At 60.3% G+C, this 57,671-nt stretch carries 45 protein-coding genes, 2 tRNA genes and 1 other RNA gene (1 of these 48 running past the window's edge); 22 read left to right on the forward strand and 26 right to left on the reverse strand.

The window, feature by feature from the left end; genetic code table 11:
• Window positions 1-372: 372 nt before the first annotated feature.
• The 9 genes from rlmB to RQ593_RS05215 all read right to left on the reverse strand — a co-directional run bounded on the left by rlmB (window position 373) and on the right by RQ593_RS05215 (window position 8,833).
• Window positions 373-1,359 carry a 23S rRNA (guanosine(2251)-2'-O)-methyltransferase RlmB gene (gene rlmB, locus RQ593_RS05175; RefSeq protein ID WP_311449994.1) on the reverse strand — a complete coding sequence of 329 codons (987 nt, stop codon included), beginning with the start codon at window positions 1,357-1,359 and terminating at the stop codon, window positions 373-375.
• A gap of 95 nt (window positions 1,360-1,454) precedes the next feature.
• Window positions 1,455-2,873, reverse strand: a complete 1,419-nt coding sequence (cysS, locus tag RQ593_RS05180) for a cysteine--tRNA ligase (protein ID WP_070615672.1) — start codon at window positions 2,871-2,873, stop codon at window positions 1,455-1,457.
• A gap of 82 nt (window positions 2,874-2,955) precedes the next feature.
• Window positions 2,956-3,438 carry a 2-C-methyl-D-erythritol 2,4-cyclodiphosphate synthase gene (ispF, locus tag RQ593_RS05185; protein WP_005509302.1) on the reverse strand — a complete coding sequence of 161 codons (483 nt, stop codon included), beginning with the start codon at window positions 3,436-3,438 and terminating at the stop codon, window positions 2,956-2,958.
• Between the two features lie 73 nt (window positions 3,439-3,511).
• On the reverse strand, window positions 3,512-4,255 hold the full coding sequence (gene ispD, locus RQ593_RS05190) for a 2-C-methyl-D-erythritol 4-phosphate cytidylyltransferase (protein ID WP_311449995.1): 744 nt from the start codon (window positions 4,253-4,255) through the stop codon (window positions 3,512-3,514).
• 15 nt (window positions 4,256-4,270) lie between these two features.
• Window positions 4,271-4,954 (reverse strand): response regulator transcription factor, encoded by a 684-nt coding sequence (locus tag RQ593_RS05195; RefSeq protein ID WP_005507150.1) that lies wholly within the window; start codon window positions 4,952-4,954, stop codon window positions 4,271-4,273.
• 41 nt (window positions 4,955-4,995) lie between these two features.
• Window positions 4,996-6,123, reverse strand: a complete 1,128-nt coding sequence (locus tag RQ593_RS05200) for a cell wall metabolism sensor histidine kinase WalK (RefSeq protein ID WP_070833235.1) — start codon at window positions 6,121-6,123, stop codon at window positions 4,996-4,998.
• 183 nt (window positions 6,124-6,306) lie between these two features.
• A complete protein-coding gene (locus tag RQ593_RS05205) occupies window positions 6,307-7,044 on the reverse strand; it encodes a phosphoglyceromutase (RefSeq protein ID WP_311449996.1) in 738 nt (245 codons plus the stop codon).
• 220 nt (window positions 7,045-7,264) lie between these two features.
• A complete protein-coding gene (locus RQ593_RS05210) occupies window positions 7,265-7,582 on the reverse strand; it encodes a DUF2516 family protein (protein ID WP_303944441.1) in 318 nt (105 codons plus the stop codon).
• 48 nt (window positions 7,583-7,630) lie between these two features.
• Complete coding sequence (locus tag RQ593_RS05215) at window positions 7,631-8,833, reverse strand: PLP-dependent aspartate aminotransferase family protein (protein WP_303944443.1); 1,203 nt, start codon at window positions 8,831-8,833, stop codon at window positions 7,631-7,633.
• Between the two features lie 160 nt (window positions 8,834-8,993).
• On the opposite strand from RQ593_RS05215, the gene tmk reads away from it, so the two are divergent.
• Together tmk and RQ593_RS05225 are read left to right on the forward strand one after the other, a co-directional pair.
• Window positions 8,994-9,710: a dTMP kinase gene (gene tmk, locus RQ593_RS05220; RefSeq protein WP_311449997.1), complete on the forward strand. Its 717-nt coding sequence runs from the start codon at window positions 8,994-8,996 to the stop codon at window positions 9,708-9,710.
• A complete protein-coding gene (locus RQ593_RS05225; RefSeq protein ID WP_070605025.1) occupies window positions 9,707-10,846 on the forward strand; it encodes a DNA polymerase III subunit delta' in 1,140 nt (379 codons plus the stop codon). The genes tmk and RQ593_RS05225 overlap by 4 nt, the downstream gene beginning before the upstream one ends.
• A 131-nt stretch (window positions 10,847-10,977) precedes the next feature.
• On the opposite strand, the gene RQ593_RS05230 is transcribed toward RQ593_RS05225, so the two are convergent.
• The 3 genes from RQ593_RS05230 to manA form a co-directional block, all read right to left on the reverse strand.
• Complete coding sequence (locus RQ593_RS05230; protein WP_311449998.1) at window positions 10,978-12,333, reverse strand: PFL family protein; 1,356 nt, start codon at window positions 12,331-12,333, stop codon at window positions 10,978-10,980.
• A gap of 9 nt (window positions 12,334-12,342) precedes the next feature.
• Window positions 12,343-12,612 (reverse strand): ACT domain-containing protein, encoded by a 270-nt coding sequence (locus tag RQ593_RS05235; RefSeq protein ID WP_070641837.1) that lies wholly within the window; start codon window positions 12,610-12,612, stop codon window positions 12,343-12,345.
• Between the two features lie 284 nt (window positions 12,613-12,896).
• Window positions 12,897-14,084 carry a mannose-6-phosphate isomerase, class I gene (gene manA / locus RQ593_RS05240; protein ID WP_311449999.1) on the reverse strand — a complete coding sequence of 396 codons (1,188 nt, stop codon included), beginning with the start codon at window positions 14,082-14,084 and terminating at the stop codon, window positions 12,897-12,899.
• Between the two features lie 137 nt (window positions 14,085-14,221).
• On the opposite strand from manA, the gene RQ593_RS05245 reads away from it, so the two are divergent.
• Window positions 14,222-15,628 carry a phosphomannomutase/phosphoglucomutase gene (locus tag RQ593_RS05245; protein ID WP_311450000.1) on the forward strand — a complete coding sequence of 469 codons (1,407 nt, stop codon included), beginning with the start codon at window positions 14,222-14,224 and terminating at the stop codon, window positions 15,626-15,628.
• Window positions 15,629-15,785: 157 nt separating this feature from the next.
• Here the strand turns inward: RQ593_RS05245 and RQ593_RS05250 are convergent, their stop codons facing one another.
• The 3 genes from RQ593_RS05250 to RQ593_RS05260 form a co-directional block, all read right to left on the reverse strand.
• Entirely contained in the window at window positions 15,786-16,967 is a 1,182-nt protein-coding gene (locus RQ593_RS05250; RefSeq protein WP_311450001.1) for an FAD-binding oxidoreductase, read from the reverse strand.
• A 633-nt stretch (window positions 16,968-17,600) separates the two neighbouring features.
• The gene (locus RQ593_RS05255) at window positions 17,601-18,071 is read right to left on the reverse strand and encodes an Rrf2 family transcriptional regulator (protein WP_311450002.1); all 471 of its coding nucleotides are present in this window, start codon (window positions 18,069-18,071) and stop codon (window positions 17,601-17,603) included.
• Between the two features lie 370 nt (window positions 18,072-18,441).
• Entirely contained in the window at window positions 18,442-20,292 is a 1,851-nt protein-coding gene (locus RQ593_RS05260; protein WP_311450003.1) for a phosphoenolpyruvate carboxykinase (GTP), read from the reverse strand.
• Window positions 20,293-20,792: 500 nt separating this feature from the next.
• On the opposite strand from RQ593_RS05260, the gene RQ593_RS05265 reads away from it, so the two are divergent.
• The 5 genes from RQ593_RS05265 (at window position 20,793) to RQ593_RS05285 (ending at window position 25,686) form a co-directional block, all read left to right on the forward strand.
• Window positions 20,793-20,868, forward strand: a tRNA-Arg gene (locus tag RQ593_RS05265).
• Window positions 20,869-21,269: 401 nt separating this feature from the next.
• Entirely contained in the window at window positions 21,270-22,874 is a 1,605-nt protein-coding gene (locus RQ593_RS05270; RefSeq protein WP_311450004.1) for a DNA repair protein, read from the forward strand.
• A complete protein-coding gene (locus tag RQ593_RS05275) occupies window positions 22,874-24,127 on the forward strand; it encodes a cell wall biosynthesis glycosyltransferase (protein WP_297606145.1) in 1,254 nt (417 codons plus the stop codon). Before RQ593_RS05270 ends, RQ593_RS05275 begins: the two co-directional genes overlap by 1 nt.
• A gap of 279 nt (window positions 24,128-24,406) precedes the next feature.
• Window positions 24,407-24,727 carry a 2Fe-2S iron-sulfur cluster-binding protein gene (locus RQ593_RS05280; protein WP_005507166.1) on the forward strand — a complete coding sequence of 107 codons (321 nt, stop codon included), beginning with the start codon at window positions 24,407-24,409 and terminating at the stop codon, window positions 24,725-24,727.
• 2 nt (window positions 24,728-24,729) lie between these two features.
• Window positions 24,730-25,686: a DUF4232 domain-containing protein gene (locus tag RQ593_RS05285; protein WP_297606142.1), complete on the forward strand. Its 957-nt coding sequence runs from the start codon at window positions 24,730-24,732 to the stop codon at window positions 25,684-25,686.
• 157 nt (window positions 25,687-25,843) lie between these two features.
• On the opposite strand, the gene RQ593_RS05290 is transcribed toward RQ593_RS05285, so the two are convergent.
• The gene (locus tag RQ593_RS05290) at window positions 25,844-26,431 is read right to left on the reverse strand and encodes a malonic semialdehyde reductase (RefSeq protein WP_070634324.1); all 588 of its coding nucleotides are present in this window, start codon (window positions 26,429-26,431) and stop codon (window positions 25,844-25,846) included.
• A 147-nt stretch (window positions 26,432-26,578) separates the two neighbouring features.
• Between RQ593_RS05290 and RQ593_RS05295 the strand changes: the two genes are divergently transcribed.
• Window positions 26,579-32,137, forward strand: coding sequence for a DEAD/DEAH box helicase (locus RQ593_RS05295; RefSeq protein WP_311450005.1), 5,559 nt, complete (start codon window positions 26,579-26,581; stop codon window positions 32,135-32,137).
• 266 nt (window positions 32,138-32,403) lie between these two features.
• On the opposite strand, the gene RQ593_RS05300 is transcribed toward RQ593_RS05295, so the two are convergent.
• A complete protein-coding gene (locus RQ593_RS05300; RefSeq protein WP_311450006.1) occupies window positions 32,404-32,988 on the reverse strand; it encodes a TetR/AcrR family transcriptional regulator in 585 nt (194 codons plus the stop codon).
• Window positions 32,989-33,561: 573 nt separating this feature from the next.
• Here RQ593_RS05300 and RQ593_RS05305 point away from each other — a divergent pair.
• From RQ593_RS05305 to RQ593_RS05325, 5 genes are all read left to right on the forward strand, one after another.
• Complete coding sequence (locus RQ593_RS05305; RefSeq protein ID WP_311450007.1) at window positions 33,562-34,740, forward strand: pseudouridine synthase; 1,179 nt, start codon at window positions 33,562-33,564, stop codon at window positions 34,738-34,740.
• A 163-nt stretch (window positions 34,741-34,903) separates the two neighbouring features.
• Complete coding sequence (locus RQ593_RS05310; RefSeq protein WP_311450008.1) at window positions 34,904-36,166, forward strand: glycoside hydrolase family 76 protein; 1,263 nt, start codon at window positions 34,904-34,906, stop codon at window positions 36,164-36,166.
• 150 nt (window positions 36,167-36,316) lie between these two features.
• Window positions 36,317-37,255 (forward strand): Dyp-type peroxidase, encoded by a 939-nt coding sequence (locus RQ593_RS05315; protein ID WP_311450009.1) that lies wholly within the window; start codon window positions 36,317-36,319, stop codon window positions 37,253-37,255.
• A 213-nt stretch (window positions 37,256-37,468) separates the two neighbouring features.
• The gene (gene tgt / locus RQ593_RS05320) at window positions 37,469-38,779 is read left to right on the forward strand and encodes a tRNA guanosine(34) transglycosylase Tgt (protein WP_044150805.1); all 1,311 of its coding nucleotides are present in this window, start codon (window positions 37,469-37,471) and stop codon (window positions 38,777-38,779) included.
• Window positions 38,780-38,811: 32 nt separating this feature from the next.
• Window positions 38,812-39,321 carry an SRPBCC domain-containing protein gene (locus RQ593_RS05325; protein WP_060823945.1) on the forward strand — a complete coding sequence of 170 codons (510 nt, stop codon included), beginning with the start codon at window positions 38,812-38,814 and terminating at the stop codon, window positions 39,319-39,321.
• 131 nt (window positions 39,322-39,452) lie between these two features.
• Here the strand turns inward: RQ593_RS05325 and RQ593_RS05330 are convergent, their stop codons facing one another.
• The 6 genes from RQ593_RS05330 to RQ593_RS05355 all read right to left on the reverse strand — a co-directional run bounded on the left by RQ593_RS05330 (window position 39,453) and on the right by RQ593_RS05355 (window position 46,504).
• Window positions 39,453-40,160, reverse strand: a complete 708-nt coding sequence (locus RQ593_RS05330) for a hypothetical protein (protein WP_311450010.1) — start codon at window positions 40,158-40,160, stop codon at window positions 39,453-39,455.
• A gap of 229 nt (window positions 40,161-40,389) precedes the next feature.
• Entirely contained in the window at window positions 40,390-41,502 is a 1,113-nt protein-coding gene (locus RQ593_RS05335) for a phosphoglycerol transferase (RefSeq protein WP_311450011.1), read from the reverse strand.
• A gap of 99 nt (window positions 41,503-41,601) precedes the next feature.
• Window positions 41,602-42,114 carry an acyl-CoA thioesterase gene (locus RQ593_RS05340; RefSeq protein WP_311450012.1) on the reverse strand — a complete coding sequence of 171 codons (513 nt, stop codon included), beginning with the start codon at window positions 42,112-42,114 and terminating at the stop codon, window positions 41,602-41,604.
• Between the two features lie 359 nt (window positions 42,115-42,473).
• On the reverse strand, window positions 42,474-43,979 hold the full coding sequence (locus tag RQ593_RS05345) for an amino acid permease (RefSeq protein ID WP_012904185.1): 1,506 nt from the start codon (window positions 43,977-43,979) through the stop codon (window positions 42,474-42,476).
• 234 nt (window positions 43,980-44,213) lie between these two features.
• On the reverse strand, window positions 44,214-45,668 hold the full coding sequence (locus RQ593_RS05350) for an amino acid permease (RefSeq protein ID WP_012904186.1): 1,455 nt from the start codon (window positions 45,666-45,668) through the stop codon (window positions 44,214-44,216).
• A gap of 107 nt (window positions 45,669-45,775) precedes the next feature.
• A complete protein-coding gene (locus RQ593_RS05355) occupies window positions 45,776-46,504 on the reverse strand; it encodes a queuosine precursor transporter (RefSeq protein ID WP_311450013.1) in 729 nt (242 codons plus the stop codon).
• A 271-nt stretch (window positions 46,505-46,775) separates the two neighbouring features.
• Here RQ593_RS05355 and RQ593_RS05360 point away from each other — a divergent pair, with 271 nt between their 5' ends.
• Together RQ593_RS05360 and RQ593_RS05365 are read left to right on the forward strand one after the other, a co-directional pair.
• Window positions 46,776-47,855: a hypothetical protein gene (locus tag RQ593_RS05360; RefSeq protein ID WP_311450014.1), complete on the forward strand. Its 1,080-nt coding sequence runs from the start codon at window positions 46,776-46,778 to the stop codon at window positions 47,853-47,855.
• Between the two features lie 110 nt (window positions 47,856-47,965).
• A complete protein-coding gene (locus tag RQ593_RS05365; protein WP_311450015.1) occupies window positions 47,966-48,661 on the forward strand; it encodes a TetR/AcrR family transcriptional regulator in 696 nt (231 codons plus the stop codon).
• 126 nt (window positions 48,662-48,787) lie between these two features.
• Here the strand turns inward: RQ593_RS05365 and RQ593_RS05370 are convergent, their stop codons facing one another.
• From RQ593_RS05370 to ffs, 3 genes are all read right to left on the reverse strand, one after another.
• Window positions 48,788-49,111, reverse strand: coding sequence for a type II toxin-antitoxin system VapB family antitoxin (locus RQ593_RS05370; RefSeq protein WP_303980473.1), 324 nt, complete (start codon window positions 49,109-49,111; stop codon window positions 48,788-48,790).
• Window positions 49,112-49,230: 119 nt separating this feature from the next.
• Window positions 49,231-49,319 (reverse strand) — tRNA-Ser (locus RQ593_RS05375).
• Window positions 49,320-49,665: 346 nt separating this feature from the next.
• Window positions 49,666-49,762, reverse strand: an RNA gene (ffs, locus tag RQ593_RS05380) — signal recognition particle sRNA small type.
• A 228-nt stretch (window positions 49,763-49,990) separates the two neighbouring features.
• Here ffs and RQ593_RS05385 point away from each other — a divergent pair.
• The 6 genes from RQ593_RS05385 to RQ593_RS05410 form a co-directional block, all read left to right on the forward strand.
• Window positions 49,991-52,885: a DNA polymerase III subunit gamma and tau gene (locus RQ593_RS05385; protein WP_311450016.1), complete on the forward strand. Its 2,895-nt coding sequence runs from the start codon at window positions 49,991-49,993 to the stop codon at window positions 52,883-52,885.
• Between the two features lie 171 nt (window positions 52,886-53,056).
• On the forward strand, window positions 53,057-54,208 hold the full coding sequence (recR, locus tag RQ593_RS05390; protein WP_311450017.1) for a recombination mediator RecR: 1,152 nt from the start codon (window positions 53,057-53,059) through the stop codon (window positions 54,206-54,208).
• Between the two features lie 187 nt (window positions 54,209-54,395).
• A complete protein-coding gene (locus RQ593_RS05395; protein WP_311450018.1) occupies window positions 54,396-55,691 on the forward strand; it encodes an aspartate kinase in 1,296 nt (431 codons plus the stop codon).
• Window positions 55,692-55,912: 221 nt separating this feature from the next.
• Window positions 55,913-56,377 carry an excisionase family DNA-binding protein gene (locus RQ593_RS05400; RefSeq protein WP_311450019.1) on the forward strand — a complete coding sequence of 155 codons (465 nt, stop codon included), beginning with the start codon at window positions 55,913-55,915 and terminating at the stop codon, window positions 56,375-56,377.
• Window positions 56,371-57,030 (forward strand): PIN domain-containing protein, encoded by a 660-nt coding sequence (locus tag RQ593_RS05405; protein ID WP_311450020.1) that lies wholly within the window; start codon window positions 56,371-56,373, stop codon window positions 57,028-57,030. The genes RQ593_RS05400 and RQ593_RS05405 overlap by 7 nt, the downstream gene beginning before the upstream one ends.
• A gap of 52 nt (window positions 57,031-57,082) precedes the next feature.
• A protein-coding gene (locus RQ593_RS05410) for a 3-methyladenine DNA glycosylase (protein WP_311450021.1) crosses the window boundary here: on the forward strand, window positions 57,083-57,671 show its 5' portion. It continues 362 nt past the right edge of the window; the window shows 589 of its 951 coding nt (coding positions 1-589); its start codon is at window positions 57,083-57,085; its stop codon lies off the right edge, out of view.

The raw sequence follows: 57,671 nt of genomic DNA on the forward strand, positions 1-57,671 counted from the left end.
CACTATACAATTGAAAGTCATTCAACCGCCTCTGACTAGGAGAAACACCGAAGAAGCTCTTCGTTTTTTCCCCCTCGCCGCGGCGACTCATACAACTATACAGACCCCCAAACACCCCTGCAACCCGAAAACGGGTGAAGTAGCACACAAATACGGGGTTTTAGGTTCATTCTGACCTGAACAGAGCACTAAAACCCCTAGTCAACGCAGGGTAAGCCCTTCAAAATTTCTTCAAAAAAAGTTTAAAAAGCCTCACAAGAGGCCCAAAAGCCCCTAAAACTCTCCCGAAACCTCGGATAAAGGCAAGAAGAGAACACATAGAAAGGGAGGGCACCCCCTCACGGGGGCGCCCTCCCTCTTCACAGTCAGTCTCTACTTCGCTGCAGCACGACGACGGGACACATCGTACAGAGTAATGCCCACAGCCATCGCCGCGTTCAAAGACTCCATCGCAGAATCAATCGGAATCGACACAATCTGATCGCAGTTCTCAGTCACCAGGCGGGACAGGCCCTTACCCTCAGAACCAACCACCACGCACAGCGGCTCATTCGCAAGCTCCAGAGCCGGCAGCTCAATATCGCCACCGCCATCCAGACCAATCACGAAAATACCCTGCTCCTTAGCCTGCTGAATCACACGAGTCAGGTTAGTCGCCATCGCAACAGGAATACGAGCAGCCGCACCAGCACTAGTCTTCCAGGCACCAGCAGTCACAGCAGCCGAACGACGCTCAGGAATAATCACGCCATCACCGCTGAACGCGGACACGCTACGAATAATCGCACCCAGGTTACGCGGATCAGTAATACCGTCCAGCGCAACAAACAGCGGCGGAGTCGACAGCTTACCCGAGTGCCAACGCTCCATAGTATCCAGCACCAGGTCAGTAGCGTCCGGGTACTTGTACGGCGGAATCTGCATCGCAACACCCTGATGCACAGAACCATCAGTCAAACGATCCAGCTCGCTACGCGGAATCTCCAGCATCGGAATATTGCGCTTATTCGCAATAGTCATAATCTCGCGAACGCGGTCATCAACCTCAACACGGCTCATGATGTACAAGTGCTTCGAGGGAATCTCAGTACGCAGAGCCTCAAGCACCGCATTACGACCAGTCACCAGCTCATCGCTAGCACGCTTACCGCCCAGACGAGTCTGGAACTTACGGTTCGTACCGGTAGCAGCACGACGCTCAGCCGCACGCTTCATCTTATGCGCCTTGTGATAAACGCGGTCCTCAGCCTTCGGAGTAGGACCCTTACCCTCAAGCGCCTTACGACCGTGACCGCCAGTGCCCTTAGTAGCACCCTTCTTCTTGGTGGTAGCGCCCGGGCGCGAACCTGCCTTAGCCATTCTTCTCTTCCTTCGTCAAAGTAATGAATACGAGTCTACGCGAGAGAAACCCGCGCGACCTAAGCCTTACGCACAAACGCGGGGCACATCACCCTCTAGCCAACGCTCCAGCTCGAACCATTCGCGCCATCCTTCACCTGCACACCAGCAGACGCCAACAGATCACGCATCGCATCAGCCTTCGCCCAATCCTTCTGAGCACGAGCATCAGCACGCTCCGCCAACACAGCCTGAATCAGCGCATCCAGAGCCTCATGCTCAGCACCCGAAGTGCCCTCAGCATTAAAGCTCATCAGCTGCGCCAGGCCCAGAACCTCAGCCATAGCCATCACAGCGTTCGCCGCCTCCGAAGCATCCTCACCGGCAGCAAGCGCCGCATTACCCGCACGAGTCTGCTCATGCAGAACCGCCAGAGCACGCGGAATATTCACGTCATCATCCATAGCCTCTGCAAAAGCCTCCGGAACCTCACGACCCGGCTTCAGCACATCCTGAGTTGCAGCAAGGAACGCCTCAACACGCTCAATAGCGGTTGCCGCCTCCTGCAGAGACGACGGACGGTAATCAAGAATCGAACGATAATGCGCACTACCCAGGTAATAGCGAACCACCAGCGGACGGGCCATCTGCAGCATCTGCGCCGGCGAAATCGTATTACCGATAGACTTCGACATCTTCTCACCCTCATAGGTGACCATGCCGTTATGCATCCAGAAATTCGCGAAATCATCGCCAGCTGCAGTCGACTGCGCCAGCTCATTCTCATGGTGCGGGAAACGCAAATCCAAACCGCCACCGTGAATATCGAAACGCGAACCCAAATACTTACCAGCCATCGCCGAGCACTCCAGGTGCCAGCCCGGACGGCCGCGACCCCACGGAGACTCCCACGAAGCAGTCAGCGGCTCACCCTCCTTATAACCCTTCCACAGGGCAAAATCGCGAGGGTCACGCTTACCGCGCGGATCAGCATCCGCAGAATCCTGCATATCCTCAACGCTCTGATTCGTCAGCGCACCATACTTACCCCACGAACGCACATCAAAATACACGTCACCAGAATCATCCAGCGCAGGGTACGCGTGGCCGCGATCAATCAGACGCTGAATCAGAGCAAACATCTCCGGAATATGACCGGTCGCACGCGGCTCATACGTCGGCGGATCAATACCCAACGCCGCATACGCCTGAGCAAAAACCTTCTCAAAACGGTACGCGAGCGCCCACCACTGCTCATTCGGGAACTCACCCTCAAAACCGGGCTCCATAGAATCAGCAGACTTCGCCAAAATCTTGTCATCAATATCAGTGACATTGCGGACCGTCGTCACCTTCAAACCGCGGTAACGCATCCAACGGCTCAACTGGTCAAAAACCAACGCCGAACGGATATGGCCCAGATGCGGTTCACCCTGCACCGTAGCACCACAATAATAGATACGCGCCTCACCGGGCACGACGGGCTCAAACTCGCGAATAGTCGCGGAAGCTGAATCATAAAAACGCATAGTCACACTCTCATTCTACGGGGTCGGCTCAGACGCCGGGGCGGTAAATCAGCGATAGGTTACAGAATGGCTCGAAGCAACCAAACACCTACGAACGCGGATACACCAGCGCCGTCGCAATAGCAGCCACACCCTCACCGCGGCCCGTCAAACCCAGACCGTCAGTAGTCGTCGCAATCACCGTCACCGGGGCACCCGCCGCCTCGCTCAGCACGCGGTTCGCCTCATCACGGCGCGGAGAGAACTTCGGGCGGTTACCCACCAGCTGAACGCTCACATTACCAATCTCAAAACCAGCAGCACGCACAATCGCCGCCGCCTCAGAAAGAATACGAACACCCGAAGCACCCTTCATATCCGGGCGATCCACACCGAAATTAGAGCCCAAATCCCCCGTGCCAGAGGCGGCAAAAAGAGCATCCGCGGCAGCATGAGCCACCACATCACCATCAGAATGGCCGCTCAAACCACGCTCACCCGGCCAATGCAGACCAGCAATATACAGAGGAGTGCCCTCCTCACCGAAAGCGTGGACATCAACACCGGTACCAACACGAGGAATAACAGTCATCACAGGACCCTTCAATCAATCAAACATCTTCTCAGCAGCAGCGCCTCGGCAAAAGAGACGCTAGACCGCAGGCTTAGGTAGCAGAATCACCAAACAGCGCGCGAGCAACCCGCAAATCCATCGGAGTCGTCACCTTAAACGCATCCGCGTCCCCTGCAACCGTCAACACCGGCTCACCCGCCGCCTCCATCGCCATCGCATCATCAGTGAGCAGCTCAGCCTCCTCAGCAGGCAGGGAACGGCTACGCTCATGCGCCGCCAACAGGGCAGCCACCTCAAAGCCCTGAGGAGTCTGCACCGCACGCATCTGCGCACGCGAAGGAGTACCCGTCACCACACCAGCAGAATCCACGGTCTTCACCGTATCCACCACCGGCAACACAGGAATCACCGCACGCACAACACCCTGCGGGCTCTCAGAACCCAGGCCCTCAAGCACACGGTGATACACCTGCGGCGGAGTAAACGCACGAGCGCAATCATGAATCAGCACATAATCCACCGGAACCTGCGCATCCTTCAAAGCGTCCAACGCCGCAACCACCGAAGCAGTACGCGTATCACCACCGGCGGTAATCAACGCACCGGCACGGCGGGCATCCTCCAAAAGCTCCGGGCAACTCACCGAACAATCAGCAGGAACAGTCACCACCACATGCTCAGCAACACCCGAAGCGAGCGCACCCTCCAACGCATAATCCAGCAAAGTACGACCGTGCACACGCACAGCAGCCTTCGGAATCGGCTCACCCAGACGAGTACCCGAACCAGCCGCCAAAACAATCACAGCAGTATTCGCCGCAGAAGCAGAAGTCATCAGTCTCAAGCCCGCCTACGCCTCGAACTTATAGCCCAAGCCGCGAACCGTCACCACATACTGCGGGGCAGAAGAATCCGGCTCAATCTTCGAACGCAGACGCTTAATATGCACATCCAGGGTCTTCGTATCGCCCACATAGTCGGCGCCCCACACGCGCTCAATCAGCTGGCCACGAGTCATCACACGACCCACATTGCGCAGCAGAATCTCCAGGAGCTCAAACTCCTTCAGCGGCATAGAAATCTCTTCACCATTAACCGTCACCACGTGGCGGTCAATATCCATACGCACCGGGCCGCCCTGCAGCACCGACTCAGTAGCAGAATCAGTCTCCGCCGAACGACGACGCAACACCGCACGGATACGAGCAATCAGCTCACGCGCAGAATACGGCTTCGTCACATAGTCATCAGCGCCCAGCTCCAGACCCAGAACCTTATCCAGCTCAGAATCCTTAGCGGTCAGCATGATAATCGGGACCGAAGACACCTCACGCAGCTTACGGCACACCTCCATACCTGACATGCCCGGAAGCATCACATCCAGCAGCACCAAATCCGCGCCCTCGCGGTCAAACACCGGCAGAGCATCCAGACCGTTATCCACAACAATCGTCTGGAAACCCTCACGGCCCAGCAAAAACGCCAGAGGATCCGAGAGGGCCTCTTCGTCCTCAACAATCAGAATTTTAGACATCAATAATTTCCTTCGATTCCATAAAACCTATACCGCTAACACTACACTGCGACCGGAGCCTCATTCAGCGGCAACGCCAACGTAAACGTCGAGCCCTCCTGCGGCATCGAACGAACCGTCACGCTACCACCGTGCTGAGTCATCACATGCTTCACAATGCTCAAGCCCAAACCGGTACCGCCCGTCTGACGCGAACGAGCCGGATCAACCCGGTAAAAACGCTCAAAAATACGCTTCTGCTCATCCTCAGGAATGCCCACGCCCTGATCAGAAACCTCAACCAGCAGCTGATCAGCCACACGATGCACCCAAATATCCACCTTCGTATGCTCCGGCGAATACCGCACCGCATTCTCCACCACGTTCTGCACAGCAATACCGAGCAGCTCGGCGTCACCATACACCTCGGGGACCTCCTCAATGCGGGTAGAAATCTGGATGTCCTTCTCCTCCGCCACAATATGCGAACGATCCACCGCATCAGCCACCAAAGAAGGCACCGACACCGGACCACCACGCGCAATCACATCGGTCGACTGCAGACGCGACAGCTCAATAATGTCACGCACCAGCGCAGAGAGGCGGCGAGTCTCCTTATGCAGACGACCCACAAAATACTCAATCGCCTCAGGGTCATCACTCGCCTGCTCAATAGCCTCAGCCAACAGACTCACCGCACCCACCGGAGTCTTCAACTCATGCGACACATTCGCCACAAAGTCATTACGCATACGCTGAACACGAGAAATCTCAGTACGGTCATCAGCCAGCACCAGAATGTACTCATCGCCCAGCGACGCAACACGCACATCCAGGACCAGCGCCTCGCCCTCACCGCGGTCAATCTCAAAGCTACGCTCCACAAAAATACCGCGATGACGCACCGTGCGAATCATATCCGCCAGCTCATCAGACGCCACCGTATGGCCACGCACCAGACCCATCGCATAAGCACCCGGAGAAGCCTGAACCACGCCGCCCACCTCATCAATCACCAAGTAGGCGCGACCAATCACAGCAAGCACCTGAGCGGCACCATCACGCAGCGCCGGCGCCGACACCAAGCTACGCTCCTGCTCACGCTCACTACGCGCCACCGCGTTCATGCTCAGGACGCCCACCAGCAGACCTATCATGCCCGCAATAAAGGCGATCAGACCGGCATCCATGTACTTCCCTTCTATTCGAGTACCCCACTCAGTATAAATGTGGCTGCTACCCAGCACTCAGGCGAGCGCGCCTCTTCTCAGACACGCCCTCCGTGCGGAAACCTGGCAGAGAACGCAATGAGCCGCCCACCTTACCGGTGGACGGCTCATCACAAGTACAGGGGCGAAACCCTGTCGAAGGTATTACTTACCCTGGTTTGCTACGGCAGCAATAGCGTCCTTAGCAGCCTCGGGGTCCAGGTACTCGCCAGCCTTGACGGGCTTGAAGTTCTCATCCAGCTCGTAGTACAGCGGAATACCGGTGGGGATGTTCAGGCCAGCAATGTCCTCATCGGAAATACCCTCGAGGTGCTTGACCAGCGAACGCAGGGAGTTACCGTGTGCAGCAACCAGAACGGTCTTGCCTGCTGCGAGGTCGGGCTTGATGTCCGACTCCCAGTAGGGAAGCATACGGCCCAGAACGTCCTTCAGGCACTCGGTGCGGGGAGCGTTCTCAACATTCGCGTAGCGGGGGTCGTGTGCCTGCGAGTAGGGGTCGTTGTCGTCCAGCGGGGGCGGCGGAACGTCGTAGGAACGACGCCAAGTCATGAACTTCTCGTCGCCGTATTCCTCGCGAATCTCGGACTTGTTCTTACCCTGCAGAGCACCGTAGTGACGCTCGTTCAGGCGCCAGGTGCGCTTGACGGGAATCCACAGACGGTCTGCTGCATCCAGTGCAAGGTTTGCGGTGTTGATTGCGCGACGCTGCAGGGAGGTGTGAGCAACATCGGGGAGGATGTTGCGCTCTGCCAGCAGCTCGCCGCCGCGCTTAGCCTCAGCGCGGCCCTTATCGGTCAGGTTAACGTCCACCCAGCCGGTGAACAGGTTCTTCTCGTTCCACTCAGACTGGCCGTGGCGCAGGAGTACTAGTTTGTAAGTCATACCTCTATTTTTTCATTTACCCGCCGGTTTGTCATGCCTTAGAGCCTAGAAAATATGCATTCTCCCAAAAATTTATAAGGGTCTTTTCTACCAGAACGAAAGGCTCAAAAACCCGGCCAGAAAAGGGCAAAGCCCCGCACACCATCCGACCGGGACAAACCCGCCAGAGGGCACGCGAGGCCTCACACTCTATCGCTCAAAGCGAGCGCACAAGCTAACGCTAGAAACGGCGGCGACCAACCGAAGGCCACACACCAGCCAGGAACACGCAGCTAATCACAGCAGCAACCAGCTGAAGAATCAGCACAGTATTACCGCCACCAGTCACCGCAGCAAAAACACTAAACAGCGACACCGCGGCAGCACCACCGGTCAAAGCCAGCCAGGTGTTCTTCGGGCGCTTACCAGCAAATTCATAAGCATTAGCCGGAGACATCCACGCACGCACAAAAGCCAGCACACCAACCACAGCAGCTGCAATAGCCAGCAGCGTATCAACAAAAGTGGTCACGTACCAGACCAACAGGATAGGAGACATAGTATTCCTTAGAATCAGCAGCTTCTCTAGACAACCCTAGCAAAGTGCCTAGCGGACAACCTTAAAGGCCTCAACCAAGTCATTGTAAAGGTCATCAACGTTCTCAATACCCACCGACAGGCGCAGCAGGGACTCCGGAATCGAGTCCGGCTCGTTACCGTGGCGACGGCGACGCTCCACCAGGGACTCCACACCGCCCAGGGAAGTTGCCGGGGTCCACACTTTCAGCGCCTCCACAACGTTACGGGCACCAGCCGCGTCGGTATCCAGGGTGACGCAGAGAATCGCACCGAAACCGTCCATCTGCTTCTTCGCGACCTCATGACCGCGGTCGCTCTCCAGACCCGGGTAACGCACCTCGGTCACGAAGGGGTGCTCGCTCAGGCGCTCAGCCAGTACCTGCGCGTTCTGCACCGCACGCTCCACGCGCAGCGCCAGGGTGCGCAGACCGCGCAGACCGAGCCACGCCTCCACGGGACCGGGGATTGCGCCATTGGTGATGCGGTGGTGCAGCATCGCCTTGTACAGCTCCTCATTCGAGGTGAGGGTCATACCCAGCAGAACATCAGAGTGGCCTGCAAGGAACTTCGTTGCGGAGTGAACCACGACGTCAGCACCCAAATCCAGGGGACGCTGCAGAATCGGGGTCGCGAAGGTGTTGTCCACCGCGGTCACAATACCCAGGCGGCGGGCGGCAGTCAGCAGTGCGGGCAGGTCAGCGACCTCAAGCATCGGGTTAGTCGGGCTCTCCAGCCACGCCAGGACCTTCGGTGCCGAGTAGTTCACGTTCTCGGGAGTCACGTCGGCGCGGGATGCGGCATCCTCCATAGCGGCGATAACGCTCTCGGTGTCTTCAATGTCCACGCGAATGAGCTCAATGATGCCGCGGCGTTCCAAATCCTTGCACAGGGTCACCGACGCCATGTACGCGTGCTTCGGAATCAGCACAATGGAACCAACCGGCACCAGGTCAATCACAGCGGCGACAGCAGCCATGCCGGAGGGGAACAGCAGACCCGGCTGGGATGCGTTCTCCAGCTTCGCCACAACCTCTTCCATACCCTCCCAGGTGGGGTTCGAGAAGCGGGCGTACACGCGGTCCTGCTCAATGTTGACAGCGTCCACGCCGCGGTAGGTGGAAGAAAGAACGATCGGGGGGTTCACCGGCGCGTCATGCTCGTGTGCCGGGCGGCCGCCGGAGACGACGAAGGTCTCGGCGGAGTAATTCATGTCGTGGTTATCTGCACTCATGCCTTTAAGCCTGGCACACCCACGCCCAGAACGCACGCCCACGCCGGTGACGGTACACAGGATTTACATGTTTTTTACCTGTAAGCGCACTCAACGCTGTTCGGACCCGTCGCCGAAGCCACACCGAGGATTTGGGCAGACCCGGTACCCTTAAGAAGTGATGGATACTCTCAGCTACACCCCCGATGCGCAGAATCTTCCCGCCGACCCGACCGGTCGCCGCGGGCTTTTTATCGTGGTTGAAGGAGGCGACGGCGCCGGCAAAACCACCCAGCTTACCTTGCTGGATAAAGCACTACGCGCCCGCGGATACCGTGTCATCACCACCCGCGAACCCGGCGGCACCGAGATTGGCGAAAAGCTGCGAGCGCTCGTCCTTGAGGCAGGTCAGGGCACCATTGACGACCGCACCGAGGCACTGATTTTTGCGGCGTCCCGCGCGGCACACGCCTCCCAGCTGATTCGCCCGGCGCTCGCTGAGGGCGCCATCGTACTCAGCGACCGCTATATTGACTCTTCTGCCGCCTACCAGGGCGTAGGCCGTGATCTGGGCGTTGAAACCATCGTCGATTTGAGCCGTTGGGCCACCGCCGATCTGGTTCCCGACGCAACCCTGCTGTTGAGCGTGCCGCTGAGTGCCGAGCAGGAACGCATGGACCAGCGCGGCACCGTCGACCGTATTGAGGCTGAAGGTGCGGCGTTCAAGGCGCGTATTCACGGCGCGTTCGAGCAGATCGCCCGCGAGGACGCTAACGGTTCGCACCGCATCATTGACGGCGTGGGCACAATTGATGAGGTACACGAACGTGTGCTTGAGGTGATTGAACCTCTGCTTGCCGCCCGCGACCTGGTCCGCACCCCGCAGGAGGACGCATGAGTCTCTGGGACACCTTGCTGATTCCCGCCGATAAGCTCCAGCAGCTACGCGCAGACGCCGCAGCTGACCGCCCCACGCACGCTTGGCTGTTTACCGGGGCGACCGGCGCGCCTCACCGTGAGGCGGCAAAGGTTTTCGCCGCCGCTCTGCTGTGCGAGCAACCCGACCCGCAGAACCGCGGGTGCGGCCAGTGCAAGGGTTGTGTGACCGTGATGAACGGTTCGCACGCGGATTTTACGCACTTTAGTACCGAGGCGATGCAGATCAGCATTGATGAGGCACGCGAGCTGGTCATGAAGGCTCAGGACCGCCCAACCGTGGGTCGTTGGCGCGTGATTCTGGTCGAGGACACCGAACGCATGCCGGAGCGTACCTCCAATGTGTTGTTGAAGGCAATTGAGGAGCCGCCGCCGCACACGATTTGGCTGCTGACGGCGCCCTCCCCCACTGACGTGCTGGTGACGATTCGTTCGCGTTGCCGTCCGGTTCAGCTGCCAGTTCCGACGGATGCTCAGGTGCACGAGTATTTGCTGGCGCACGGCGTGGCTGATCCGTTGGCGCAGCGTGCGGCCCGTCTGGCTCTGGGTGATGCGCAGGAGGGGTACCGTCTGGCAACCGATGAGCAGGCGATGGCTCGTCGGGAGCTGATTACCTCCCTGATTCTGAATGTTCGTTCTATTTCTTCGGCTTTCAATGCAGCTGAGAAGCTCACTGACCTTGCCGACCAGGACTCACAGGCCGTCTCCGCTCTCAAGGATGAGCAGGAACGCCAGGAGCTGCTGACTCTGTTGGGTATTCGTGAGGGCGAGCGGGTTTCGCCATCTTTGCGAGCGCAGGTTCGCCGTCTGGAGGAGCAGCAGAAGCGCCGCGCTAAGCGCGTTTCCTCCGATACGCTGTTGCGTTCCGTGGCGCAGGTTCAGACGGTACTGCGTGATGCGTTGACGGTGGCTCTGTCGGCGAAGGCTCCGCTGGTCAATGAGCATTTGCGTGAGCCCCTAGAAGCGTTCTGCACCCGCCGTTCCGCCCTGCAGCTACTGGAGGATGTGCAGGCGATTGAGCTGACTCTGCGTCGCCTGCGGACGAACGCAAATGCGCGTCTGGCGCTTGAAGCATTGATGAGCCGCTTCGTGTATTAGAAACGCTCAGACAAGAGTCTTTGGCTCTTCAAGACAGCACAAAATGGGGAGGCACCGAAGAAATATTCTTCGATGCCTCCCCTTTTTCTATTGGTTCTCAGTGCCCCTAGAGTTTAGTTGCGGAATCGAGCTTAGTTGCGGAAACCGTGAACCGGCGACGGAATACGACCGCAGCGGGCGATGAACGCATCCGCGCTCGGGGTATGGGTGGGCATGACGGGTGCTCGACCGAGCAGGCCACCGAATTCGACCATGTCGCCTACGCCCAGGCCGACGGCCGGAATCACGCGGACCGCGGTGGTCTTGTGGTTCATCACGCCGATGGCTGCCTCGTCGGCAATCATTGCGGCGAGGGTGGCGGCGGAGGTGTCACCGGGAACCGCGACCATGTCCAGGCCGACGGAGCAGATGGCGGTCATTGCTTCGAGCTTGTCGAGGCTGATGTGTCCGGCTGCGGCGGATTCAATCATGCCGATATCCTCAGAGATCGGGATGAAGGAGCCGGAGAGGCCACCGACGTTCGAGCACGCCATGAGGCCGCCCTTCTTCACCGCATCGTTGAGCAGTGCGAGGGCTGCGACGGTACCGTGGGTACCGACGGTTTCCAGACCCATTTCCTCGAGGATGTGTGCGACCGAGTCGCCAATCTCTGCGGTGGGTGCCAGGGAGAGGTCGATAATGTTGAACTGCACGCCAAGGCGTTCAGCGGCGAGGGTACCGACCAGCTGGCCGACGCGGGTAATCTTGAAGGCTGCCTTCTTGATTTCTTCTGCGCAGGTGTCGAAGGATTCGCCGCGGACCTTCTGCAGGGCGCGGTGCACCACGCCGGGGCCGGAGACGCCCACGGAGATGGTGGTGTCTGCCTCCTGCACGCCGTGGAATGCACCCGCCATGAAGGGGTTGTCGCTGACGGCGTTTGCGAAGACGACGAGCTTGGCGCAGCCGAAGCCGTGCGCGTCCGCGGTCAGGTCTGCGGTGGCGCGAATAGTCTCGCCCATGAGCTTGACGGCGCTCATGTTGATGCCAGCGCGGGAGGAGCCAATGTCTACGGAGGAGCAGACCACGTCGGTCTCTGCGAGCGCTCGCGGGATGGAGCGAATCAGCTTTTCGTCAGCGGGGGTCATGCCCTTGTCGACGAGGGCACTGAAGCCACCGACGAAGTTCACGCCGACTGCCTTGGCGGCAGCGTCGAGGGTGCGGGCGAATTCTACGTAGTCCTCATCTTTGGAGGCGCCTGCCACCAGTGCGATGGGGGTGACGGCGATGCGCTTGTTGACAATCGGGATGCCGAGTTCAGCTTCGATACCTTCGCAAACGCTGACGAGGTTTGCCGCGCGGCTGGTGATCTTGTCGTAAATCTTGCGGCGGGCTACTTCGCCGTCGGAGTCGGCGCAGTCGAGCAGGGAGATGCCCATGGTGACGGTGCGAATGTCGAGCTTCTGCTCCTCGATCATTCGGATGGTTTCTAGAATGTTGGTGTTGAGCATAGTGGTGCCTTAGATGGTGTGCATTGCCTTGAAGATGGATTCTGCCTGAATGCGAATCTGGACCTTCTGTTCGTGCTCGACACCGGTCATGGCTTCCTGCAGGTCGATGAGGTTCTGCTGCTCTTCGTCGAAGGAGCAGTGCATGATCATGGTGAAGTATTCGCCCATGATGGTCTGGGAGACGTCGAGGACGTTGACCTTGCGTTCTGCGAGGGTTGCGGTCACGGCGGCGATGATGCCTTCGTGGTCAATGCCTGTGACGGTGAGGATGATCTTCACGGTGTTCTCCTAGCGGTTTGGGGTTGCGTACTCAAGGAATGCGCGCATAAAGGCACAGGTATACGCATATTTATAAGACCAATTATAGGTTACTCAGAACACATTCTGTAGGGGGAACACAAAAAGCCGCCATTACTCACGCTGACGGGGCATAAAAAATCCACGCCTTCCCGGTCTGAATAAATACAGGGAAAAACGTGGATTCTTTATTAGCTTCGTTAGCGGAGCGACCTATTTTTAATGCCCCTTATAACTGTCTAGTTATAACTGTCTAGAAGTATTTCCTAAACGTACGAAGCGATGTACAGTTCGCCACTGCCGCTCAGGGTTGCCACGGAGGGCTCACCCACGTGCAGTACCGACTCGGTGGCGCCCAGCACGAACTCCTCGGTGCCGTTGCCGTCCGCTGCGTGAATGGTGATTTCGCCGGATACGCTCAGTGCGGCGCTAATACCCTCGAAGGTGTACTCCTGCGGCTTGCCCTCTTCAACACGGATGCGGGTTACGCTCATGCGCTCATCCCACATGGCGTAGGTGCCGACAGGTGCGTTCTCGGGGGTGGGGCGCTGGATTACGGGGGCGTCCTGGCTTTCGCCGAGAACCTTGATGAGCTCCTCGGTGTCGATGTGCTTTGCAGTCAGGCCCGCGCGCATCACGTTATCGGAGGGGTTCATCAACTCAATGGCGGTACCCGAAACGTAGGCGTGTACCTGACCGTCGGGGGTGAATGCGGATTCGCCCGGTGCCAGGTGTACCAGGTTCATGACGAAGGCGACGAGCAGACCGCGGTCGCCGGGGTACTTGCCGGCAACAATCTGCACGAGCTCAGCGGCATCCGCAATGAGCGCGTTCTCGGAGCCGGTCAGCTGTGCCGCCGCCTCGACAAGCTGCTCAACAGCCGCAGTGGCGGTCTCTTCGGGCATGCGAATAATCTCGGTTAGCAGCTGCTTGGGGGTAAGTTCCACGCGCTCTGCCAACCAGCCCGCCTTGAACGCCTCGGCAAGCTCTGCCAGTTGCTCGGAGGTGCGCACACCGGTCAGCACGCGCATCTGGGTCAGCGCAATGACGGTTTCGGGCTTGGAGTAGCGGTCCTTGTAGTTGCGGTGCGGCGCGTCAATCGCGATGCCGCGTGCCTGCTCGTCCTCGAAGCCGGCGATAGCCTGCTCGGGGGTGGGGTGCACCTGAATGGACAGGGGTGCATCAATCGCAAGGATCTTAAAGAGGAAGGGGAACCAGTCGGAGGTACGGTTCGGGCGCAGGAAGCGGGAAGGGTTCTCCACAATCAGCTCGTTGAGCGGGGATTCGGTGCCGTCAACAGTGGCACGGGAGGGCGCAGCCGGATGCGCGCCAACCCACACCTCAGCCTCGGGCTGTTCGGTGGGGACGGGCACGCCACGCATGCGTCCGAGAATTTCGCGGGAACCCCACGCATAATTCTGAATCTGGTTTTTTAGGGAAAAAATCTCACCCATGGGGGAAAATACCTCTCGACGTGAGTTGTTTGAAGTAAGTGAAGTGATAAAAAACCCATACATTCAGCGGAATTTATAAGGTTTTACCTGCCCATTATAGAGGCTAGTTGCACTTCTTTACCGCTAAAATAAAAGGCGTGACTACTATTAATCTACATGACTCATTCAAAGCGTACGACGTGCGTGGCATCGTCGGCGAGACCATTACCGCAGAGACTGTTCGCGCTACCGGTGCGGCTTTCGTAGACGTTCTGGACCTGGAGGGCCAGACCATTCTGGTCGGTGGCGACATGCGCCCCTCCTCCCCCGAATTCATGGATGCATTCGCCCAGGGTGCAACCGCTCGCGGTGCAAATGTTGAGAAGATCGGCCTGATCTCCACTGACGTTCTGTACTTCGCATGTGGCGTTGAGAACGCTGCCGGTGTTACCTTCACCGCTAGCCACAACCCCGCAGAGTACAACGGCATGAAGATGGCTAAGGCTGGCGCTGTTCCTCTGTCTTCCGAGTCCGGCCTGTTCGATATTCGCGACCTGGCTCAGAAGTACCTGGATGCGGGCGAGATTCCTTCTGTGGAGAAGGTCGGCACCGTTTCTGAGAAGGACATCCTCAAGCCTTACGCAGAGTACCTGCGCAAGCTGGTTGACCTGTCTTCCATCCGCCCCCTGAAGGTTGTTGTTGACGCTGGTAACGGCATGGGTGGTATGACCACTCCCGCTGTTCTGGGCGACACCATCCTGCCGGGCCTGCCCCTGGAAATCGTTCCCCTGTACTTCGAGCTGGACGGCACCTTCCCGAACCACCCGGCTAACCCGCTGGAGCCGGCTAACCTGGTTGACCTGCAGAAGGCTGTTGTTGAGCACGGTGCTGACATTGGTCTGGCATTCGACGGCGACGCTGACCGTTGCTTCGTCATCGACGAGAAGGGTGAGCCCGTCACTCCTTCCGCTGTGACCGCTCTGGTTGCTGAGCGCGAGATTGCTCGTGCGAAGGCTGAGGGCAACGAAGAGCCCGTTATCATTTACAACCTGATTACTTCGAAGGCTGTTCCTGAGCTGGTTGAGAAGCTGGGCGGCCGCGCAGTGAAGACCCGCGTGGGCCACTCCTTCATCAAGGCTGTTATGGCTGAGGAGAACGGCGTTTTCGGTGGCGAGCACTCCGCTCACTACTACTTCAAGGACTTCTTCAACGCAGACACCGGCATGCTCGCTGCAATGCACGTGCTGGCTGCTCTGGGTGGCGGCGACAAGCCCCTCTCCGAGATCAGCGCGAAGTACTCCCCCTACGTTGCTTCCGGTGAGATCAACTCCGAGCTGGAAGACAAGGCTGCCGCTGTGGACCGCGTTCGTGCACACTACGCTAACGCTCCCGTGGTTGTTGAGGACTCCGACGGCACCACCTTCACCAACACCGAAGAGGGTTGGTGGGTTAACCTGCGTCCTTCGAACACCGAGCCTTTCCTGCGCCTGAACCTTGAGGCACCGGATGTTGCGACTATGGAGCGCGTCCGCGACGAGGTTCTGGCTCTGGTTCGCCAGGGCTAAGCACTAGCTAGCTGCTAAAGATCCCGTCCCGCAGATTATTTCTGCGGGACGGGATCTTTTATTTTGGGTTCTAAAAACCCGGCTAGGTTCTCCTATCTCAGAGGAAGAACCTAGCCGGGTTTAAGAAACCTAGCGGACGAGCCGGCTTACGGGGTTTTTACGCCTCGCGTGCCTGGTCGTGGAGCATCCACTGGTCGGGGCCGAAGATCTCGTAGTTGATGTTCTTGCCGGGGACGCCTGCCTCCACCAGTGCGGAGCGTACGCCCTGCATGAAGGGCAGCGGGCCGCAGAGGTAAACGTTAGCGTCGGAGGGCACGTCCAGCTTGGACACGTCGACACGGCCGGTGAAGTCGCCGCCCTCGCCCTCGATGAAGGATACGAGGCGGGCGTTGGGCAGCTTGCCTACGAGCTCGGCGAGCTCTTCGCGCAGGGGCCAGGTGTCCAGGCGGCGGTCTGCGTGGACCACGGTCACGGGGCGCTCGGAGCCCTTCTCAACCAGCTCGGAGAGGAAGCTGAGCATGGGGGTGGTGCCGATACCTGCGGAGAAGAGGTACAGCGGTGCCTCGGGGTCGCCGAAGCCTTCCAGGGTCAGGTCACCGTAGGGGTTGGAAATCTCGACGACTGCGCCGACTTCCAGCTCGTGCAGGATGGAGGTCATCTCGCCGTTGGGGTCGAGCTTCACACCGATGCGGCGCTGGTTCTTTTCGCTGGGCAGCAGGGTGTACTGGCGTGCCTGGCGCAGGCCGTCGCGTGCGGGAACGACGATGGAGATGTACTGGCCGCCCTTGGACTCGGTCATGGGGGTCTCGTCGGCGGGCTCGAAGGTCAGCACGACGACGTTCTCGCCGGTTTCCTTGCGCTCAACGAGCTTGAAGGGTGCGGACATGACGTCGTTTGCCTGGGAAGCGTACAGGCCCTTCTCCAGCTTGATGAGGGCGTTGCCCATGAGCCAGTAGACCTCGGTCCATGCCTCAACGATTTCGGGGGTAGCCAGGTCGCCCAGGTTAGCGGCGATTGCCTCGAAGAGGTACTTGTAGACGGTGGGGTACTCTTCTTCCTTCAGGCCCAGGGAGGCGTGCTTGTGAGCAACGCGGGAGAGGACCTCGTCGGGGTAGGAGTTCGGGTTCTGAACGATGTAGGAAGCGAACACGGCGATGGAGCCTGCCAGCGCCTTGGGCTGGGTGCCTTCGAGCTGGGAGGAGCGGGAGAACATGCCGTCCATCAGGTCGGGGCGAGCGGCGAACATTCGACGGTAGAAGTCGGGGGTGATGTCGTTGATGCGCTCAGCAATGATGGGCAGCGTTGCCTCAATAATGGGGCGGGACTTCTCGGAGAGCATGTCTTGCCTTCTTCCTGTGTGGTCACCTCGGTCGTTGTGGTGACGCCCTTGATGTGGGTGATGCTGGGGCGTTCACTCGGACAGCTCAGTTGGTGACGGAGTGTTTATAAAGCACCCTTACCGTAGCATTTTGCGGGGTGTTTGCGCTGAGTGCAGGTCACTCCCTGAGGGGTGTTGAGGGGTCTAGGCGAGACTTATGGTTCACCTTGACTCAAAGAGAGAGCCGAGCGTCACACTATATATTTTCAGCACTGTTTTTGAGTTCGCCGGGTGACTAGCCCCGAAGTATGCATAAAAATTCTGGAGCGAAAATATATTTACTACGGAAAGTATGCAGTGTGGTGCAAAAATGAATATGGTCACATTTTCTGCATTTGAAAAGCAAGTTTGCAACATTCTGCATTTCCTGCACAAATTCAGGAATCACACAGGTTCCAGCAGTCACGCAAGCAGCAGCAAAATACTCCCCACTCCCCTCGAAAACCCCTACAAGAAAGCCGAGAGATCCCCGCGTGAACCACCCAGCAGCCCCCGCATCAACCGCAGAAACACCCTAAACTTCGTGTTAAAAACTCTATGGAGCCTCCCACCGGAAAGCTCCACAGGTACCACGTATTCCTTTAGCGTGCAGGCCTAGCGCACAGGCAGCGCATTCTCCGGAGGCGCGAAGCCCAGCTCCACAAATACCGGGCCAACGGGACGTGCACCGGCAGTCAGCTCGCTAATCACAACCGAGTCCACCGAAGCATAGAACGCCTCACGAGCCTTCGCCAGCACATTGCGCAGGCGGCAGAACTTATCGAGGGGGCAGTGGCCGTTCTCGTCCTCACACTCAATCATGGGGATATCGCCCTCAGTAGCGCGAAGAACAGTGCCGACGGTCGCAGAACGACCAGCATCGGAAAGCATAACGCCACCGGCGCGACCGCGAGTCGAATCCAGGTAACCCATGTTCACGAGGAAAGCCACAGCCTTCGCCACATGGTTGTAGGGGGTGTCCACTCCCTCAGCAATCTTCTGAGTGGAAAGCTTCTGACCGGGCTCCAGAGCAGACAGGAGCATCAGAACGCGGAGCGAGACATCCGAGAATGCTGTCAAACGCATGGATACTCCTTCTCATCTCTCGTGCCGCCGTCACTTCCACAGAGAACTTCCACAGAGACGGCAACGGATGCGCGAGCCCGGGCGGGTTCGACGCGTTCAAAAATCTTACATTGGAATTGTATAGGGGCGGCAAGAGAGGCAAGAAATTATGGATAGCCACTTCTGCGCCAAACCACCCCGGCGGGGATTGTAAAGTATTTCTCAAGAGCAAGTGGACTGCATAGCCTTACACTCACGCCCTTGCGAGAAAATTTATCACTCCCCAACTGACAGGGATTCAAATTTCCCCCAAACGGAAGGAAGGGGCGGAATCTCATCGAGAGATTCCGCCCCTTCAAGGCGCTAAACCTTAGGTATTAGCAGGAGTGTCTTAGTCCTCCAGAGCCTTCGCCAGAGCGTCGCGCTGTTCGCGAACCTCAGCGGGCAGCTTGTCGCCGAACTTCTCGAGCCACTCGTCGATGCCGGGCAGTTCAGCAGCCCATTCTTCCTTTGAGACAGCCAGAGCAGCCTTCAGCTCTTCCTCGGAGATTTCCAGACCGGTCAGGTCCAGGTCTTCCTTGGTGGGAACGGTGCCCAGGAAGGTCTCCTGGCCGCCAGCCTTGCCGTCGAGGCGGTCGAAGATCCACTTCACAACGCGAGAGTTCTCGCCGAAGCCGGGCCATGCGAAGCCACCGTCGGGGGTGCGGCGGAACCAGTTGACGTAGTAGACCTTCGGCATGTTCTCGGTGCCGTGCTTCTTGCCCAGGTCCAGCCAGTGCTTGAAGTAGTCACCAGCGTTGTAGCCGATGAAGGGCAGCATTGCCATCGGGTCGCGACGAATCACGCCGACAGCGCCCTTAGCAGCCGCGGTGGTCTCGGAGGAGAGGGTAACTGCGCGGAAGACGCCCTGCTCCCAGCTCTCGGACTCGGAAACCAGCGGGATGGTGGTCTTACGGCGACCGCCCAGAACGATAGCGCTCAGCGGCACACCCTCGGGGTCGTAGTACTCGGGAGCGAGCATGTCGACCTGGGATGCGGGGGTGCAGAAGCGGGAGTTCGGGTGAGCTGCCGGGCGGCCGGACTCGGGGGTCCAGTCCTTACCGGTCCAGTCGGTCAGGTGTGCGGGAGCCTCGTCGGTCTTGCCCTCCCACCAGACGGAGCCGTCGTCGGTCAGTGCAACGTTGGTGAAGATGGTGTTGCCCTTGGCGATAGCCTTCATAGCGTTCGGGTTGGTGGAGTAACCGGTGCCCGGTGCCACGCCGAACAGGCCAGCCTCGGGGTTGACCACGCGTGCCTGGTGGTTCTCGTCGAACTCGATCCATGCGATGTCGTCACCGACCATCTCAGCCTTCCAGCCGTCAATGGTGGGCTCCATCATTGCGAAGTTGGTCTTGCCACATGCGGAGGGGAACGCTGCGGAGATGTAGCGGACCTTGCCCTCGGGGTTGGTCATCTTCAGGATGAGCATGTGCTCTGCCATCCAGCCCTCGTCGCGACCGATAACGGATGCGATACGCAGTGCGTAGCACTTCTTGCCGAGCAGTGCGTTACCGCCGTAGCCGGAGCCGAAGGACCAGATTTCGCGGGTCTCGGGGAACTGGACGATGTACTTCTCGGGGTTGCAGGGCCAGGGAACGTCTTCCTGACCGGGCTCCAGGGGTGCACCGACAGAGTGCAGAGCCTTGACGAAGAAGCCGTTGGTCTCGTTCAGCTTGGCAAGAACGTCCTTACCAATGGTTGCCATGATGCGCATGGAGCACACAACATATGCGGAGTCGCTGAGCTCAACAGCAATCTTGGGGTTTTTAGCCTTCAGGGAGCCCATGACGAAGGGAATGACGTACATGGTACGACCGCGCATGGAGCCCTCGAACAGACCGGTCAGGGTCTGCTTCATTTCGACAGGGTCGCGCCAGTTGTTGGTCGGGCCTGCGCCTTCTTCGGTCTCGGAGCAGATGAAGGTGCGCTCCTCGACACGTGCAACGTCGTCAGGATCGGAGAAAGCTGCGTAAGAGTTCGGGAATTCGTGATCGCTGAGGCGAACGAAGGTACCGGCGTCGACCAGCTCCTGTGCCAGGCGGTCATATTCTTCCTGGGTGCCGTCGACCCAGTAGATGTGTGCGGGCTGGGTCAGTGCCGCAACCTCGCGAACCCAATCCAGGAGGCCCTGGTGGGTGGTGGGTGCGTTCTGCAGCTCCTTTTCGAGTTCGGCAGAGAGAGTACGAGTTGAGGTGTCAGCCATTGACATTTTCCCCTTCAATCGGTGGCCCGGATACTACATTGATCCGGATAGGTCTGCGGTAACAAAGAAGCAGTTAAACACTACAAGCGTGCAAATAATCGTGAATATGCACGCTTGGACAGTCTCCACTTCCTCGTGATGCTTACAGAATAACGCATTAATGGTCTGTAGAGCTTTCTATAACGCCATTTCTTAAGTTCTGCGCATCACATTCTTAGAGTACGAGAGGATTTCTGTAAAGAATTTTTAGGGCTTACGACGGGATCCTCCGGGGGATTTCAGGGACCTGCAGTGCCGGTTTTAGGGTGCCGAGAAAATATTTTGAAAAAATTTTACGACACGAAAAACCCCGGAATCATGCGGCAAAACGGGGTGCTTTCGATTCCTGCGGAGGGGATTTTGGGTCAATTTCGAGTTTTTCGGCTTGCACACCCTTGAGGACATCCGTATAGTAGTACCTGTTGCCGCGACGGGTTGAAGAAATCCGAAGCGAGGAACATGCGCCTGTAGCTCAACGGATAGAGCATCTGACTACGGATCAGAAGGTTGGGGGTTCGAATCCCTTCGGGCGCACCACCGATCCCCGGTTCTTCGGAACCGGGGATTTTTTGTATGCCCAGAAGACGTACCCGGAAGACACGCCCGGGAAGATGCGTGTGGGGAAAAAGCGCGCCCAGAAAACGCTCTGCCAAAAGCCCCGGGGCAGAGCTCAAGCCACCGCACAGTACGACATGTTGCAGTACGACATGTTGCAGTACGACACACTGCGGGCTCTAGCTAGGTGCAGCAAGGACGCTTCACCACCTGACGCTGTCCCCGCTGTGTCAAAAACCGCGCCTAAAAGCGCCCCAACCTGTGAATCCGCAGATTTATGCTCCCAGATGACGTGCTCCGGGGCACACCCGCCAAAAAACGCCTAGGATGGAAAGAGGACCCTCCACGCATAGGTTGGAGAGTAGACAACGCGAAGGAGCACTATGGCACAGCTATCCATTCCGCAGTCCCTGATAGGTGCGCTCATTGATATTGCTGATTTGGGAACCCTCGATTACTTCCCGCCCACCGAACGATGCGCCCACTGGTCCCTCTACGACGCGCAGCGCCAGGAGCTCCTCTGCCCCTGCGCACCCGCCGCCAACGCCACCACGGAGAAGCTCTTTGAGGCCGCAGCAAAGATTCTCTACGAGAACTTCCCCCGATATATCGACTCACCCGAGGAAATCATTCCTTATACCTCCCGTCAGGAACTTGTCGCCGCCCTGCGTCGCGGCGAGGAAGAGCCTGCAGACGAGGATCAGGACGAGCTGCAGGTAGCCGCAACTGCCGCAGACCCTGTTACTGAGGTTGAAGCTGAGGTTGAAACTATTTCTGCCGAACCTGCAGTAGTTGAGGACGCTGAGGTTAGCGCGGCTGATACCCCGAAGCCAGCTGCCCCCAAGCCGGCGGCTCCGAAGCCTGCAGTGCCAAAGCCGGCGCCCTCCCCCGCGCTCTTTGCGGCACGTGCGGCGCAGGCGCCCAGCCCGGCTCCCAGCGTGCCGGAAGAAGCATCTGTGGAAGTACCCGCAGAGGCGGTTGCAGAAGAGACGGTTCCGACGCCCGCCACGGTTGCTCCTGCAGCGCCCAAGCCTGTTGCGCCCAAGCCTGTTGCGCCGACTCCCGGCGCCCCCTCCCCCGGCATGTTCCGCAAGTCCACGCTGACCTACCGACCGCCGCGCATCGAAGAGTACCTGGAGGGTCTGCGCGCCCGTCAGCAGGCAGCAGAAGAAGCTACCGAAGCCGCCGCCGCGGAATCTAACCAGTCGGCAGCGGCAACCGAGCAAGCAGCCGTTGAAGATCAGCCGGTGCTCGCCCAGTCCTTGCCGAATGCACCCGCAGCCCCGAAGCCGAACGCGCCGAAACCGGGTGCGCCGAAGCTTGCCGTACCCGCCCCGAGCGCACCCGTAGCAGAACCTGCACCCGCAGCCCCTCGCGGCGTTACCGCCGAGGACCGCGAACGCAGCTACCGACTGCGCCCGAGCCTGCGCGACCGCCTCGAACGCGAAAACATCAGCGAAGAGCTCGTGCGCACCATCCTGCGCGAGGGCGACGCGGAACGCATCAACGACTGGACCATTCGCTTCACGCACGACGACTACCGCGTTGACGTGAACACCGCCTCCGCAGAAGTTATCACCGTCATCGACGAATACGACGCCGACTACAACGAGGCGGCGCAAACCTCCCTGGCGCAGGGCGAATACACCTCGCTCAACGCCCTGGAGCTCGAGTTCAGCGAGCGCGCCCGCACCTTCCTGAAGAAGAACCCGCCGTTCGTTTTCGATCTGATGCTTCAGACGCTGAACAGTCCCGAGAGCGTGCGTATGGCTGAAGGCTGGACCCGCATCTACACGGCGCAGGGTCTGGAAATTGCAATCTCGCCGGATGAGCGGACCGTTTTGGCTCTGGCGAAGACCCCGGACTTCCACAACCTGCACGCGGAAGCCCTGCGTAAGGCGCAGCTCGAAGAGCTCAGCAACACCCTGGCGAAGCAGGCAGAAGATAAAGCCACCCAGGCGGAAAACACCGTTAAGGAGGAGAAATAATGTCCGCGAAGCAGATTACCGTTCCTCTTGAGGTGTACGTTCGCCTGCAGGAGCTTGCCTCCCTCGCAACCTATAGCTACCGGGAGAACCAGGGTTCCGAAGAGAGCGCGGCAAACGATAAGCCGTGGAATCTGCTCTCAAAGGATGGTGCTTCCCTGCTCGATGAGAACGGCGCGCTCAAGCCCGAAGCTGCTGAGCTCTACTTCACCCTCCTGCCGCTCATCGCTCAGGAGTTTGTGGAGCAGCAGCAGACGCTGGTGGATGCTTACCGTCAGGCGCCCAAGCCCGCCGCCGCACGCGCCAAGATTCGCCCCTCCAACCAGCGCCTTATCCCGCTGACCGAGGTGCCGCTGGAGAACCAGCGTATTGCCGCGCGCATCGAGAAGGAATTCTACGGCGATGTGCCGCCGCGCCGCCGCATCTACGGTGTGCTCCCCGGCGTGATGGACTACATGATGCGCCACGGCCTCACCTACGAGCTGCTGCTGGACATCATCGAGTCCCCCGCAAGCACGGTGGTTCAGGAAAGCGCGCAGGAGAACCGCTACGGTCGCGAAGTTACCCTCTATACGCATGAGGAGGAAGGCTACCAGGTGGTGCTCAACCCCCTGACCGCCGAGGTGCTCGCGTTACGCCCGCTGCAGGCTCTCGCGGGAGGCTACCAGCTCTCCCCCGACGCCCAGGCACAGCTGAAGGCGCTCGGCCTGACCGGCGAGTATATTGCCCGCATTCTCGATGAGGCTGAGGACCGCCGCCCGATTCCCGGCAGTAGCCGCACCGTGTACTCGCTCAACGGCTACCAGGTGGAGTTCTCGCACTCCGACCAGCAGGTGATTCGTATTAGCCGCGGCACCGCGCCCAGCCGTAACCCCTTCGAATCGCAGCCGAGGATGAGCGGTACGAAAAGGCAGCGAGGTCGCAAAATCCCGCACGATGTGGACGCGTTCGTGCAGTTGCTGCAGGAGCACGGCTTCACCATCACCATGGGCGGTAAGCACTACGATATTCGCCACGAGAAGCTGGCTCCGGGTCAGAAGGCGGTCACCTCCGTGACCCCCTCAGATTCGCAGCGCTGGCACCTGAACTCGGCACGCCAGATCCGCAATACCTTCGGTATCGACCTGCGCTACGCCGATCCGCGCGATAGCGTACACGGTATTGTGCGAGGCCCCGGAGGAAGAGTCCAGAATTCCGATAACCACAGCGCAGAAAAGCAGGACGCCGAGAAGGCTGCGGAGAAGGAATCAGAGTAGGCCTTCGTCACCGTTAAAGCGCGCCTGCGTGCCGGTTCTTTATACTGCCCCCAGCATGTCTTTGCATCTGGGGGCAGTATTCATATACGACTATATCCCGCATTGTCAGGGATTTAAGAGGTAGACTGGGGGCAATACAGACATGCTATTCAGCATAAAAATTAATATGCGTTCCCGTGATATGCGTGACGGTAGGGTTGGGTATGCACCACAAAGTACGGTGAATAACAGCCCCTACCTCTACAATAGAAACGCATCACTACAGAAGAAGGAGAACGCATGGGCGTAACGATTAAGGTCACTGACGAAGCAGGCGTAAACTACGACATTCAGTGGGAAGACCACCACACCCTCCTGGAAGCCCTCCAGGCTAACGGTGTGCCGGTCCTCGCAACCTGCGGCGGTAACGCATCCTGCGCTACCTGCCACGGCTTCATCGACCCCGAGCACTTCGAAGCTTCCGGTGAACGCACCGAAGCTGAGCAGGACCTGCTCGACATGGTCGACGATGTCGCCAACGAATACTCCCGCCTGTGCTGCCAGGTCGAGTACGCCCCCGGTATGGACGGAGCAGAAATCCAAATGCAGGCGGCGATGTAATCATGTTTAAATCGGCTCAGGTACTCGCATCAACCACCCTCCTCTGTTGCGTGCTCGCGCTCAGTGGATGCGGCGCGTCCCAGGCCGGTCAGGAAGCTGAAGGCACCTCGGCGCAGCCGAGTGCTTCGGCTTCGGTCAAGCCCGGCACGATTCGAGTAGCCTCTGACGGGGCTACCCCTTCGGTGACTCCGGGCTCCATTACCGTGGTGAACTCCCCCGAGGCGGAGAACCACGGCTCTTCCTCTGAGCACTCCGAGTCTTCTTCCCACACCGAGACTCACAAGTCGAAGCAGAACTCTGACTCTCATTCTTCTGAGTCCTCCCACGAGGGTTCCGAGCAGAGCAAGTCAGATGACTCTGCCGATTCTCAGCAGGATTCGCAGAAGAGCTCAAACTCGTCTTCACAGTCGGGTTCCAACTCTTCGGGTAGCTCCTCGAACTCTTCGGGTTCTTCGAGCTCGTCGAATTCTTCCAATTCTTCGAACTCCTCGGGCTCCTCGGAGAAGTCCTCTAATTCCTCCAGCAACACTGTTGCTGAGGGCCCGACCCAGTGCGATCTGGATGACCTGAACATTTCGGTTGCTGTGGGAGAAGGCTCCCCCGGCGCCCGAAACTACACGCTGTACTTCCAGAACTCCTCGAATTCTTCTTGCACCCTGCGCGGCTACCCGCGTGTGGTTCATGCGGGCTCTTCGGGAACCTGGGTCGGCCGTGAGGCATCCGCCTCTGCTGAGTACATGAACTCTGCGGGCGTGACCCTCAAACCAGGCGATAGCACCACCGCGGTGCTGCGTTCGGTGTACCCGGCTCGCTTCGGTGACGATTGCGGTAGCCGACCGGTTCAGGGCTTCCTGGTGGGCCTTCCCTCCGGTTCCGGTGGCGTGATTGTTCCGCTGGATACGACCGCGTGTTCCTCGTCTGTTCCGCAGCTGTCGGTGGGTCAGTTTGGTGCCCGCTAACGCGGCATTGCAGATGTGACAACATCTCTGGCACGTTGTGTGCGCATATAGTTCACATATAGTTCAAGGGCGGTTCCCCGTGATGGGGAACCGCCCTTGAACTATCTTTAAGCCTAAATCTAGGGTTTAGCTTTAGCCATGCGGTAGCCGCGCGCTCTTAGAGGGAGCGGGCAACCTCATCGTGGCTGAAGCGTGCACCGCGCGGGTATGCGGGCGCCTCACCGTGACCGAGGTTGACGATCAGGAAGGGGATCTCTGCGTTATCCGCGAAGAATTCCTTCTTGATGCCGGCGAAGTCTGCGCCGGTCATGGGGCCAGCGTCCAGGCCGAGGGCGCGGATTGCGGTGATGAAGTAGCCTGCCTGCAGGTGAGCGCTCAGCTCAGCGGCGGGGGTAGCAAGCTCCTCGGTGGTGTAGAAGCCCTTGATGAAGCTGGCAGCGTTGGGGTTGAAGGTCTCAGCGTGCTCTACCCAGTTTGCGTCTGCGGAGAGAATCGCGGTGACCGGTGCCGCCTGGGTCTTAGCCTTGTTGCCGTCAGCCAGGTGTGCAACGAGGCGCTCGCGTGCTTCGGGGCTCTTAACCCAGGTGATGCGCAGGGGCTGGCTGTTGAAGGCGGTGGGGCCGTAGAAGGTCAGCTCCTGGATGCGGCGCAGCTGTTCGTCGGTGACGGGCTCCTCGGTGAAGGAGGAGACGGTGCGCGGTTCGTGGAAGAGGTTGATGAGCTGTTCGTCGTTCAGACGGGTCATGGTGGTGCTCCTTTGTGTTGTTCTCTCAGCCGATTACTTTACAAGTAAAATATTACGGGCTTGTTCGGAACCTGTCAAGCACATCTTCCTCCCCCAGCCCCTAACAATTCAAGAGGCGCACACCATAAACCCCGCCATAATAGATACATGACCGACGCACTCTCCCACTTCTCCGCCCCCGTACGCGACTGGTTCCGCGCCACCTTCAGCGCGCCCACCGCCGCCCAAGAAGGCGCCTGGGAGAGCATCCGCAACGGCAACAACACCCTCATCATCGCCCCCACCGGCTCCGGTAAAACCCTCGCCGCCTTCCTCTGGGCACTCGACGCCCTCCACCGCGAACACGAAGCCGGCACCGCAGGCGGTACGCGCATCCTTTATATTTCGCCACTCAAAGCACTCGGCGCGGACGTCGAACGCAACCTGCGCGCACCCCTCGCCGGAATCACCCGCCTGAGCGGAAACGAGACGGGCGAACCCAGCATCAGCGTGGGCGTGCGCAGCGGCGACACCCCCGCACGCGAACGCCGCCAACTCATCAGCAACCCGCCCGACATTCTCATCACCACCCCCGAATCCCTCTACCTCATGCTCACCAGCGCCGCCCGCAACACCCTCGCGGGCGTAACCACCGTGATCGTGGACGAGATTCACAACCTCGCCGCCACCAAACGCGGCGCACACCTGGCGGTCTCCCTCGAACGCCTCGACGCGCTCCTTACGAAGCCCGCGCAGCGCATTGGCCTCTCGGCAACCGTCGAAAATCCGGAGGCGGTCGCCCGGTTCCTCGGCGGCGTTCAGCCGGTGACCATCATGAGCCGCCCGGTCGCCAAAGAATGGGACCTGCGTCTGAGCGTACCCGTGCCCGACATGGCGGCACTCGGAGGCGCCAACGACTACGGGCAGGGGCTCTACGCGCCCTCAGAATACGCACCTTCGGAGGCGCCAGGCGGCGGGACTGCACACTCCGCTTCTGTCGGCTCGCCGCAGGGCGCGGCACAGCCTACCTCTAGTGCCGTAGACATCCCGGCAAGCGCTCCCTATACGCTCGAAGACGCCATTGGCGTGTTCCCCGGGCAGGCAAACCCGGCGCAGGAACCCGCGCAAGAAACTGGGCAAGCAAACCCGGCGCGACAGGGCGATAACACCGCGCCCAAAAATACGCTCACCATCCCAGAAGAGGCATTGCTAGAAGGGGCGCTGCACGAAAAGGCGCTGCGAGACACCCCCGATAGCGAGCGCCCCGAGACCTCCATCTGGCCGCGTGTGCAGGAGCGCATCGTCGACCATATTGAGAACAACCGTTCTACGATTGTTTTCGTTAACTCGCGCGGACTAGCAGAAAAGCTCACTGCGGCACTCAACGATATTCACCTGCGCCGCGTCCTCGCGAAGCAAGCCATCAGCCCCGAAGACTACGCGGCAGGCATCTGCGACATCGCCGAAGTACCGCCGCTCGCCCGCGCACACCATGGCTCCGTGTCCAAGGAGCAGCGCACCCTCATCGAGGAGGCGCTCAAGGGCGGAACCCTGCGCTGCGTGGTCGCCACCAGCTCCCTGGAGCTGGGCATCGACATGGGCCACGTGGACCTTGTCATTCAGGTTGCGGCGCCGCCCTCGGTCGCCTCCGCACTGCAACGCGTGGGTCGCGCCGGGCACCGCGTGGGCGAAATTTCGCGCGGATTCTTCTACCCCAAGCACCGCGGCGACCTACTCGGAGCAACCGTCACCCTCGCCGGCATGCGCAGCGGAACCCTCGAACCGCTCGCTATCCCCACCAACCCCCTGGACGTGCTCGCACAGCAGACCGTCGCCGCCTGCGCGTTGGGCCCCATCAGCGTGGACTCCTGGTACGAAGCGCTACGCCGCAGCGCCCCCTACGCCGAGCTACCGCGCGCCCTCTTCGACTCCGTGCTCGAGATGCTCGCCGGACGCTACCCCTCCGACGAGTTCGCCGAACTGCGCCCGCGCATCATCTGGGACCGCACCCCCACCGAGGAGGCTCCCTCCGGCAGTATTGAGGGTCGTCCCGGTGCGCAGCGCCTCGCCGTCACCAGCGGCGGCACGATTCCCGACCGCGGCCTCTTCCCCGTCTACCTGGTTAGCAGCGATGAAGAGCGCGGCCCCAAGCGCGTGGGTGAGCTCGACGAAGAAATGGTGTACGAATCCCGCGCCGGCGAGGTCATTACCCTGGGCGCGAGTAGCTGGCGCATTGAGGAAATTACGCACGACGCCGTGCGAGTCTCCCCCGCGCCCGGTCAGCCCGCGCGCCTGCCCTTCTGGCACGGCGACCGCATGGGCCGCCCCTACGCCCTGGGCGTGCAGACGGGCGCGTTCACGCGCGCCCTCTCCAGCCTGGATGCCACCGATAGCGCCACCGCCCGCCAGCAGCTCGAACAGCTCGGGCTGGATGCCTGGGCGGTCGATAACCTGCTCGCCTACCTGCGTGAGCAGCGCGAATCCACCGGGGCGGTCCCCTCCGATACCCGCATGATTGTGGAGCGGCACCGCGACGAACTGGGCGATTGGCGCGTGATCCTGCACTCGCCGCTGGGCTACGGTGTGCACGCGCCCTGGGCGCTGGCGGTGCGTGCCCGCATTGAGGAACGGTACGGGGTGGATGCCTCGGTCATGGCGAGCGATGACGGCTTGATTCTCCGTCTGCCCGCCATGGAGGATGTGCCTCCCGGCGCTGACCTGTTCCTCTTTGCCCCGGACGAGCTGGAGGCGATTGTCACCGAACGCGTGGGCGACTCGGCGCTTTTTGCGTCTCGGTTCCGTGAGAATGCGGCGCGTGCCCTGCTGTTGCCGCGCCGTGATCCGGGTAAGCGCACCCCGCTGTGGCAGCAGCGTCAGCGTGCGGCGCAGCTGCTGGATGTGGCGCGTAAGTACCCTGATTTTCCGGTGCTTTTGGAGACGGCGCGCGAGTGCCTACAGGATGTGTACGACGTTCCGGCGCTGGTTCAGGTGCACCGCTCACTGCAGTCTCGGGCGGTATCCATGCTGGAGGTTGAGACGAACGAGCCTTCGCCTTTTGCGCGCACTCTGCTCTTTGAGTACGTTGCCGAGCACCTCTATGACGGCGATGCGCCCGCCGCCGAACGCCGCGCCGCCGCGCTCTCGCTGGACCCGGCGCTGCTTGCTGAGTTGCTGGGTTCGAGCGGTCTGCGTGATCTGCTGGATCCGGCGGTGCTGGTGCAGACTCAGCAGCGCCTGCAGCGCATCGGTGAGCGTTACCGCGCTTCCGGGGTGGAGGGCGTGGCGGATTTGTTGCGCCAGCTGGGTCCGTTGAGCGCGCGGGAGTTGAGTCTGCGCTTGCGGGCTGACAACCCGCAAGCTGAGGCACCCGGCGCTAAACATGAGGACTCTGAAAGCTACGGCGAAGAGTACGGCGCGCACGCCAGCGTGGATCAGGCGCGTGAGCTGGCGGAGCAGCTGGTTCGTTCGCGCCGCGCGTTCTCGTTTGCGGGTGCTTCCAGTGCCGGGGAGAACGCGGAGGAGACCACCAAGCCGCAGCTGTACTACGCGGTGGTTGAGGATGCCGCGCGCCTGCGCGATGGACTGGGCATTATGCCCGCCGCGGCACTTCCTACAGCCCTTTTGGAGCCGGTTGCGGAGCCTCTTGAGGACTTGGTGTCTCGCTATGCGCGCACCCATATTCCCTTCACGGCGCAGCAGGCGGCGGAGCATTTTTCGCGCCTGACTCCGGTAGGTGTGGGCGTGCTGACTCCGGTGTTGCAGCGTCTTCAGCAGCAGCGCCGCCTGAGCTCCGGCGAGTTCTTGCCCGAGGTGCTACGTGCCTTGGGGCCTGCCGGTGTTGAGTGGGTGGATGCGCAGGTTTTGCGTACGATTCGTGCCCGTTCTCTGGCGGCGTTGCGTGAGGAGATTGAGCCGGTATCGGCGCAGGTCTACGGCGTTTTCCTACCTTCGTGGCAGAACGTTCGTTCTTTATCCGTGCGGGTTGCTCAGACCCTGCCGGAGGCGAGCGCCTACGGTGCGTTCAGGCCCTCCCGACGCACCGCCACGGTGGTGGGCGAGAGGGTGGCACCCCTCAGCACAGCGGCACCCAACCCGTTAGCTGAGCGCGGCGCAGAACATATGGGACAAGATTCCGCCTCCGCCACGGAGGATCTGCTCACCGCCATCGACCAGCTGGCGGGTGTGCGCGTACCGGCTTCCGCGCTGGAGACGCTGATTCTTCCGGCGCGCGTGCCCGGCTACCAGCCGCACATGCTGGACGAGCTTATGGCAAGCGGCAGGGTGTTCTTCACCGGCGCCGGGCAGCTCGGCGGCGGTAGCGCGCAGAAGTCTGACGGCTGGATTCGCCTGCACTTGAGCGAGAGTTCTTCGCTGACCCTGGGTGAGGACTACCCGGAGCAGCTGTTGCGCGCGGAGAACCCTGAGCTTTGGGAGGCACTGCAGGCTCCGGGCACGCTGGAGCACGCCATCTATGAGGCGCTGGCTCACGGCGGCCTGTTCGTGCCGGCGCTGCGTGAGCGGGTGGCGCAGCTGATGAGCGCTGCGGTACCTGCCGGTCAGGTGGTGACTTTCCCGGATGCGGCGGAGATTTCGGCGGCTCTGTGGCGTCTGGTGTGGGCTGGTGCGGTGACGAACGATAGTTTCGCGCCGGTTCGGGCGATGCTTGCGGGCATGCGCAGTGCACATCCGACTCCGGCAGCCCCTGCGCGTCTGACGCGGGTGGGTCGCCGCGGTGCGGGTCGTATTGCGGCGGCGCGAGCCTCCATGGGTAACGGCTTGGCGGGCGGTTACGGCGCTGATAGCTATAGCTCCAGCGGCTACTCTGTGCCTGCCGCCGGGCGCGGTCTACGTTCCCTCCGCGGCGGGCTCCATGCCGTCGCTCCCGCCGTTGCCCCGCAGGATAGCGGCCGTTTCTCCCGCGTGGACACGCTCCTGCAGGAGCCGGTGGAGGCGACCGTTGCGGCGCTCGCACGCGCCGACCTGCTGCTGGACCGTTACGGTGTGCTGACTCGCGGGTGCCTGCAGGTGGAGGATTCTGCCGGCGGGTTCTCGCAGCTGTACCGGATTTATTCGGCGGCTGAGGATCGTGCGCTGGTGCGTCGCGGATACTTTATTGAGGGTTTGGGCGCGGCGCAATTTGCCGCCCCAGCGACGGTGGACCTGCTGCGTTCTACCGCCGATAACCTGAGCGTCCCCGCAAGTCCGCAGGGTTTTGGTGCGAGCGCCTACACCCCGCAGCGTACCGATACCGAGCAGGTGTACGGCACATTCACGGTGACCCTGCTGGCGGCGACGGATCCGGCGAACCCGTACGGTGCGGCGTTGAGCTGGCCCGCAATTCCCTCCTTTGCTCACGAGGGTGCGGGCACGGTGAAGCACCGCCCGGCGCGTAAGGCGGGCGCCTGCGTGGTGCTGGTGGACGGCGCCCCGGTGCTGTACGTGGAGCGCGGCGCGAAGACTCTGCTGGCGTTTACCACCGACCCGGTGCTTCTGGAGGCGGCTGCCCCCGCCCTGGCGCGCCTGGTGTCTGCCGGTGGTGCGGAGAAGATTTCGGTGGAGAAGGTCAACGATGTGGAGCTTTTGGGCACCCACACGCTGAACACATCCGCACAGGGCGCAGCCACTGGCGAAGTTACGGAGCACCCTGTGGAGGCACTGCGTGCGGCACTGCAGATGCAGGGTTTCTACGCGACGGTCCGGGGGTTGTCGCTGCGCCGTGCCATTTAGCCAAGCACAACCTAAAGCTCAACCTCAGATTAAATAATTCCTTTAACCTCAACCTGAGCAGCATAATGCCCCACACCCTCGTCAAGGGGGTGCGGGGCATTATGTTTCCCTACTCACGATCCGGGTGGTGTTCCCGGAGTCCGCCACGTCGCATGCGGCGCGGCGGAGGAATAACCGCCCGGATGTCCACGTCGCCTTTGCCGTGGAGCACGTAACCAAACATCGGAGCGGGAAGTCCTACGTTGACCTGTCACCTCTTGAGGTGGCTAGTAGCCGCCGGTGAGGGTGTCCACGGCACCCAGGCACAGGTCGATGGCTTCTTCGAGTCCGAGCCCGCGGGAGCGAACGGTACGCTGATCGCGGGGGTTGAGCTGCACGACGTGCAGGGCGAAGTAGTCGACGAGTTGCAACCAACCACCGAGGATGACGCGGGTGCGGTCATTAATCGGCATGCCGGTGCGCTCGAGCATCCATTCGAGGTAGTCGGTGGGGTTGTTCGGGAAGTCTTCCCCACCGGGGGTGGGGACACCGGCTACGACGAGGAAGTAGGTGCGCAGTGCCCTGCGGAGTGCTTCCTCGGGGTTTTCATGGTGCTCACCCAGGGCCTCAAGGACTGCGTTGGCTTCACGTCGGGTGACGGCTGCGGCCAGGGAGTCCTTGCCGGGGAAGTAGTGGTAGAGCAGGGCGCGGGTAATGCCTGCATCGCGGGCAATAGCGCTCATGGAGGCACCGAGCACGCCGCGGCGAGTGAAATGTTCTGCAGCAATTTTCAGAATTTGCTCTTCGCGTTCGTGCGGTTCCATGCGCAGGGCACCGGTGCGAGGCTCTGCATTCTTTTGTGAATGTTCCATAACCTCTCCTGCTTTATTTTCCGGTGTTTTAGAATTGTCCGATTGCATCGCTGTCATCGGGGCTGTTCCTTTAATCTCTGCATCCTTGCGCTGTTTCTGTCCCATTTCGACCCCTTCGTTCGACATTTCGAACTTCTGTGTCTTAATCGTACCGCTTTAAGGCGGTTTCCAGCCTTTATTAAGGTGTTTATGACGTAGGATACTCAGGTTAGCAGGTATTTATTTGCTTCACATCTTTTATACTTAGAAAAACCACAGGGGCTAAATTTAGGGTTATTAGTTTCTGATTTGACAGAACTTTCGAAAATACCGCACATAAACGCTGTTTTTTGTAAAATTAATGCAGTTTTTTTAAATTAAATGTCCAATAATTTCAAAAATTTGTGAAGTTTTCGTTTTTTGTTCCACACATTCACACAAACATTCATGAGTGTCAGACAAAACTGCATTCCGCAGCCCGAAACCCAACCCCACGGCAATGTTTCTGGCCACCTCATCAGTAGGCAGTCCGGCTCAGCTTACCTCGGTCCCAGCCCCGCTCAGGTGATAGAGTTTAGGCGGTAGAGTAGAGCCATGCCCGCACAGAACACCGCACGCCCGCAGCCCAGCCCGCAGCCCAGCTCAGAGCCCAGCCCTCAACCCGATACGCAGCAGGGAGTGCAGTCCGGCGCCGTCTATCAGGCGAAACCGGCACGCCGCACGCACCGCCGCCTACTGACCCCTCCGCTGGCTCAGAAGAACGGTATTGACCCGATTCAGCTGATCCTGCCGCTTGTGGAGGAGCTCCCCGCCGAGCTCACCCCGAACAGCACCGCCCCGGCAACCATTGCGGATTACCTGATTGCGCGCTTCTACCCGAACGACCCGCAGATTATTCACGCCCGCTTCAACACCGGCGAGGTGCGCCTGGATGACGGCACGATCCTGACCAGCGATAGCCCGTATATGCCGGGCGAGCGCATCTGGTACTTCCGTGAGCTTGCCGACGAGCCGCAGCTACCCTCTGACATGCCGGTGCTCTACGAGGATGAGCACGTGCTGGCGATTGATAAGCCACATTTTCTGCCGACCACCCCGCGCGGCTCCTATATTGCGCAGACCGCGCTGACCAAGCTGCGGGTGCGTGAGCAGAACCCGCTGCTGATTCCGATTCACCGCCTGGATCGCCCGACCGCCGGCGTGCTGCTCTTTGCTAAGACCGTGGAGGCGCGCCGCCCCTTCCAGATGATGTTTCAGCACCGTCAGGTGTCGAAGACCTACCGCGCCGTGGCACCGGTTCCCGCCGACGCGTCCGCCACCGAGCAGGCGTTGAGTGCGGAGGGGCTGCAGGTGCGTTCGCATATTCAGAAGATTCGTGATCAGCTGCAGGTTCAGCAGCTATCTGAGCAAGAGTGTGCGGCGCAGGGTGTGGAGCCGAATACGCTGACGACCGTGAAGATTCTGCGGACTTTCACCCCGAGTGCGCGGGCGGTTGAGGGCTGGCGTGCCGAGCCTACGCTCAACGAAAAACGAGAATGGGCGCTCTATGATTTGGCGCCTCACACCGGCAAGACCCACCAGCTGCGGGCACACCTGAACCTTTTGGGGTCCCCCATTCTGGGCGATGTTCTCTACCCGCTGGTGTTGCCCGACGCCCCAGACCGCCCGGAGTACCCGCTGCAGTTGCTGGCGTACAGCCTGCATTTTGAGCACCCCATCACCGGCGAGCGGGTGGATCTGTACAGCGGGCGTTCGCTGGCTGCCGCCGCCTAACCCGTTTTTGAATGGCGTTCGCTCCGTTCCCTGCGGTGCATCTTCTCGGCGGGTTCTCGAAAAGGGATCACACCCGAGAGCCCGCCCACAGCATCCGGGCGCTCAGAGGGCAAAAAGTGGGATAATTTCAGACGTAATACTTCACCGCAACTACAGAGGGTCCATGAATTCCCAGCCGTCTTCCCACAACGAGCAGTCTCTGGAGTCGATTAGCGAGTACGCCCAGCGCACCTCCTCGCACGCCGCCGCCGCAGCCGACAGCGTCACCGACACCTTCGTGCACCGCATCCTCGGCGTGCCCGGCGCCCTCATCGGTTCGGTACAGGTGCCGGATCCACGCCCGCTGAGCCAGCGCCTGAACGTTTGGCATTACTGGTGGCAGGCGCACCTGCTGGACTGTGTGATTGACGCCGGTCAGCGTCACCTGCGCGAGGGCGATATTACTGCCGCCCAGGAAGAGTTGCACCGCGCCCGCGCGCTGTTGCGCGGCATTAACGTGCGTAACTACGGCCGCTTTGCGAACGATTATTTTGACGATATGGCGTGGCTGGCCCTCGCTGTGGGCCGCATGAACTCCTTCTGCATTGAGCTGACCGGCGCTAATGATGTTGCCGCTCAGGATGCTGGCGCGGCTCTCTTCGAGCAGCTGGCGAAGGGTTTCTCCCCGGTGGGTGGCATGAGTTGGCGCAAGTCCAAGCGTGATTTTGTGAATGCTGCGGCGACCGCACCGACCGCTCTGGCGTATGTGCGTGCGGGCGATCCGAAGACTGCCGCCGCGCTCATGGACTGGATGAACGAAACCCTCTGGGATGCAGAACGTTCGCTCTATATTGATGGCGTGAACGTGCGCGGCGACGAGTACGAATACGAACGCGGCGAATTCACCTACAACCAGGGAACCGCCCTGGGTGCTCTACTGAGCCTCGCCGCATCCGGTGTGCCCTGCGAAGTGGACCCCGCAGAACGCGCCGAGCGCCTCATCGTCGGCATCGTCAAGCACATGACCGAAGAGGTGGAGTTCCTCTCCGGTGCGCGCCGCCGCATCCTCATCTCGCACGGCGACGGCGACGGCGGCCTGTTCACCGGCATTCTCGTGCGCTACCTGGGCATGGCGGCGTCCTCACCGCTGCTCAGCGATGAGGCGCGAGCGCTCGCCTCGAACCTGGTGTACTCGACCGCACGCGCCCTGTGGGAGGGCCGCCGCGAGTTCGACCCCAACCTGCCGATGAACGAGTACGGCATTGACCCGAATGAGATTCGCGGTAAGGCGCTCGTGCAGTTCTCCCCGCGGTTCACCGAGCCGATGAGCAAGGTTGTGAAGCCCGGTGCGCCGGTGGAGCTGTCCACTCAGGTGCAGGCGTGGACTATTTTCGAGACGGCGGCGCGCCTGGCGCATGCGCGTGACCTCGCCGCCCACGGTTTCTAGAGTACTGTTTCTAAAGCACGGCCTCTGAAACCCTACGGTTCTTTGCCCCAGCCCTCATCTTCTCCGTTCAGCGCAGAAGGTTAGGGCCAGTGCAGAAGGTTAGGGCTAGATTCATTGCAGGGGCATGCACACGGGCGTACGGTGGATTTTATGCTTGCTTCAGAATCACAACAGGTCACTGCCAGCCCGAACGCTAACACCATTTTCATGGTGTGGAAGTTCAAGGACGGCATCTGCCAGGATGCGCTCATTGAGGGGTTCCAGAACCTCTGCGGGCTCGTCATTAACCTCAACCACACCGCCGCAAACCGCTACTCGCCCGAGAACGCCAGCATCGTGCTGGGTATCAGCCACAGCGCGTGGCTAACCCTGGATCTGCCCAAGCCGCTGCCGCAAGAGCTCGTGGAGTTCGAGGAGATTAGGGGCCATAAGCACACCGCGGTGTCCACTCCCGGCGATCTGCACTTCCACATCCGCGCGACCCAGCCGTCCGTCGCCTACGATATGGCGTCCGCTATTACTGCGGCTCTACGCGATATTGCTGAGGTGCTGGATGAGGTGCACGGCTTCCGCTACTGGGACGGCCGCTCCATCATCGGTTTTGTGGACGGCACCGAAAACCCGCAGACCCCCGCGGCACGCGAATACTTCGGCATCATCGGTGACAGCGACCCCATGTATAGGGGCGGCAGCTACCAGTTCGTGCAGAAGTACATCCACGACATGACCGCGTGGAACGCCCTGCCCGTCTCCGAGCAGGAGAAGGTCATTGGCCGCTCCAAGCATGACGACATCGAGATGAGCGAGGACGAGAAGCCCGCCAACTCGCACTCCGCTCTTGCCAATATCGGTGACGACTTCAAGGTTATTCGCGACAACATGCCCTTCGGCACCGTGGGTAACAACGAGCTGGGCACCTACTTCATCTGCTACGCCAGCACCTTCTCGACCGTTCGGAAGATGCTCATGAACATGTTCATGGGAGTGGATGGCGCCAACTACGACCGCCTGCTGGATTTCAGCACCGCGGTGACCGGCACCCTCTTCTTCGTGCCGACCGTGGATATGCTCGGCGACTTCGCTGGCTAACTACACCGGCTAACTTCGCCGACTAGGGCTAGCTAAACCCAGCTACCCTGCCTATACCCCAGTCTGCCTATACCCCAGTCTGGCTGTGCCCTAGTCTGGCTGTGCCCCAACCTGACAGTACCCGCGTAAACCCCGCCTCCGGCAAGAGAGGCGGGGTTTTCCGGTAGGCTAGGGTGTAGACATTCAGACGGAAAGCAAACAATCGAGAGAAGAATGAGCGTTCTAGATAACTCTTTCCCCACCGAGGACTTTGGCTTCACCATCACCAGCCGCCTGGCGGACACCGCCTCCCCCAGCGCTGAACGTGTAGAAGCCAACGGCGGACAGTTCCGCGGACGCACCGGTGTCATCACCACCCCGCACGGACAGATCCAGACCCCCGCCTTCACCCCCGTGGGCACCAAGGCAACCGTCAAGGCGGTCCTGCCCGAATCCATGAAGGAGCTCGGCGCTCAGGCTCTGCTCTCCAACGCCTACCACCTGTATCTGCAGCCCGGCCCCGAAATCCTCGACGCGGCAGGCGGCCTGGGTGCCTTCATGAACTGGGACGGCCCGACCTTCACCGACTCCGGCGGCTTCCAGGTCATGAGCCTGGGCTCTGGCTTCAAGAAGGTAATCGACATGGGTACCGTCGCGGACGCTAAGGGCGCCGACGGCCGCCCCCTCGGTGACGACGACGTGGCAAAGGGCAAGGAGCGCCTCGCCCACATTGACGACGACGGCGTGAACTTCAAGTCGCATATTGACGGCTCAATCCACCGCTTCACCCCCGAGGTGTCCATGCAGGTTCAGCACCAGATCGGTGCCGACGTCATGTTCGCCTTCGACGAGCTGACCACCCTCTACAACTCCCGCGGCTACCAGGAGGAGGCGCTCGAACGCACCCGCCTGTGGGCGCTGCGCTGCATCGCTGAGCACCAGCGCCTGACCGCAGAGCGCGTGGGCAAGCCCTACCAGGCACTGTTCGGCGTCATTCAGGGTGCACAGTACGAGGACCTGCGCCGCAAGGCGTGCCAGGACCTCGGCTCCATGCCCTTCGACGGCTTCGGCATCGGCGGTGCGCTAGAGAAGGAAAACCTCGGCACCATCGTGCGCTGGTGCGCCGAAGAGCTACCCGAGTCCAAGCCCCGCCACCTGCTCGGCATCTCCGAACCCGACGACATCTTCGTCGGCATCGAAAACGGTGTAGACACCTTCGACTGCGTATCCCCCACCCGCGTGGCACGCAACGCCGCCGTCTACTCCCCCACCGGCCGCTACAACATCACCAACGCACGCTTCAAGGCGGACTTCTCGCCCATCTACGAGGGCTGCGACTGCTACACCTGCACCCACTACACCCGCGCCTACCTGCGTCACCTGTTCAAGGCGGACGAGCGTCTGGCGGCGACCCTCGCCTCCATCCACAATGAGCGTTTCATCGTGCGCATGGTGGACGACGCCCGCGAAGCCATCAAGGACGGCACCTACTTCGAGTACCGTGACGAGTTCCTCGGCAACTACTACTCCGGCAAGAAGCCCTAAACCCGCTCTTCAACCCGTTTAAGGAGAACCCTATGAGCATCACTCATGTTCCCGATGAGGAGCTTCTCGTCTTCGACCACGAGATCGCAGCCCCGGTCGAGGACGTCTTCGGCGCCTACCTGGACCCCGAACTGCTGGTCCGCTGGTACGGCCCCGCCGGCTGGCACGTGCGCCCCACCGACGTTGTCGTGGAGCCCGTCGTCGGCGGCCTGCAGCGCCTATCCATGATCAACGAGGTGGACCCCTCGGTGTCCTGCATTCTGCAGAGCCGCTTTTTGAGCATTGAACCGTTCAAGGAGCTCGAATACGCAGAGCAGCTGCCCGACCACCTGGGCAACCCCGGTAGCGTGCTGGTGTACCAGCGTCACCGTTTCTTCCCCGAAACCGTGATTACCGCCGACGGCGTAGGAGCCGGTACCCGCATTGTCATTGAGATTGGCCCCATGCCCGCCTCGGTCCATGAGGAGGTGCGCACCACCTGGCGTTCGACTTTCGCCCGCCTGGATGACGTGCTTGCCGCCCGTGCACGCGGAGAGCTCTAAAACCCGCCTCCCAGCTACTTGAGATAGCTTCGAGACAGAAAAGCGCCGCGTTGACGAATGATTCGTCAACGCGGCGCTTGTGTTTAATCGCTTGTGTTTATACCCGCGCCTTGCCGGGTGTGAGTCGTGAACTAGTTGGTCAGCTTCACGGTAATGACGGTGCTGCCACCATCCAGGGACACGCACTCGGGGGTCGCACGATCCGCTCCGTCACCCGGCTTCCAGTAGCAGCGCGCCGACATGACGGTACGCTCACCATTCGCCTTACCGGTCACCTCGGCGGGGTTCTGCACCACAAACTGGCGGATCAGCTCACGCGCAAACAGGCAATCCACCGCACCGGAGGTCACCTGAACCGTAGCGTTGTGCTTCAGGTAGCCGGTAGCGTCCATGCTGCCGCAGCTACCGCCCGCAGACTGAACATCCGAGCTGGACAGGCTCGCAGTGCTCGACGCCTTCGCCACAGCGCTCGCCGAAGTATTCGCCTTAGCCGATGCGGAGGCGCTCGCCTGCACGGTCGCCTGAGCAGTCGTTGCCGGGCTTGCGGTGGTGATGGTTCCGGGGCTCACGGTAGCCGCCGCGGTGGGGGTGTGAATAGCACCGGCAGTCGGGGTGCTTTCAGTGACCGTTGCGGTGCGGGTGGGGCTGGCGCTTGCCTTCGCGCTCGTAGCGCTCGGGCTAGGGGTTGCGGTGGCGCTCGGGGAGGCGGTGGTAGCGCCTCCGGAGCATGCCGACAGCGCCAGCAGGAGCGTGGCACCGAGCGCTACGGGGCTGTAGCGCTGAGCGGTGCGGAGCGTAGTAGAAGAAGTCTGGGTAGAGTGCTTCTGTGCCGGATGCATGGTGACCTTTCTGCGTCATCGGTTCGGGTTCCTAACCAGTATTCTAAAGACGCTACCTGTGAGCTAGCTATACGGCATCTTAGGAACCCACAGGGTGCCCCCGCTAGGACACAGCGGGTAGAGGCACAGCGCAATAAGAGGGGCTCTCCGGCAGTGCGGGAAGCCCCTCCTTAGCTATTCACAACTCATTGATAGCTCGTTAGCAACTCAATAATTCTGACGCGGGCGCTTAGCCTTCGTGCCTGCCACGCACCAGAATAGTGTGGCCGTTTCCGTCATGGCAGCTTATCGAGCTATTCTCAATCTCGCCGAAACAGGTCAGCTGATGACCCTCAGCTGCGGGCACAGTCACCACATCCCAGGTGTGCATCATCTTCGTGTTTGCGGTGGTGGTTTCCGCGTGCAGAGCCGAGGACTCATTCACAGTATTCACCTCGCTAGCGCCGGTCAGGAAGTTCATGCGAGTCACCTCCACCGGACCGGCAAAAGTACGACCGACCGCACCGTTACCGTCACCGGTCTGCTCACCGGTGCGGCGCTCGCACACCAGGGTTCCATCCGCGGGGTTCAGCTCGCAGAGGGTGCGCTCGTCATCGCTCTTGAAACGGTAATAGCCGGCACCGGAATCGTAGTAGGAGGGCTCCATGAGGAAGGGAATCGGGGGAGCATCCGGGTTTTCCAGACGAGCCACAAAGGCGACATCCTCACCGATAGTGCACTCGGGGGCGCCGCGATCCTCGCGACGGTTCTCAGCCATCGCGTACTGCGGGTTCCAGTAGCAGGTGGCGTCCTGAACCTTCGCAACCTGGTGCTCGGTCAGGTTGTCGTCGGCACGCGGGGTGGTGATGTACTCGGTCAGCACGTCCAGGGCGTGGGCGCAGTCCACGGTACCGCGCAGCACCATGATTTCCGCACCGGTCTTCAGGTAGCCCTTGCGTCCGATGTGTCCGCAGCGCTCGCCGGCGGAGGCGCGTTCAACCTCCACCTTTTCGGGCGCGCGGGGAGTCTCAGCGGCGGTAGGGTTCGCGGCAGAGGTTGCCTTCGCTTCAGCGGGTGCGGAGGATTCGGACGCCTTCGCCTCGGCACTCTCTGCGGAGGCGGACACCCGGGTCTCGGTGACGGTCGGCTCGGTCTTCTTCGTCGGTGACGCGGTGGAGGAAGGAAGCGGGTACTGCGAGTGGTTAGCCGTATTGGAGGGGCTGGGGCTCGACGAAGAGTTTTCGCTCTTAGAACCGCCAAAGCAGCCGGTCAGGGCAAGGAGCAGGGCGGCAGCGCATCCGGTGGCGCGCATCGTGCGGCGACCCCAGCCGGCGAGGCCTGCCTGAGTGTGGTGAAACGACATTGTTATCTCCTGGAGATGAACCTTTTGCACCCTTTGCAGAAGGTATTTAAAGCATACGCTTAACCCCGTTCAATGCCGTTTTATTACGGCGGAGCGCCCCTACTTCTGCGGCAGGTAGGAGCTCAACAGTTCACGTTGCTCAGGGCTCAGTCGAGTCAGCCGCCCCGCGATGGAGTCCCAGAACGCCAGCACGGTAAAGGCGCGCACGCATTCACGGCCGTCCACCGGGGAGAGAATCGAGTAGCCAATACGCACGGATGCGGCGCTGACCTTCTCCACGCTTAGGCGCACCGGCACGGGCTCACCGGTGTAGGGCAGCTGAGCCAGGTAGCGGATGCCGTGCTCGGCAATGAGTGCCTGCACGCCCTCGGCAACCAGGTCAAAAAGCGGAATCGGAGGCTGCGGTGCCACGGTAGGCTTCTGCCCGGAGGAGGGCGGCGGGCCGAAGAGCGCCACGCGGGCTTCTTCCATGACCGAGAGGATGGCAACATTGTTGACGTGCCCGTAGGCGTCCATGTCGCCCCAGCGGGCGGGAACGTGCACCAGCAGTTCGTCGGTGGTACCAGCCTCAGAGGCGGCGTTCTTTTCGGGGGTGTTTTCGTGGCTTTGCATGGTTTTAACTCTACTCCCCCGCCGCTTTGAGGGGGCTGTTCACACAGGTTCGCACTATAAAGCAAATGAACACATTATCTAGGTTTAATGCTCTAAAAATATGTTCAGAAATTAAAATGATGAGGCTCGAAAGCTACGATGCTTTCGAGCCTCATCCAACACACAGACATTTGAACGCATACAAGATCATACGGTTCACTGTCTATCATAGACCCGCTCTGAGAGCCCACGGTATTTTTACGGGTTTATTACGAGGAATTCCGAAAAGTTTCCGTATTTTTCGTTTATTACCCGTAACAGCCCCCGGCTACCCCGTGCGGGGCTCCAGGGACAAACCCCAGGGCACAGAACCGAAAACCCTAGCGGCCCAGCTTCGCCGCGGTCTCCAGAGCATGGTCGGCGTCGTACTGCATAGCGTCATACGCGCCGGTTGCCTTCTGAGCCTCCACAAAGGTCTGCTCATCAATCACGTGAGTGTGGCGGATACGAGCAAAGTACAGCAGGCTCAGGACCACAAAGTAGCCCACACCCACCACAGCCGGAATCATGGAACCGCGCACCATGAAGAGCGCAACCCACACCGCGAAGAGCAGCAGAACGCCAACCGCGGCAGTGAACTGGCCACCCCACAGGCGGAAACCATCGGTCGCAGGCTCAACACGCTTGTACACAATGTAGGCGAATAGAATCAGAACCCACACGGTCAGCGCGCACACCATAATCACGAAAATCATGGAGAGGAACGCTTCCTTCGGGCTGTACAGCGCCAGCAGAATAGCAATCACCATACCGCTGGTCGACAGCCATACCGCACGAGCCGGAACGCCAGCGCGGTTCACCTGAGCCAACTGGCGAGGCGCCATGCCGTCAGCCGCCAGGGAGTGCAGCAGACGCGCACCCGCGTACAGGTTCGCGTTCGCGCTCGACAGCGCCGCAATCAGCACCACAAAGTTCACGAAGTGCGCCACACCGTGCACACCCAGCTGCTCAAAGACCAGAACGAACGGGGAAGCATCCACCGCGTCGCCCAGACCGGATGCCGAACGCCACGGGATGACGGCAACAACAATCAGAACCGCCAGCACGTAGAAAGTCGCCAGGCGAATCATCATCGCCTTCGCCGAGGAACGCACCGAACGGGAGGGGTCCTTCGCCTCCGCGGCAGAAATCGAGATCATCTCAATACCGCCGAAGGAGAACATCACAACGGCAAGCGACAGCCACACCGACTGCAGGCCGTTCGGCATGAAGCCGCCGTCATTGAAGAGGTTAGCGGTACCCACCGCGGCGTGACCGGGCAGACCGAAGAAAATCAGGCACAGGCCCACCAGCAGGAAGGCAACAATCGAAATGACCTTAATGGAAGAGAGGAAGAACTCCAGCATGCCGAAGGACTTCACGCTCGTCAGGTTCAGCACAATCAGCGCCACACCAAACGCCGCGATACCCGTCCACAGCGGAAGCTGCGGCCACCAATAATTCAGGTAGGTCGCCACCGACACCAGCTCAACGCCGGCAATCAGCACAGTCGCCGTCCAGTAGGCGATGCGAGTCAAAAAGCCCGCGAACGGGCCCAGGTAGCGGGTAGCAATAGTACCGAAACCACCACGGACAGGGTAGCGAACCGCCATTTCACCGGTTGCCGCACCAATCACCGAAGCGAGCGCAGAACCAATAGCGTAAGTGAGAATGACCGCAGGACCAGCCATCGCAATAGCGGTGCCCGAACCCAGGAAGAGGCCCGTACCGAGCGCGGAACCCATCACAATCATGGTCATCTGTCCGTGGGACAGAGAACGCTTCAGGGTGCGCTGCCCGGCGGTCCCCGCTGCAGCCTGGCTGCGGGTATCGTCGTTGTGGGACACGAAGGTGCCTTCCGTCAGTACGCCTTAGGGGCGTGATGTGCAATGTGTGCTCGCACCCGGCTTCCGCGGCCTCATATCCTCGGTGACAGGTGCGAATAGTTAACTATTCTACGGGCACGCCCGAGCCGTTCAGAACGGCGCCGCCGGAACCTGCAGAAAGCGAAAGGCACTGAACGGGGGTGCTCCCCCATCCGGTGCCTTTCATGGTTCAGCCTCTCGAGGCTTTCACGCTATTTAGTGCTGTGCCGCATTGGTGTCTTCGTCGGCGTGCATAGCGTCCAGGTCGGGGCGCTCATAGCCGCCCTTAACCTTCGAGGAGATGGCGTAGCCAATAGAAATCAGCACGAAGAAGACGATGCCGACCATGATGGATTCCTGAACACCCGAGCCGGGCAGCATGAACATTGCCGCCAGGGTCGCCAGGACACCCGCCAGAGCCAGACCTGCGGTGACGCGACCACCCAGCACCGTGAAGGAGGAGGCGTCCCCCTGGTCCTTCTTGTACGCCTGGTAGGTCAGCAGAATCATGACCCACACGATCAGGATGCACAGGGTCACCAGCGCCATGAGCAGGGCAAAGATGTCGCCAATCTTGGCAACAGCCATCACGGTTGCCACAACAACGCCGGTGAAGGAAATCAGCAGAGCCACGACCGGCACGCCACGCGAGGAGGTGCGGGCAGCCACTGCGGGAGCCATACGGTCAGAGCCCAGGGCGTGCAGCAGGCGGGTTGCCGCATACAGGGAGGCGTTCGCACCCGAGAGCGCAGCAACGAGCACCACGAAGTTCATGATGTCCGCCGCGAAGGGGATGCCCAGCTCAGAGAAGACGAGCACGAACGGCGACTCGGTCAGCTCCGAGTTCTGTGCGGCGGTCTGCCAGGGCACCAGGCACAGAATAATCGCCATGGACACCACGTAGAAGGTGGACAGGCGCCAAATCATTGCCTTCACGCTGGTTGCCACCGAGCGTGCCGGGTCCTTCGCCTCCGCTGCGGAGAGAGAAATCATTTCCACACCGCCGAAGGAGAACATGACAACAGCCATCGAAATCCAGATAGATGCCGGGCCGTTCGGCAGGAAGCCGCCGTCGTTCACGAGGTTTGCGGTACCCGCCGCAGCGTGGCCGGGCAGACCCACGAACACCAGTAGCACACCAATCACCATGAACACGATGACGGCAGAAACCTTAATCGACGAGAGCAGGAACTCCAGGGCGCCGAAGGACTTCACGCTCACCAGGTTCAGCACCAGAATAATCGCACCGAAGAGGGCAACGAACACAGCCAGGGGAACGTCCGGGAACCAGTACGCCATGTAGTGGCCAACCGCCACCAGCTCAGCACCGGCCAGCGGCACGGTGCACGCCCAATACGCCCAGCGAGTCAGGTAGCCGCTAAAGGGGTTCAGGTATCGGCTGGCAATGGTGCCGAAACCGCCCTGGACGGGGTGACGCACGGACATTTCGCCCGCGCACGCAGCAATGGTTGCCGCAATCATCGAACCAATAGCGTAAGAGAGAATTGCGCCGGGGCCCGCGATTTTAATGGCGGAGGAGGAGCCCAGGAACAGGCCCGTACCCAGCGCCAAGCCCATTGCAATCATGGTCAACTGGCCGTGGGAGAGGGAACGATTCAACGAGTCGTTCTTCTCCGACTGCTCGGGGGTGTTCCCCTGCAGTTTAGACATAACGTATCTCTTTCTTAGACATGCTGTGTATTGAACAAATCTGAAAAGGCAATGCCGCCCAGTCGTTAGGCCGGGCGGCTCTGCACATCAGCTGTAAGGAGGTTAGCCTATGCCACGTACTCGAGTTCGTGACGCTTGAACCAACCAATAATCGGGTAGCTGATCGGCATGAGGAGCACCTCGACCAGGCACTTATAGATATAGCCAATCAGCACGTAGTTGATGAACGCTTCCGGGGTGTCGATGCCGAGCACCGGTGCGGCAATCGAGCAGAAGATGAGGGTGTCGAGCAGCTCACCAACCAGGGTGGAGACAATCATGCGCAGCCATAGGAAACGGCCCTTGCTTGCCTTCTTCATTGCCACCATGACCCATGCGTTCAGGGTCTGACCGAAGAGGTAGCCGAGCAGGGAGCCCGTAAAAATCTGCCAGACCGGGCCGAGAACCTGCTCGAACGATTCCTGGCCTTTGTAGAAGCTCGCAGCGGGCAGGTGCACAATCAGCAGGAAGCACAGGGCGGCAAAAGCAGCCGCGGCGAAGGACGCCACAATGGCTCGGCGGGCACGCTTGAAGCCGTACACCTCAGAAAGAAGGTCGCCAATCACGTAGGCGAGCGGGAAAAGGAAGAAACCACCATCGGTGACAATGGTCGAGCCAATCAGGGGCAGCTCGAAGGGCAGCGGACCGAACTCCACGCCCTTGGTTGCACCAATATTCGAAATGATCAGGATGACGCAGGATGCGCCCAGCAGCAGATCAAAGTAGCCGCGGCGACCAGCCCAGGGCACCTTGACGGTGCTCGTCTGAGCCTTAGATTCGCTAACGGGTTTAGCCATTACTTTCCCCAAGTCTTTCTTCATGCGATGTGTTTCTTCACGTAGGGTACAAGCCCTCACGTGTGGTGGGTGAGTGCGCTATGCAGGGCGCTACTCACCGGCTCGTCTGCCACCCGAGCCTATCTAATAGTACCTATATGCCGTGGCGGCGGCAGGTTTACGGGCTTCGTTCAAGAGTGTGGACGCTATATCCACCTGGCTACCCGGTGCGGGTGCCTGCGGAGCCACCTCATCCCGGCGGCGGCAGAACCCCCGCACCTACAATGGAGGTATGAAGAATCTGAGCCGCAGAGTTCACCGCAGCGGAGTTCACCGTACCGGGCAGGTGGCGTCCCCGCTGGAGGCGGGGCGTGCTTTACGCGCCTCGGTGCAGCGCTCGGTGCGCCGCGCGGTTCGTGGCTCTCTACGGCGAGCGCGGAGGCGGCGGTACCGTAACCAGCGGCGGCTGAGCGCGCATATTCCGCGTCTGCATCCGCTGTTTACCTATACAGCGCAGGTTGTGCGTACCGGTCTTTCTCTGCTGGAGCCGATGCTTCTGGCGTCCTCTGAGCTGCTCGGTTACCGGTCGTTTACGCATCGGGGCCGCAATATCTACTACCGGGTCGATAATCTGCATCTTTTGTCCGAGTCTGATTCAGCGCCCGGCGTGCTGTTCTATTTTGATGGCGACCACCTCTCCCGTGTGGGTAGCCGTCTGTTGCGCCGCACCTCCCCCCTGCGTACCGAGTTGGCGCAGGTGGCGGCTGAGTTCAATATGCTGTCGGTGCCGGTGTTGGCGCCGGGTAGCCTGCGGGAGCCGCGCCTGACGGATGCCGGCTCCTATGCGCCTCCGCTGACCTATAACTGGTGGGTTCGTGCCCGCTCAAACGGCAGGATGGTTCGTGCCCTGATTGAGAAGATTGCCCTGGCGTACAAGGTGGATATGAGCCGCGTCTGGCTTGCGGGCTATTCGGGTGGCGCGGAGTTCCTCAGCTACGAGCTGCTGTCACACGATATTGAGTGGATTCGTGGAGGCGGCGCGACTTTCATCGGTGGAGGCGGTGCTGACGGCGTGCCGGCTCGGGTACGTGAGCGGGCTGCGCTGAATCCTTCTTCGCATGAGCACCTGTTGATGAGCTGGCATGTGGGTGTGTTGGATGGGCGTTCGCCGTCGGGTCGTCGGCGTATGGCGACCAGTGCGGAGGGGAGCTGGTCGGCGCGTATTGCGGTGCAGGAGGGTAGTGCGTTCTATGAGGGTTTGGGGGCGCGGACTTTGTTGCAGGTGACTCCGGGACGCGGTCATACGGGGTATCCGATTGCATCGTTGGTGGGTGCTGATTTGGCGGCGGCGACTCGTTTGGGCTTCTTGTAGGGGGCGGTTATTTCGTCATAAACGTGAAAATTCGCATGGATTGGGCAAATTTCTTGGTGACACATTCAATAAATTCGTCATTTGCTGACGATTTGGGGTAGAGTGTCACTATGCCTCGTATTTCTGCAGCAACCAACGCCGCCCAGCGCGAGAACACCAAGCGTGCCATTCTCAACTCCTTCGGCGAGATCCTCTACACCCGCGGCCTGCCCGGCCTGACCATGACCGACGTCGCCAAGAACGCCGGCATCGGCCGCACCGCGGTCTACAACTACTTCGCTGACATGGGTGAACTGCTGGTCGCATACGCCCTGGACGAGACCGAACGCTTCCTCAACGAACTGCGCGTCGGCCTGGAGGGCATCGAGAACCCGATTGACCAGCTCGCGGTCTACATTCGCCTGCAGATCAACGATTTGGCGCGCCGCCACCTGCCTCCGGGCCCGGCGATGCGCTCCATGCTTTCCCCCGAGTCCTATGCGAAGCTCGGCAAGCACGTGCACGAGCTGCAGATGGTGCTGGCACATATTCTTTCTGCCGCCATTGCTGAGAACTACATTCCGAAGAACGACATTCGCGAACTGGCGATGCTCGTACACGGTTCCCTCTCCTCAAGTGCGGGTCGCGCGGAGGACGCACCGGATGAGGAGACTCGCGAACGCCAGATTCTGAGCACTATCCGTTTTATTCAGATGGGCCTGGGTGCACGTTTTGACGCCGAAGGCAACCCTGTTCGCCTGGACTCCGAGGAGTCTCTGCCGGAGCAGTCGCCCGTGCAGGAGGCGAACCTGAAGGTCGCTTCCTAATGGTTGAGCGGGCTGAATAGCTACATGTAATGCCGCGAACCTGATGCTTCTTTGCATCGGTCCGCGGCATTTTCTGTATTCGGGTGGGTTTTTACGCGGTTAGATTTTTACGCGCCGGGTAGGTTTTTAGGCGCCAGGCAGCAGTGCCGGGGAGATGGAGTCCAGGTCCAGTACGCGCGCGTACATGACGGCGCGGCGGTGCAGGGCGTTACGCAGTGCGCGGTGCACGCCGTCTTCGAGGTAGAGTTCGCCGCCCCATTTGACCACGTGCGGGAAGAGATCGCCGTAGAAGGTGGAGTCTTCGGCGAGTAGGGTCTCGAGGTTGAGGGTTTTTTGGGTGGTGATGAGGGTGTCGAGGCGTACCTGCCGCGGCGGGATTCCTCCCCAGTCGGCGTGGGTCATGCCGTGCTGGGGGTAGGGGCGGCTGTCGCCTACTTTTTTGAAGATCATGGTGGTGCTTTCTGCAGGTCTGGGGCGCCCCGGCGGTGCGTGGAACCGTGGGGTTCTGAAGAAATAGTACCAAGCGGTATAAAAAATCCCCGGTCTTAGAATCTAAGACCGGGGATCGGTGGCGGAGGATGGGGGATTTGAACCCCCGAGGGCTGTTAACCCAACACGCGTTCCAGGCGTGCGCCATAGGCCGCTAGGCGAATCCTCCAGCTATGTTTTCTACGCATTGCGTAGGCAACGAATAAAACTTTACTACGCTTTTGTAAAGCATGCAAGCCCCGAATAGAAAAAGTAACAGAAAGCACATTTATGGGTGCTTGTGCCCCCTGTTTTTGGGCGAAGCGTTAGCGGAGCGGGCACGCAGTGCATCTGACGGGTGCCCAATTGCCTAAGTAGCCATTTTTGGGCATGAAAAAACCTCCTACGCAACCGCTGAGGATTCGGATTCTGAGCGAGCGAAGAATCAATCCGGATCCGAAGCCGCGGAGCGCCAGCGGAGCGGGCACGCAGTGCATATGACGGGTGCGGACTACCCAGGTACCCGTTTTTGGGTAAAAAAAGACCTCCTACGCACCCGTCATAGCTCGAATACCCTTGCTACCTTCCGGTCCTGGGGGAGTTTTCCAAGATAACGCCACGTAAGAGGCAAGAACCAGTGTACCGGATTTTTGGGTTCTTGGGAATTCGGCGCCTCCGCGGTATTTCTGTGGGCGTACATGCCGCCCGGGTGAGCGTCCATAGTAGATGTCACGGTGGCGGTGTTGTGCTGGGGTGCTGTAGCAGCGTGTTCGCCGGTGACTATCGGCCACTCGGGCCGGGGGTAAAGCGTCTAAAATGGTAGGGATTGTCCTATCCGCACCCCGAGTTGAAGAGGTTGCCGTGAGCACTGCCCTTTATCGTCGTTATCGCCCCGAGACCTTTGCTGAGGTTATCGGGCAGGAGCACGTGACCGAACCTCTTATGGTCGCTCTGGAGAAGAACCGTGTGAATCACGCGTACCTGTTTTCGGGTCCGCGTGGTTGCGGTAAGACCACGTCGGCGCGTATTTTGGCGCGTTGCTTGAACTGTGCGCAGGGCCCGACTCCTACTCCGTGCGGTGTGTGCGATTCGTGCCGTGAGCTGTCGCGTGATGGTGGCGGTTCCCTTGACGTGATTGAGATGGACGCGGCGAGCCACGGCGGTGTGGATCATGCCCGTGACTTGCGTGAGCGCGCTACTTTGGCGCCGGTGCGTGACCGTTACAAGATCTTCATTATTGATGAGGCTCATATGGTGACCCGTGAGGGTTTCAATGCGCTGCTGAAGATTGTGGAGGAGCCGCCGGAGCACGTGAAGTTTATCTTTGCGACGACTGAGCCGAATAAGGTGCTGGGTACGATTCGTTCGCGTACTCACCATTACCCGTTCCGTCTGGTTCCGCCGGAGGTTCTTCTGCCGTTCCTGCAGGGTCTGTGCGATCAGGAGCAGATGGCTGTGGAGCCGGGTGTGCTGCAGCTGGTGATTCGTGCTGGTGGCGGTTCGGTGCGTGATTCGCTGTCGATTCTTGATCAGCTGATGGCTGGTGCGTCTTCGCAGAGCGGTATTGAGTATGACCGTGCGGTGGCGCTGCTGGGTTATACCCACGCGCAGCTTCTGGATGAGGTTATTGAGGCGTTGGGTGCGAAGGATGCGCCGACTCTCTTTGGTGCGGTGTCTCGTGTGGTGGCGACCGGTCAGGATCCTCGCCGTTTTGTGGAGGATCTGCTGGAGCGTCTGCGTGATTTGATTGTGGTGAAGGCTGTTCCGCAGGCTGCCGGTCAGATTTTGCAGGGTGTTCCGCAGGATCAGTTGGAGCGTTTGGCTCAGCAGGCTCAGGCTCTGGGTGAGCGCGAGCTGACGGTTGCTGCGGGTACGGCGAATGAGACTTTGAATGGTATGACGGGTGCGGCGAATCCGCAGCTTCAGCTGGAGTTGCTGTGTGCTCGTCTGCTTCTGCCTGCGGCGGAGGGTTCTGCCGGTGGCGCTGAGGTGGCGGCGTTGGCTTCTCGTCTGCAGGTTTTGGAGCGTCGCGTGGCTTCTGGTGTTGCTGGTTCAGTTCCGGCGCAGGGTGGCATGTCTGCTGCTCGTGCGGCGGGTATGGCGGCGGCTGGCCTGATGCCTAAGGCTCAGGCTCCTAATACGCAGACTCCTAGCGCCCCGATTCAGGAAGCAGCTCAGGAGGCGGCTCAGCCCGCACAGCAGCCTACTTCTCAGCAGGCAGCACCTCAGCAGGGCAGTTCTCAGCAGGCAGCTCCCCAGCAGGCTAGCGCGGGTGCTCCCCCGCTGGCGGGCGCGCCCCTTGGCGCTGCGCCCCTTAGCGGTGCACCTCTAGCACCGACCGCGCAGGCCCCCGCTACTCCGGCTGGTGCTCCCCTGGCTGGTGCTCCCCTGGCGGGTAACACCCCGGCGGCACCTCATGCTCCGGAGGCGCCGAATACCCCGGCTGCTCCTGCAACTGATGCCGCTGCGGCAGGTACCCCCTCCGCGCCTTTGAAGCTTAACCCGAACGATCCGCTGGCGGCGGTTCAGGGTAATTGGCGTGCCATCCTTAACCGAATGAGCGTTCCGGGTGCGGCGGAGCAGCTGATGAAGGTGCGTCCCGCCCGCATGGACGGCGCGACCCTGTACGTGAGCGCCGATATTGCGACCCTACGCGCGGTCAAGGGTTTTGTGCCCGAGCTGACCGCCCGCGTGAGTGAGTTCCTGCGCCGTCAGGTGACCATTCACGCTCAGGTGGCGAAGCCCGGTGAACAGACCAAGCCTGCCCCTGCAGCTCAGCCCGCAGCGTCCAGTGCTCCCGCAGCGCAGCCTGCAGTTCCGGCGGCTGTTGCCCCGCAGGCGCCTCAGCAGCCCGTTCAGCAGACTCCCCCGCAGCCCGCTCAGCCGGCGCCGCTGGCTGATGGTCCGCGTGGCGGTGAGGATGCGTGGCGTCGCCACGGTCAGCCGCTGACCGGCGCAAACACCCCCGAGTCCACGAGCGTGGATGCACCCCTGGGTGCGTGGGAGGTTGCCCCGATTCCGCAGAGCGCCCCCGAGGAGGCACCTCAGCAGACTGCCCCAGTTGCCCCGGTTGCCCTGCAGGCACCGGTTGGTCCGCTTGCGCCTGAGCCCCCGCTTCCTCAGCAGGTGCCAACTAGTCCGGCGGGCGGTTTTGGCGAGCGTGATTCCTTTGCTGCCTCCGGTAGTGGAGTTCCGCAGCAGGAGAGCGCTGCTGAATCCCAGCAAGCACAGGAGCCCCCTCACGTGGAGGAACCTCCGTATGAGGAGGAGCCCCCTTTTGAGGATGAGCCTCCCTACGCTGAACCGGTTGAGGCACCCGCAATACCTGCTGAGCCTGTAGCACCGGCTGGGCCGCTTGCTGCTCCGGTTGCCCCGGCAGGACCCCTGGCGGCGGGTCCGTTGGCGGCTTCCCCGCAGGCAGCACCGCAGGATTCGGCACACCCGGTTGAACCTGCAGGTCCGTTGGCTGAGGCACCGCAGGCAGCTGTGGCTGATAATGCTCCGGCAAGCGATGAGAAGCCCGCAACGCCGGCTTCTAACGTACCTGCCACACCGGTTCCTAGCGCGCCGACTCCTAGCACACCGGTTCCTAGCGCACCGGCGGCACCGACTCGCCCGGCACGCGCCGCATCCGATGAGGACTACGTCTCTGAGGATGATGAGAAGGTCGAAAACAGCACCTTCATCGGTCTGCGCGCTATCGAAAAAATTATTGGTGGCACCGTCATTGACGAACGCCCCCTGCACCAGCCCTAATACGGGGTCGTAGGTGCCGCGCCCGCCATCGAACCGATGGCGGGCGCACTCATTCCAGCCGCATACTCGCTACGCGAAACGCCCCTAAACTGTCAGGGGTTGGGTGCATACTCATAACGTCGCCAAAGAACAACACACCGGCACAACACACCGCATTTGTAAGGAGAAGCCATGTACGAGGGAGCAGTTCAAAACCTCATTGACGAGCTCGGCCGCCTGCCGGGTGTGGGTCCCAAGTCGGCTCAGCGCATCGCTTTTCACATTCTGAATGCGGATGCAGCCGATATGGCGCGCCTAGCCAACGCCATTTCCACGGTGAAGACCAGTGTCAGCTTCTGTGAGGAGTGCGGCAACGTCTCCGAGACGAAGCTGTGCACCATCTGCCGTGATGAGCGCCGCGACCCGTCCGTGCTGTGTGTGGTCGAAGAGTCGAAGGACGTGGTGGCGATTGAGCGCACCCGTTCCTTTACCGGCCGCTACCATGTGCTCGGCGGCGCTATTAACCCGCTGGCTGGTGTGGGTCCGGAGCAGCTGCGTATCCGTGAGCTGGTGTCCCGCCTGGCGGATGAGCGCATCCAGGAGATTATTCTGGCGATGGACCCGAACCTTGAGGGTGAGGCGACCGCAACCTACCTGTCGCGCATGCTCGTGCCGCTGGGTGTGCGTCTGTCGCGCCTGGCGTCGGGTCTGCCGGTCGGTGGCGACCTGGAGTATGCGGACGAGATTACCCTGGGCCGCGCGTTGGAGGGCCGCCGCGTCATTAGCGAGGGCACGGCGGTGGCTCATACTGCCGCCGAGGATTTTGAGCGCGTGAACCGCGAGGAGGAGCAGGAGCGTGAGCAGGCGGCTCAGGTTCAGGCTCAGGAGGCGAAGCAGAGTCGTCGCCGCTGGAATTCGAGCATGTTTGATGACCTGGATTCTGAGGATTCTGCCGATTCCCGCGCGGAGGCGCCCGCCGCTGAGGGTGTGCAGGGCACGGTGGATGAGCAGCTGATTGAGCAGGTTCTGCGGGAGGCTGAGGGATCCGGCGAGGAAGAATCCCGCCGCGAGGTCTCACCCACCGATTCCGGCGCGGACTCTACGCCCGAATCAGCAGAATCCACCCCTGACCTGAGCGAAGACTCCGTTGAGGAAGCCCCGGCGAGTGCCGCCTCCGAATCCGCTGAAGCACCCGTAGCCGAGCAGGCAGAAGATGCGCCGGAGGTATTCCGCACCCCCGACTATGAGGAGAAGATCCGCTCGATCCAGAACGCCCCGTTGCGTACTCCGAAGCCGGATGTTCCGCCGCTGCCGGGTGTCACGTACGTGAACCCGTGGACCTAAAAACTCGCCTCCGCGGGCGTGCTGCACCCGCCTCCGCACCCCGTATCACCGCCCCGTAATACTACGTAATATTTCACGGGGCAATACATACGGGTGCACAGTTAGCCGCTTGTACTGAACGCCGTCTACTATAAATGAGGAGCCGGCGTCTGCCGGCAGCACACAAGTAACTGACCTGGAGATATCAATGAGCCTGATCGTCCAAAAGTTCGGCGGTTCCTCCGTAGCGGATGCGGAGGGCGTCAAGCGCGTTGCCCGCCGCGTTGTGGACACTCAGAAGGCAGGTAACGATGTGGTCGTCGTGGTGTCCGCTATGGGTGACACCACCGATGAGCTACTCGACCTTGCCGCAGAGGTCACCAGCAATGTCACTCCTTCCCGTGAGCTGGACATGCTGCTGACTGCCGGTGAACGCATTTCGACTGCCATCCTGTCGATGGCTATTAACGACCTGGGTGCTAAGGCCCAGTCTTTCACTGGTTCTCAGGCTGGCATGATTACTGACGGCGTGCACGGTTCTGCGCGTCTGGTTGAGGTCAACCCGGAGCGTATCCGCGAGTCGATTGAGGCTGGCAACATTGCGATTGTTGCTGGTTTCCAGGGTATGAACCGTCAGAGCGGCGATATTACGACTCTGGGCCGCGGCGGTTCTGATACGACTGCTGTTGCCCTGGCTGCTGCTCTGAACGCTGATGTGTGCGAGATTTACTCGGATGTTGACGGCGTGTTCACTGCCGACCCGCGCATCGTGCCGACCGCGCACAAGCTGGACACCATCACCAGTGAAGAGATGCTGGAGATGGCGGCTAACGGTGCGAAGATTCTGCACCTGCGCAGTGTTGAGTATGCTCGTCGTTTTAATTTGAAGCTTCACGTGCGTTCTTCGTTCTCGAACCTTGAAGGCACTATTGTGGTTCCGGAGGAGTCCGCGGAACTGACCCCCACCCATCTGAAGGAGATTCCCTTGGAGCAGCCCCTGATTTCTGGTGTCGCGCACGATCGCACCCGCGCAAAGATTACTGTTGTTGGTGTTCCGGATGTTCCCGGTTCGGCAGCTAAGGTGTTCGGCCTGATTAATGAGGCGAAGGTTAACCTGGACATGATTGTTCAGAACGTTCCGACTGACCGCCCCGGTGTGACCGATATTTCCTTCACCCTGGATCAGACTCAAGGCCCCACCGCGCTGGAGGCGCTGGAGGCTGCTAAGGCTGAGCTGGGCTTTGAAGAGGTTATTTACAACGAGTCGGTTGGTAAGCTGTCGCTGGTTGGCGCGGGCATGAAGACTAACACGGGTGTTTCGTTCACTTTCTTTGAGGCCCTGTCTAACGCTGGCGTGAACATTGACATGATTTCGACCTCGGAGATTCGTATTTCGGTGATTACTGAGCTGAGCAAGCTGGATGAGGCTGTTCGCGCGGTGCACACTGCGTTCGGTCTGGACGCTGAGGGCGAGGCTACTGTTTACGGTGGTACTGGCCGCTAAGGTTTAGCTCGTTTGTGAGCTGTACGCTTCGGGAGGGGCGGTGCTGGGTTTTCTCGGCACCGCCCCTCCCCTTTGTCTGTCTATAGGTGAAATAACTGAAATACTTTACAGTTATTTCAGATACAAGGTAGAGTTATAGCTACTGGACTACATTTTGCGAGGTTCTAACTTACTTGAGCTAAGCACCAAATGCAATCCAGTAATACAAGGAAGGAACAAAGATGCCCAACACCCAACTCCTGCAGGAAGAAACCCTTAATCAAGCCCAAACCGAAGCAAAAAAGCTACTTGGGAACTCAAACGAAACTGCCGTTACTCTGACCGTTTCAGGGAATGAAAGCCAGGAAATCGGTGATGCGCTTAGCCAAGTTATTCAACAGGTTTTGCATGCTTTAGCACAGGGCCAGCGCATCGAGATTCAGACCAGCCCACAGTACTTGACCACTACTATGGCAGCTCGTCGCATTGGCATCTCACGCCCGACCCTTATGAAGGCTATTCGTTCCGGCGAGCTCCCCGCGTTCAAAGTAGGAAGCCATTTCCGCATCCGCACCGGGGACGCAGAAGTTTTCCGCAAGACCCTTTTGGAGAAGACCATCGCTCAAAAGGAACAAGCTCTCAAAGACCTTTGGAAATTTGAGGAAGAGAACAATCTCAACGACATTATCGGAGGACCTGCGTGGTAAAAGAGAGTACATTATCAGATGCTGAATCTGTCCTACTGGATACGAACATTCTGATGTCTAAGACTCTTCGCGATTGGATTCTCCTTTTGACAAAGGAGAGTGACTACAGATTTTTCGCTCCATACGTATCCACCGGAATCATGGATGAGTTTGGATACCACACACGCCGAAAGGACCCGATGATTCATGATGCAAAAATTGAGAAATGGAAACAACAAATCCTGACATCCTGCAAGTCCCTAACCGCAGGTTTCCCTGTTGAACCAGTTGCTGGCTTTCCCGATATAAACGATCTTCATGTACATGCTGCTGCCCAACACGGCGGCATGCACGCATTAGTCACCGATGACCGCAAACTGCTCGATTATGCTTCCACGGAAGAAGCTCAGAATATTCAAAATTATGAGACACTCAGCGCGGATGATTTTCTGATGCAATTCACCGAATACGCTCATCCCTCCTTATTTGCGGAGGTCTATCTTTTCCAGGAATCTTATGCTCACTCTAAGGGATTCACGGAGACTGATATTCCTCGCGCACTTGAACGAGCAGGAGCGGGTCAATTTGCCCGCTATCTTCGGACTGCAGTGATTAATAGCCCACAGTTTGTCGATTTTGAGCGTGAGTTCAAAGCCCGGTCTTCTAGTAACTAGATAGACATTGCTACATCCGCTACCTTGTCACAGCATCGTTTAGGCTAGAAGCATGAGTAGTGTTGTATTTTCCCAGGTGATGGATGCCCGCGAATGGCGTGCCGCCCAGGCAGCGCATGAGGCGCGTGCCGGCCGCTACGCCGACCCGTTTGCGCAGCGTCGCGCCCGCCACGAAGTGCACCCCGTGGAGGACTTCCTCTTCACCTACTACACGCTCAAGCCCGGCCAGTTTAAGCGCTGGCACCCCGGCGCCGGCATCATCCTGCTGGATGCGCCCGAACGCGCCTCCTGGCGTTTTTACCGGCCCGCAACCGAGCAGGAACTCCTTGAAGCTGGTTGCACCCTGCAGGTGGCGCGCGCCCAGGCGGATGCCGCCTCCGCCGTCACCGTGGACGTCACCGATTTTGTGGAGCGCCGCGCTACCGCCCTCGCCTTTACCCACGAGATTCTGCGCAACACCGCCGCGAAGAAGGGTCAGTTCGGTTGCTTCGGCATGCACGAGTGGGCGATGGCGTACAAGTCGGTGGAGAACAATATCCGCCACGACTACCTGCAGTTGCGCCTGGGTGCGGAGGGTACGGACCGTGTGGTGGAGGAGCACCGCATCCGTTGCTCGCATTTTGATGCGTTCCGTTTCTTCA

The sequence above is a fragment of the uncultured Rothia sp. genome, assembly GCF_963507905.1.
Taxonomy (GTDB): domain Bacteria; phylum Actinomycetota; class Actinomycetes; order Actinomycetales; family Micrococcaceae; genus Rothia.

What these genes read in the sequence shown, in the direction of transcription:
- manA (WP_311449999.1), bottom strand. Translation starts at nt 14,084, where the DNA reads ATGGGTGAGATTTTTTCCCTAAAAAACCAGATTCAGAATTATGCGTGG.
- RQ593_RS05295 (WP_311450005.1), top strand. Translation starts at nt 26,579, where the DNA reads ATGACCGACGCACTCTCCCACTTCTCCGCCCCCGTACGCGACTGGTTC.
- RQ593_RS05225 (WP_070605025.1), top strand. Translation starts at nt 9,707, where the DNA reads ATGAGTCTCTGGGACACCTTGCTGATTCCCGCCGATAAGCTCCAGCAG.
- RQ593_RS05205 (WP_311449996.1), bottom strand. Translation starts at nt 7,044, where the DNA reads ATGACTTACAAACTAGTACTCCTGCGCCACGGCCAGTCTGAGTGGAAC.
- RQ593_RS05195 (WP_005507150.1), bottom strand. Translation starts at nt 4,954, where the DNA reads ATGTCTAAAATTCTGATTGTTGAGGACGAAGAGGCCCTCTCGGATCCT.
- RQ593_RS05395 (WP_311450018.1), top strand. Translation starts at nt 54,396, where the DNA reads ATGAGCCTGATCGTCCAAAAGTTCGGCGGTTCCTCCGTAGCGGATGCG.
- RQ593_RS05280 (WP_005507166.1), top strand. Translation starts at nt 24,407, where the DNA reads ATGGGCGTAACGATTAAGGTCACTGACGAAGCAGGCGTAAACTACGAC.
- RQ593_RS05275 (WP_297606145.1), top strand. Translation starts at nt 22,874, where the DNA reads ATGTCCGCGAAGCAGATTACCGTTCCTCTTGAGGTGTACGTTCGCCTG.
- tgt (WP_044150805.1), top strand. Translation starts at nt 37,469, where the DNA reads ATGAGCGTTCTAGATAACTCTTTCCCCACCGAGGACTTTGGCTTCACC.
- RQ593_RS05340 (WP_311450012.1), bottom strand. Translation starts at nt 42,114, where the DNA reads ATGCAAAGCCACGAAAACACCCCCGAAAAGAACGCCGCCTCTGAGGCT.
- RQ593_RS05365 (WP_311450015.1), top strand. Translation starts at nt 47,966, where the DNA reads ATGCCTCGTATTTCTGCAGCAACCAACGCCGCCCAGCGCGAGAACACC.
- RQ593_RS05290 (WP_070634324.1), bottom strand. Translation starts at nt 26,431, where the DNA reads ATGACCCGTCTGAACGACGAACAGCTCATCAACCTCTTCCACGAACCG.
- RQ593_RS05270 (WP_311450004.1), top strand. Translation starts at nt 21,270, where the DNA reads ATGGCACAGCTATCCATTCCGCAGTCCCTGATAGGTGCGCTCATTGAT.
- RQ593_RS05335 (WP_311450011.1), bottom strand. Translation starts at nt 41,502, where the DNA reads ATGTCGTTTCACCACACTCAGGCAGGCCTCGCCGGCTGGGGTCGCCGC.
- RQ593_RS05350 (WP_012904186.1), bottom strand. Translation starts at nt 45,668, where the DNA reads ATGTCTAAACTGCAGGGGAACACCCCCGAGCAGTCGGAGAAGAACGAC.
- recR (WP_311450017.1), top strand. Translation starts at nt 53,057, where the DNA reads ATGTACGAGGGAGCAGTTCAAAACCTCATTGACGAGCTCGGCCGCCTG.
- RQ593_RS05215 (WP_303944443.1), bottom strand. Translation starts at nt 8,833, where the DNA reads ATGAGTGCAGATAACCACGACATGAATTACTCCGCCGAGACCTTCGTC.
- ispF (WP_005509302.1), bottom strand. Translation starts at nt 3,438, where the DNA reads ATGACTGTTATTCCTCGTGTTGGTACCGGTGTTGATGTCCACGCTTTC.
- RQ593_RS05330 (WP_311450010.1), bottom strand. Translation starts at nt 40,160, where the DNA reads ATGCATCCGGCACAGAAGCACTCTACCCAGACTTCTTCTACTACGCTC.
- RQ593_RS05300 (WP_311450006.1), bottom strand. Translation starts at nt 32,988, where the DNA reads ATGGAACATTCACAAAAGAATGCAGAGCCTCGCACCGGTGCCCTGCGC.
- RQ593_RS05230 (WP_311449998.1), bottom strand. Translation starts at nt 12,333, where the DNA reads ATGCTCAACACCAACATTCTAGAAACCATCCGAATGATCGAGGAGCAG.
- RQ593_RS05260 (WP_311450003.1), bottom strand. Translation starts at nt 20,292, where the DNA reads ATGGCTGACACCTCAACTCGTACTCTCTCTGCCGAACTCGAAAAGGAG.
- RQ593_RS05285 (WP_297606142.1), top strand. Translation starts at nt 24,730, where the DNA reads ATGTTTAAATCGGCTCAGGTACTCGCATCAACCACCCTCCTCTGTTGC.
- RQ593_RS05305 (WP_311450007.1), top strand. Translation starts at nt 33,562, where the DNA reads ATGCCCGCACAGAACACCGCACGCCCGCAGCCCAGCCCGCAGCCCAGC.
- RQ593_RS05355 (WP_311450013.1), bottom strand. Translation starts at nt 46,504, where the DNA reads ATGGCTAAACCCGTTAGCGAATCTAAGGCTCAGACGAGCACCGTCAAG.
- RQ593_RS05200 (WP_070833235.1), bottom strand. Translation starts at nt 6,123, where the DNA reads ATGGATGCCGGTCTGATCGCCTTTATTGCGGGCATGATAGGTCTGCTG.
- RQ593_RS05210 (WP_303944441.1), bottom strand. Translation starts at nt 7,582, where the DNA reads ATGTCTCCTATCCTGTTGGTCTGGTACGTGACCACTTTTGTTGATACG.
- RQ593_RS05325 (WP_060823945.1), top strand. Translation starts at nt 38,812, where the DNA reads ATGAGCATCACTCATGTTCCCGATGAGGAGCTTCTCGTCTTCGACCAC.
- RQ593_RS05370 (WP_303980473.1), bottom strand. Translation starts at nt 49,111, where the DNA reads ATGATCTTCAAAAAAGTAGGCGACAGCCGCCCCTACCCCCAGCACGGC.
- rlmB (WP_311449994.1), bottom strand. Translation starts at nt 1,359, where the DNA reads ATGGCTAAGGCAGGTTCGCGCCCGGGCGCTACCACCAAGAAGAAGGGT.
- RQ593_RS05310 (WP_311450008.1), top strand. Translation starts at nt 34,904, where the DNA reads ATGAATTCCCAGCCGTCTTCCCACAACGAGCAGTCTCTGGAGTCGATT.
- RQ593_RS05315 (WP_311450009.1), top strand. Translation starts at nt 36,317, where the DNA reads ATGCTTGCTTCAGAATCACAACAGGTCACTGCCAGCCCGAACGCTAAC.
- RQ593_RS05360 (WP_311450014.1), top strand. Translation starts at nt 46,776, where the DNA reads ATGAAGAATCTGAGCCGCAGAGTTCACCGCAGCGGAGTTCACCGTACC.
- tmk (WP_311449997.1), top strand. Translation starts at nt 8,994, where the DNA reads ATGGATACTCTCAGCTACACCCCCGATGCGCAGAATCTTCCCGCCGAC.
- RQ593_RS05255 (WP_311450002.1), bottom strand. Translation starts at nt 18,071, where the DNA reads ATGCGTTTGACAGCATTCTCGGATGTCTCGCTCCGCGTTCTGATGCTC.
- RQ593_RS05250 (WP_311450001.1), bottom strand. Translation starts at nt 16,967, where the DNA reads ATGCTCTCCGAGAAGTCCCGCCCCATTATTGAGGCAACGCTGCCCATC.
- RQ593_RS05400 (WP_311450019.1), top strand. Translation starts at nt 55,913, where the DNA reads ATGCCCAACACCCAACTCCTGCAGGAAGAAACCCTTAATCAAGCCCAA.
- ispD (WP_311449995.1), bottom strand. Translation starts at nt 4,255, where the DNA reads ATGACTTCTGCTTCTGCGGCGAATACTGCTGTGATTGTTTTGGCGGCT.